Source organism: Alteromonas sp. BL110, assembly GCF_003443615.1.
In the GTDB taxonomy this organism is placed as follows: domain Bacteria; phylum Pseudomonadota; class Gammaproteobacteria; order Enterobacterales; family Alteromonadaceae; genus Alteromonas.
This window is the reverse complement of sequence record NZ_CP031967.1, coordinates 1903160-1960559: the sequence shown is the minus strand read 5'-3', so window position 1 is coordinate 1960559 and position 57400 is coordinate 1903160. Positions and strand designations below refer to the sequence as shown.

Below are 57400 nucleotides of genomic sequence, written 5' to 3'. Positions count from 1 at the left end.
GCTGCGCCGCTTGCACACGGCTTTGTTTAGCGTATAGGTCAATGTGAGGGCTATTTTGGATTGCGACTGCCAGCGCATCAAACGACTCAATCTTATTAAAAGCAAAAAGATCGCCTTCCACACGCTTAAAGCTCGGTACCTGCTCCCCCCACATGATGGATAAACTGCGCAAGGCAAACGTTAGGTCCTGTTGAGCTAGATTAACATCGAGCTTTGCTTGGGCCAGCGCAGCTTGGGCACGTTTTTGTTCTAACAAGGGGGACGCGCCTGCTTCAACGCGTTTCGTTACGGCATTCAATGTATAAAGTGCAAGTGCCTCTGCATCTTTTATGACGTCTAAGTTCGCCTGCAATACGAGTACTTTGATGTAACGACGATTAAGCTCACCGAGGATATCTAAGGTGAGTATTCGCTTTTCAACATCTTGCTGTATTCTTCGTTCAGAGAGTACATTCAACCTTGCTGCTGGCTTATCATTGAGCTGTAACACTGATGATAATGTCAAGGTAACTTCAAGCTCTTTGAGACCTGATACCTCGCCAGTTCCCAAAAAGTTCTCTAATTCAACCCCTGCATTCAATGCGGGTTTAAGCGCCGCCGTTTTTGACTCTCCGTCTATAACACGTTGTTTAAATTTAAACTCATACAGACTTGGATTATTGGCAAGTGTTAGTCTAATAGCGTCCTCAAGAGTCAGCGTTTCTCGTATGGGCGCTTGGACACTTTTGTCTACAAATCTGTTGGTTTTCGCCGCATGAGCGGTCGGTGGACTGAGTAATAAGCCCAGTATGCAACTGCACACAATGGCAGATGCATGCCCGAAAATAGGAAACATTTTCATTGGAATATCCTAATAATTTATCAATATTTAGCATCGCGAGTGTTATCAGCGCGGTGCTATCGAAAAAACGTACTAGGAAGTAATTTTGGGGGGGCGAAGTAAGCGGTTAATAGGTGCGTCAATTACCGCATCTAAATAGTTGAAATTGTGGACTGAAACCACTGTTTTCAGACTGTTGATATGACTCTGACTGACCCATTGTGCATGTGTGCCATGGCAGTGGCCGCAATGGTGACAATCAGCAGGATTGTGGTGCTCTGTACTTACTTTATCACTGGTTTCATTGGCAGACAGCTCAGACTGCACTTGCTCGTGCTCAGAATGCTTATGCTCGTGTTGCAAGTGCTGAATGTCTATTGCATGAAAATCTAACGAATTCGCCACAGCAGAAAACGACTGAAAGAGTATCAGCGAGATCACGATGTAACTTATGCGTTTTAGATTTTTCATGTATGAAAGGTTACCAAGCCTAATTCACTTCGTCACGACATTGTTCATTAGCAAACTCCAGCTCAACTGTCGTATGTTCAAATTTATACTTTTCTAACGAACTGTGTATGTTTTCTTTGAGTGATTGGAGGTGCTCAAGACTGACATCTTCATCAAGAACAAGATGGACCGTCATTACGTTACGCTCACCGTCTAGAGACCAAATATGAAAATGATGAAGATCACTTACCTTATCGTTTGCCAGTAAATCGCTTCGAATCTTTGAAAGCTGTTCTTCATCGGGCGTTGCTTGCAAAAACAGCATTAGGGTTTCTTTGAGATTGCGGAACACATTGAAAAGGATGAACAAAGTAAAGCCAATGGATAAGATTGGATCTAAAATAGGCCAAGGCTTAAACATTAAGACGATGGACACGATAAATACTGCTACCCAACCAAGCACATCTTCCAGCAAATGCCAGTTGAGGACTCGCTCATTTAATGAGTCTCCCTCACTCAGTTTATAAGCCGCAAAGCCGTTTACTGCCATCCCAAAGATAGACAATAAAACCATCCCTTCAACTTGGGGCATTTCAGGCTCAGCCAAACGAGGTATCGCTTCAAGCAATATCCAAATGGAGCCTACCGTCAGCACAATACCGTTAATCAATGCACCGAGTAAGGAAAATCTTTTGTAGCCGTATGAGAATGTTTGATTAGAATCTTTATCGCTAAGCTTGTTTAATCCCCACGCTGTACCAATGGAAAGACTATCACCCAAATCGTGCACTGCGTCAGCCATAATAGCGGTGCTGTTGGTAAGCCATCCACCAATGAATTCAATAACAGTGAACACCACATTTAAGAAAAACGCCCATCCAATACGTTTAGACGCGTCGGTTGAATTCTCTTGCGAGTGTGAATGGTTATGACTGTGCATTTCTAATTTTTTCCAATATGGCTTTGTTTTCGGGTGAAATAGACATTGACTTGAATGGACTCACGTTTGCCCCACCAGTATTGCCCTCAGGCAATAAGCCAATTGGAGTTTTAGTCAGCGCACCTAGCATTCTAAAAATTTGTCCAAATATCTCTTTAAGGTCGCGGCGTTCTATTCCAAATTTAAGCATTTCATAATGCACTCGTGTGTGGTGGTATGTTGAGTGCTGACCGATGACATGAGCATCCTCTAAGGCCTTAAATCCTGCTTTATTGTCATTGTTCGAAAGGGATTGATGCGCGGCGCTCAGTTTTTGAAGTATGTAAGGTTTTGCTGCTTGAGTGAAATTCATACGATCTCTCCATTCGTCGAGCTGTTTTCACGGAATTCCTGTCTGGCGTCTTTTAGAATTAAGACTGCGCCTCGTAACACAACGATAGACACAATAAAACCTATGACCAAATCAGGCCAACGAGTATCGAATAGATAAACCATCACACCCGCCAATATCACTCCTATGTTTGCAATGACGTCGTTTGCCGAGAATATCCAACTTGCTCGCATATGCACCTCGCCATTTTTTTGTTTTCTGATTATCGCCAAACATATAACGTTAGCGATAAGTGCAACACCGCCCATGCCCATCATAAGCATAGATTCAGGCCCACTTCCAAAGGTTGCGCGACGAGCTATGTCAAACAAAATTAATAGGCCTAATGCCAATTGAAAATATCCACTTACCTTTGCAGCATTGGCTTTGTGAACAATTGTTTTCCCTACTGCATATATACCAACACCGTAAACGACTGCGTCAGCCAACATATCAAGGGAGTCTGCAATAAGTGCTGTTGAGTCAGCGAGTAACCCTACACTCATTTCAATGATAAACATCACAGCATTGATGCCCAATAGCCAGTAGAGAACTGCCTTTTGTTCTTGGTCTTTTATCTCAATTTCGCACCCACAACCACTCATAAAAACACTCGCTTTACTCACCTATAATGCGAGTGTAAACTCTATACTTGGTATAGAGTCAAGCTTTAGGCAAGTTAAAATGAAAATTGGGCTTCTGGCAGCTAAGACAGGGTTAAGTATTCAGACAATTCGTTTTTATGAGCGTAAATCACTATTGGCTGCACCTGAGCGAACGGCATCGAATTATCGAAGCTACTCTGAAGATGCACTGAAGCAGTTATTGTTTATAAAGCAATGTCGCGCATTAGATATGACAATCGAGGAAATTAAATTAGTACTGGAAACCCGAGCAAACCCAGAGAATAGCTGCGAAAACGTTAATACTACAATAGATAAGCATGTTGACGATATCGAACATCGGATAGCTGAATTAAAAGCACTACAAGGAACACTGGTCTCCATTCGTTCTGCTTGTGATCATAATAAGAAGGTTAAGGAGTGCGGGGTATTGCATCAGTTAGATAGCATTGCAGAGGCGTGTTCTTCTAATACGGATAATGAGTCCCAGCTAATCTGCTAACCGCAACAACCGCTACCCTCTTGAATTGGGGGGCATTTAACTGTTCCATATGAGCAGTAAACGCAGCAGTCTCCGCTAAGAGGTTTCAACACTGTTTTGCAGTGAGTGCATTCATAGAAAAATTGACATGCAGTGGTTGGCATTTCCTCTTGCTGGCTATGATTGCATTGAGGACATGTAATTGCCGATAAAAGCTCTATTTTCGCCAAAGCGCAGTGCTCCACATGTAAGTTAAAGAGAACAATTCGAAAATAAGTTACGATTTTATTCGTGAAGGGAAACCAGCATTCTCTGTCGCTTTCGTTAGTACATCCGGGTTAGTTACTTCATCGTCAAATTTTACAACAGCAAGTTTATTTTCGAATGTAACATCCACTTTCATTACACCTTCAACACGCTCAAGCGCTTTTTTTACTGTTATCGGGCATGTAGCACAATCCATTGAAGGCACTTCTAAAGTAAGTGTTACATCTTTCGCGAATGTTGCAGTGCTGCTTATTAACAACAGTGATGTGATAAAAATTTTCTTCATTTTTTCTCCGATAAAATTAAGGTGATAGTAGCTATACTAGCCATATAATCCAGTAATTACTGGTGATAAAAAGAAACGCCAACAGCGCGGTAGACCAAAAAATTACTTTTCTTCGCGCTCTTACTTTAGAGATTGAACATAACTCACCTTTTGCACAGTCGTTTATGGGCCGATGGGTTTGCCACCCTGCAAACCCAAATAAAACTACTACGGCAAAAATAAAAATAGGGCGATAAGGGTCTAAAAGCGTTAGATGGCTGATCCACGTTCCGCTAATACCCATTAAAAGAAGCACCAGCGGCCCAGCACAACATGCACTAGCACCGATGGCGGCAACAAGACCGCCTAAGATAGATAGTTGACTACTTTTTACCATATTATGACGTAATTTTTTAAACAATCTGAAGCATACACTCCGTATCTAGGTACGGAGTCAAGTGGTAGTGTTATTTTACGGCTGGAGTGACTGAATGATGGGGCAGATTTTGTTTTTCGGGTTGTTTTTACAGTCTGATACGAGGGATTCAAGGCTGCCTTTAAGACGATTTAAGTCTTTTAACTTATCTTCAATAATATCCAGTTTATGCTCAGCGAGGGACTGGACGTCGTCACAGCTGCTGGCACTTAAGACTAATAGTGATGATATTTCAGCCAATGTAAAACCTAAATACTGAGCACGCTTTATAAATAACACTCTGGTAAGTGCCTGCTGTGTATATTGCCTGTATCCTTGCAATGGTTTTATCGGTTGTTCCAATAAGGCCTTCCTTTCATAGAAACGAATGGTTTCTACACCTACATTTGCTTCTTTCGCAAGTTTACTTATTGTGTACATTAATTGCCCCGCATAGTCTGAGTCTATCTTCATTAAGCAAAAAGTGGCATTAGGTCATACTTTAAAGCAAGTTTTCATAGATTCATGGCGGAAAATAACAGTAACTGCAAAGTTTCATGCGACAAAGTCGCTCGGTAATTAGACCGATAATTTCCCTTCCTGATAACACTAGTAAATCTGAGGAGAGTATTAGCCCTTTTCCCAAAAAATCAACTATCGCGTTAAACGGTAAAGATCTTTTCTACGACGAATCGATTTTCCTTAAGATAGCCTTCGGAAATTTCACCATTCGGTGTAATTCGCCTGAGTTTCTTACTTGTCTGACTAGGCTCATACAAATCATTTCCATTACTCAAAAGTTCGGCCGCAATAGAACCCGATGCCGATTCTTGGGCGACCCTTTCAGCAAGTCGAAGAACATCAAGTTTATCCATGAAATCTCCTTTGAATAAGAAGCTAAAAGCCGACTAATTTCGAGAGTTGCCAGAAACTCATACGCCCATTCTCATGCCTAACCAAATAACTTCAACATACAAGATAGTGTTGATTCATGAGAAAGAAAAGTCCTGTCGTAGTATAAAAGAACAAAGCCAGCCAGATGTTTCAAATACAGGTAGCTCTCACAACCAAAATCAACCTCATGCAAATAAAGCTAATCCACAGCAGCTATTAAGCCAGCCTTGACCAGATTCGAGTGCATCTCGGACTCAGTATTGGACTGGGAACGAATATACCGAAGATCATCATGGTCAAGCTTCGACCATTTGGCGTAAGGGATGACGTTGGTCTTTGGTTTTTGCTCTTTTTTCTGAACCGATTTTAAACTTACTTTGCTTGCATCAACTTCAGCAATTAACTTTCTTACAAGGCTGACATTGTCGATGTCAGGGTACTCATCTTTTAAAAGCGCAATTTCACTGACATGCTCCTTGTAGTCGAGTTTGAAAAACTCTAATAATGATTTCAGCTCATTTTCTTCAGGCTCCCTCTGCTCTGACTTATCAAGTTCCTCAACATATTGCGGCATGTTTTTCACAACATCCTCAATATCAACCGTAGGTATCAAAAGGTCAGAATACTTCAGGATTTCCTTCTCGTTACCAGAGCGTAAAGCGTCTAGCATAGGGTGTACGCTTTTCATTTCTTCCGCATAAACGGTATCAAGCAATGGAATAGTGATTTCTTCAGCTTTTGTAACAATTGCTCTTATCTGTGCAATCACAAACAGCTTAATTGTGATGTCAATAATACCCTGCGACAGTACGAATAAGTGTTCAAGCAGATCGCTATCCGGCGTTTGGGTTCGCTTCTTAACCCATTGAAAACGCCATAGTCGCATAGAAAAGCTCCGCCATTGCTTCATATCGCTTTCAGTTTTGGATATTCCCCAGTTCATACTACCAAAACCAATTTCCCTCCTAGCGCCACGCAAATCCTTCCAAATACCCGAGGCTTTTGGAGTTCCGACGATAAGTACTGGAACACCGATGGTATTAGTCAATTCAGTAAAAAAGTTTAACAGTTCATCACGTTTGTCTTTGGTATCTTGCAGGTGCTGAATCTCGTCTATCACAAGTAAACCCAGCGAATGGTCTATCACTATCTGTTTCATTGCTTGCAATAAAGTTTTTTCGCCTACTCGAATCTCATAACCATAGCGTCGGTGATACTTAGTATTGAGCACCTCGTCAATCGAGTGAAAGAAATTCTTACATAGATTCGCTAAATCGCCGTTATAGGGACATTCAACAACCACGTAGACGAGTTGTTGATGCATGTTGTAGTCAGGGTGCTCAATTAATTGAGGGTATGTTGATAAAACTTTCCTTACCGCCGTAGTTTTGCCACTTCCAGAGCAGCCAATTAACGTCGTACTCTGAACTGATCGATCTGTGGTAGGGAATATTTGAATTCTCTCTTCTTTTCCTTGAGATTTTAAATAGTTTTCTTGCATCAATTTTTTGTCGTAATGTTTTGCAGGGTTTCGTTTAACGTAACCGCTACGAATCATCAGGGACAACTTTTTTTCGAGGTTTAGGTGGTTTGGCAATGGATGAAAAAAGTCACCATCAAGTAATCGCCCTAACGCGTGCATTCGCAATTTAGGATGTAGCTTTAAGTCACCCTCACTATGTGTTGGGCGGGATGCCAATGTCTTTGCTAATACAAGATCGTCCTCGTAAATCTTAGGCAAGGCTTCAATAAGCGGGTTACCACGATACTCTTCTAGCCCCGGATCAATATAATTTGCTGTTACCGCTACATAAGGCGTTTTCAATCTTCGTCTCCATATATATCATCTGGAATATCAGGGTGAGAGAAATCTTCCTGTCTTTTCATCGGTTGAACATTATTTGGCGGTGCTTTAGTACCATTATCAGGAATGCTGCCGACCGCACGATCCTTGCGCTCTTGAGCTATAGCTTCCTTTTTATTACTTTTTATAGATTTAATACGAGCACTATTGGATGTAGATATGCTGCCAGTTTTGGCTCGCTTTTCTGCTGACTCCATGCGCTTTTGAATTTCTTCATCAGCAGAGAGCTGTTTGTCTTTATTGGCATTGGCTGCCTCACTGTTTGCTAGTTTACTTACTTGCATCGAAAGCTTGGCTTCATAAAACGTCATATCTTTATACGCGCGGCTTCGGTCGGTCAACTGCGCTATCCAATACTGAGAAGTCTGCCCCAGTGGGAACACATAAATTTTATTCGTGCTCCTTGGGTCAAATCCTATTTCGACTTTCTGTGGTCTGGTTCGATGCTTGTCTCGAATAAACCATCCTTTTTCGAAAGCCTCTGAACAACTATAAGTCAGAGACTGATACTTTATTCCTTCATTTGAAACCGTCGCGGTATTTCTCGGTAAAGTTAGCACCTTAAACTTTTCCACGTCATATGATTTTAAGGCACCAGACCTATTCGTTATTCCCCATTGCCACAAGTCTTTTGGGGTGTAGGGCAGGTCATCGGGAATCCCTTCATCAGCATCATATTTTTTCATCCCTTTTAAATTATGCTTGTATATAAGTAAGGCAATGATCTCTTCCATTTGTCGCAGAGACAATTTCGCATCTAGGCGATAATCCTTACCCCCTCTTTTTTTAACTGTTTCTGTTGTCACAACGCCGGGGGCATAAGGCTTAAATTCAGCCTGTAAGGTTCTAAATCTCTGTTCAACAATGCCTTTAGCGTCACCTCGGCGAGCTTTTGCGTTTTCTATACGGGTGTTAAACACGTTGACTAAAGAATCTGCTTGGTGGGTAAGAAGCTCTCCTTTATCCGCTAATACTGCCGTTGGAAGACCTAGCGCTGGCCAATCTTCAAACTCGATTGAAATGCCTAAACGCCTACAAACGTCTACTTTATTTTCTAAACAGTTTGCCAATGACATCATGGCTAAAACATAGGATGGTGGTTCAAAAGTTAGGTAGAAACCTGCCGTTAAACGAGAAAAAACATCGATTACAATAAGAAGCGTGGGTCGACCAATAATTTTTGATGGGTCTTTTTCACTGACCAAATAAAGATCAATGATGGTGGCGTCAAACTCAAACCTGTCTCCGGGTCCAAGCACTTGAGCAGTCGCTGTGCTAGTAAGTTGCCTCACGTCCTTTTCGAACGCTATTGCTGTGTTACGCGCTTGTGCGGTTTTAATGGCTTTGTATTCCATATTAAACAAGTGTTTTAGCTGCGTAATAGTTGGTGAATCTTGTCGTGTAATAGTGGGATATTGCTTCCTAAATTTAAGTAGCACTAGGTCATGAACTTTTGTCCACGGCATTCTCATGGAATTCAAATAATATTTATCAATTGCCTCCCTAAACAATTGTTTAATCTCATCCGTAATTGGGATGCCTTTGCCAACAGTCGTGATACGCGGTCTGCCTACTTTTTTATTAGAAATGTTTCTCGGTTGCTTTGGCGCTCCCTGCTTATGGAAATCAGGTCTTAAAGCATTCTTGTTTTGACCACGCTGTAAAAATTGACGCAGAAGCTTGTAAAAGTGTTTTTTGGAAAACTCAGGATTATTCTGATCGATAACTTCCTCGTAGAGTCGAAGCCATCCATGTTTGAAGAGCCGATAAGGATTATCAGCAACTTTTTGCATAACTGACCAGTTTTCTTCTAACCGTTTTTTTTGAGCTTCGGTGGGGCGTTTTAGCGATTCATCGATGAATGGATCACTGACGACTTGTGTGTGTTTGCTTTGAATAGCTTCGGTTATTGCGCCTAGGTCAAATTCAATAGGATCAGCAAGTCGTTTGTATATATCAATCCAAATAGCGTGTTCCGGTGTGATGGCTAACACCCTATAAAATTGTCCGTTTTCATGCACAACGCTATTAACCAACAGCATATAAATCTCCGCTATCGAACCCGAAGGACACGCTATGGATGTCAGAGCAGATAAGATATTGATAGGGCTTATGGATATCAAACGCCAGCAATCGATAGCTAAAGGCGTTTCGAGCTAGCTTTAATGCTTCACCTAACGGTAGGCCATGACGCTTATCATAATCTGAGCATGCTTTAGCGAGCTTAATGTCAGGGAAGCGCTTTATCTCTTCCCAAAGATCATAAACTTGCATTTGAATAGATTCGCCAATGTGAAGGTCTTTTCCTCCTAGTATCCAGTCAATATTGGCTTGTTGAACATGAGGTATGTCGAGTTCAGTAATTAACTTCCACTGCATTCCTTTGGCCAGACAACTTCGCCTCTCTATTTCGAGCTTAGCAATAACATTTTTATCCATCAGCTCATCATTGTATTTGACCTGAATCGCGATTTGATTGCTCTCTAACCCATCAAAGTCTAATAACAAATCAGTGGTGAATACGTGATATTTATTGCCTTTTTGCGGATGTTTTATGCCCGCTTTGTCGGCTACTTCCAGAGTGGTTTCTAGAGCAAACGGATACTGCTCTCGAATGTCATAAATTGACTCATTCCAGTCGTAGAGTGAAAAAGCAAGGTATTCTAGCTTGGAAAGCAAGTGAACTACTCTGCCGGTGCGGTGAGATAAGGCACGATAACTCGTGCCATCACTGGATATTTCTTGAATGTAAATCCATGGCTGATATTCGCTTTTACGGCCCATTCCTCTGCCGCTTGCGAAGCGCTTATCGATTTCTTCTCTTGTCAGCCATTGCAGTTTCTTCATCGCCTACGCCCTATGCCATCTATGACATAGAGCATAAACTAATCTACTTTTAATACCTAATTTAATGCTAAATTTTTATTTGTTACCAAATATAATATGTTTAGTACCAAATATAATATGCTCTAACAGGAAGCTTTTTAGAATAGTGGTTTACTATTCTACCGTCACGCTTTTAGCCAAGTTACGCGGCTGGTCAACGTCCGTACCTTTAATTAACGCCACATAGTAGCTTAATAACTGCAGCGGCAAGGTATAGATAATGGGAGCGATAGCTGCTTCGCAATGCGGCACGTCGATAACACGCATGGTTTCATCCCCTGCAAACGCGGCATCTTTATCTGCAAAGACATACATGATACCGCCACGAGCGCGCACTTCTTCAACGTTCGACTTTAGCTTTTCAAGCAGTTCGTTGTTCGGTGCAACCACAATTACCGGCATTTCATCATCAATCAGCGCAAGCGGTCCGTGTTTCAATTCACCAGACGCATAGGCTTCGGCGTGAATGTAAGAAATCTCTTTAAGCTTAAGGGCTCCTTCCATAGCGATGGGATATTGATCGCCACGGCCTAGGAACAGACTGTGGTTTTTATCGGCAAATTCCTCAGCTAAATCTTCGATACCGCCAGTGATAGCTAAGGTTTCTTCTAGTTTTGCAGGTAAGCTGTGAAGCGCAGAAACTATGGCCTTGCTGTCGGCCTCGGCCATACCATTCTCTTTGCCTAATGCAAGCGTTAACATCAAGAAAGCAGCAAGCTGAGTAGTGAAGGCTTTGGTCGATGCTACGCCAATTTCCGCGCCAGCGCGGGTCATAAATGCTAAGTCAGATTCGCGTACTAACGACGAGCCCTGAACGTTACAAATGGTCAAACTAGACATATAGCCCAGTTCTTTGGCTAAGCGAAGTGCGGCTAGCGTATCGGCTGTCTCACCTGATTGAGAAATCGTAATAAGCAGGCTGTTTGGGTGCACTACCGATTTGCGGTAACGAAACTCTGATGCTATTTCAACGTTGCACGACACATTGGCGTACTGCTCTAGCCAGTAGCGCGCCGTCATTCCCGCGTGGTAACTAGTCCCACAGGCAATGATTTGAACGTGTTTAACCTTTTTAAATATTTCATCAGCACCTTGGCCAAATACATCAGCGGTAAGACCGTTTTCATCAATACGATCTTTAAGCGCGTTGCGCACAACCGTTGGCTGTTCGTGTATTTCTTTAAGCATGTAGTGACGATAACCCCCTTTGTCACCGGCATCGTGCTCTACGTTTGACTCAATCACTTCACGCTCAACGGCGTTACCGTCTTTATCAAAGATTTTAACGTCTCGGCGCGTAATCTCGGCTACGTCACCTTCTTCCAAAAAGATAAAGCGACGAGTTACTGGCAAAAGCGCCATTTGGTCTGACGCAATAAAGTTTTCGCCAAGCCCTAAGCCTATAACTAGCGGGCTGCCCGAGCGTGCAACCACCACGCGGCTTGGGTCTTCTTTATCCATGATGACGGTGCCATAAGCCCCGTGGAAAGTTTTAACCGCACTTTGTACTGCGTCAAGCAGGGCTTTGCCCGATTTCAGCTCTTCGTGCACAGTATGAGCAATGGTTTCAGTGTCAGTATCGCTGGTAAAGGTATAGCCTTTATCTTTTAACTGCGCTTTTAGATTTACGTAGTTTTCAATGATACCGTTGTGTACAACGGCAACACGCTCGGTTGAAAAATGCGGGTGAGCATTCACTTCAGTTACGCCACCGTGGGTTGCCCAACGGGTGTGCGCGATACCCGTAGTACCTAACGCTTCACCTTCTGCCACCGCGTCAGCCAGCTCTTGCACTTTACCTGTACGACGAATACGGGTGAGTGTGCCGTCGTTTTGCAATAGCGCTACACCAGCTGAATCATAGCCGCGATATTCTAGTCTTTTTAATCCTTCTAGAAGAATTTCTACCACGTTACGTTCAGCAACAGCGCCAACAATTCCACACATAATTATTCTCCACTCGGCGCTGCAATAAGCACGGTCACGCCCTGATTTTCAATATTAAGTTTGTCTTTATCACTAATGCCTTCATCAGTGATCAAAACAGAAATGTTTTTCCAACTCAGCTCTAGGTTAGGCATTTTATGGGTTAATTTTTTTGAGCTGGCTAATACCGCCACCTTTGTCGCAGCCTCGGCCATGGCCCGCGTCACACCAACCAGTTCATTAAAGGTGGTTGTGCCTCTGTTTACATCAATGCCCGCTGCACCAATAAGTGCAATGTCAAAACTATAGGCGCTAACTAATTGTTCAGCCATTGCACCTTGGAACGACTGAGACTGGGCATCCCATGTCCCTCCCACCATTAACACCGTGGGCTCTTTAGCACTTCGTGTAAGGTAATTGGCAGTGGATAGCGTATTGGTCATTACCACCAAATCATCGATATCCGATAGGTAAGGCAAGACTGAAGCTGTGGTTGAGCCGCAATCTATTACTATCTTATTGCCCGGTTTAACTAAACCTGCCGCACATTGACCTATGGCGTTAGTTATTGGGCTAGTCGTTTGGCTTGAGTATGCTTCATTAGTGATGGCTTGAGAAGAGTGAGTATTTAAGGCTATTGATGGCACAGGCACTGCGCCACCAAACTGGCGAATAAGTAAACCTTGTCGAGAAAGGGCAGCAAGATCTTTTCTTATCGTCACTTCAGAGGTAGCAAAACGCACGGCCAAATCTTCAACTTGTGATTGACCGTGTTCTTTTACCCACGCCACTATCTGCTGGCGGCGCTGCTCAACTGATTTACTGCTTTTCAATATAACCTCAATGACTTTACGAATTACTTTAGCGCTTGCGAACGCGTTGGGAGCTAGTTGAACAAACAGGCCAGCGCGTCAGCTTCATGAGTATTTCGTAAAAAATACGCTTCTCACAACCCATAACTTTCAAAACGAAAGCTATGGATTACAAATTGAAAGCATCGTAAGTTAAATTGAAACTTTGATCAAGATAGTTTGTTTAATTAAACGACAGTGTTTGCTTTTGCTCATTCGCTTGTATAGCTAACTCAATGACCTTGATAACAGGTACAACAGTGCTTGCGTTAGCTGGCGAAAACTGACCGTCTTCAATGGCGTGAGCAAGACGATTGAAAAACGTTAAGTATTCACCCTTGCGTGTTTCGATAGTTTCTTCCACCAGCTCGCCACTCTTGCTTGCGACTGTTAGCACGCCATGTTCCTTATCACTGGTTATCGCCCAGCCTGGATCGTCAAAAGACAGCCCTTCTCGTAACTGGCTTTCTTGTGGGTCTAGATAGAACTTTCGAAAGCTACCTTTAGTGCCTTGCACGTCGTAGCGCAAGGTTTTGCCTGCCTGAAAAGCAGAGCTACCCAATTTTATAACCTTATCGCCATAGTGAAGCGTAACATCGAAGGTATCGTCTGATTGACCGTTTTCACGTAGCGCCATTATATTTGCAGACACCGCTTTTGGGTTACCAAAAAGCTCTAATGCTTGGTCTATTAAATGCGGGCCTAAATCCCAGAAGATACCGCTGCCTGGGCCTTCATTTTCACGCCATCTATCCCGAGGCACTGGGCGAAATCTGTCAAAACGACTTTCCAAGCGTTTAATCTCACCAATTACTCCGTCGTCGATAAGTTGTTTAATTGTAAGGAAGTCGCCATCAAAGCGCCTGTTTTGATATACACAAAGCTGTTTGTTCTGGCCGTTTGCAAGCTCTACTAGTGCTTCTGCTTCTTCGCTATCCAGTGTAAATGGCTTTTCTACCAACACATGACAACTGTGCTCTAAGGCCAATTTAGTTTGCCGACCGTGCAGATGGTTCGGCGTTGTGATAACCACCAAGTCTACATCGTGAATTTTTAGCGCTTCTTCTAACGAGCTGTACACTTCAGCTTCAGGTAAAAGCGCCTTAACCACATCGGGTTTTGATGAAATAACCACATCTACCGAGAACTGCGGTAGGTAATTTAGAAATGGTAAATGGAACGTAGTGGCTGAAAACCCAAAGCCGACGAGTAGTGTAGATATCATAGCAGCTCCATGAAATTAGCTTTTTATAGTAAGTAAACACACACTAACAGCAAATAATGCTGGTGAAAATGACTGAGCGTTCATTATTTAAAGACTTGAAGTGAGTGGATTAAATGGAAGAGTAAAGTATGCGACCACGCGTTAAATGCTTTTGCTAGAAGCTTACGCTAAAACGTAGCGCTAGCCCTTTGCTTTAGTCGTGTAGCCTAGTGGCTTACATTAGCAGACTGTCTTAAAGGTAAAGCTTTTTATAAAACTGCTTGATTTATTGGGCTAGCAAATAACGGTTTGTATTTGCCAGCCCTAGCTCTTTATTGCTGTTAAGCCGTCTTTGACCAAGATTTGCTTTTATTTTTTGGTAGGACGCGGCCAATTTTGAATGTTGCGCTGTTTGCCACGAGCAACAGCTAGTGCATTTTCGTCGACCGCTGAGGTGATCACAGAACCAGCCCCCACAGTCGCGCCACTACCAATATTTACTGGCGCAACAAGCGACGAGTTGGAACCAATAAAAGCGTTTTCGCCAATCACGGTTTTAGACTTATTCACGCCGTCATAGTTACAGGTAATTGTACCTGCGCCGATGTTCGCTTTAGCACCAACTTCTGCATCGCCTAAATAGGTTAAATGATTCGCTTTGGCGCCTTCACCTAACGTGGCCTTCTTCATTTCTACGAAATTACCCACCTTGGCATTTTTCTGCATTACTGCACCAGGGCGCAATCTAGCGTAAGGTCCAACTGTACAAGCCTCACCAACACTGGCTTCTTCAACAATAGAATTTGCTTCAATCACGGCGTTATCGTCAATGGTACAGTTTCGCAGGATACAGTTAGCGCCAATAGTAACGTTACTGCCTAGCGTAACCTGACCTTCAATAATGACGTTAACGTCGATAATTACGTCATTACCGGTTTCTAGCTGGCCGCGTAAATCCAAACGAGCGGGATCCAATAAAGTAACCCCGTTCATCATCAGCTCGTCGGCTTGACGGTGTTGAAGTGCACGTTCTAAGTTAGCTAGCTGCAACCGGTTGTTTACGCCTTCCACTTCTACCGCTGACTGCGGTTGAGCAGACTGAATACGCTTGCCTTCCGCGGCAGCCATTGCGATGACATCCGTAAGGTAATATTCACCCTGGGCATTGTCGTTGCTTAACTCGCCCAACCAGCGTTTAAGGTCTTTGCCAGACATCATCATCATGCCGGTATTGATTTCTTTAATTTCACGCTGTGCTTCTGTAGCGTCTTTATGCTCGACTATCGCGGTAATATTGTCGTTTTCGCGAATAATGCGCCCCATACCTGTAGGGTCGTCTAAATTTACAGTCAACAAGGCTAAGTCACAGCTCTCCTTCGCTGATTTTAATGCGCTCAATGTTTCTTCACGAATAAGTGGTGCATCGCCAACAAGAAGAAGTACATCTTCATCATCTTTAATATGTGGCGCTGCTTGCTGAACGGCGTGACCTGTTCCTAACTGTTCGGCCTGTAAGCACCAATTTAAATTATCTTCAGCTATCGTTTCCTTTAGCTGGTCACCGCCATGGCCGTAGACCAAATGAATATTATCCGCACCCAGTGATTTAACGGTGTTGATAATTCGCTGCACCATAGGCACGCCGCCCACTTTATGTAATACCTTTGGCAACGACGATTTCATACGAGTACCTTTACCCGCTGCTAAAACAACCACTGAGAAAGCCATATAATTCCTTTATTTCGCAAAGAGAATGAAAAAACGAAGCATAGTGTAACTAAGGGACAATAATATGTCAGCGATATCTTCATTTCGAGGTCTGACCTAACGACTTTGCATTGCGCTTTCGTTCTTCGTTATTTAGTCTAAGTTAAGATAAATCGCCTAGTAGTTCATTATTGCAACAGGTATACTCTTAATCTAGGTAAGGTTCAGTCAGGCAAGGGAGCATGCGCAGTCTGTGAACACATTTCGTACACTACATAGAAGTATTCTGGTGTTATTTGCGGTAGTGGTTATCGCCATTGTGACACTGGTTCATTTCAGTATTTCAAAAATCGTTGCCGAACAAAGTCGAGCGCAGCAACAGTCATTGTCGCCTGCTATTTCGCTTATCGTTGAGCAACTTCTTAAGCCACTGCATATTTCTGAAGCTTTGGGGCATTCTACTGAACTGGTAGACTTAATGGATGGCGAGAATATAGACCAAGAAGCCGTTTTCAAAACATTGGATCGTCTTGAAAACGAATTTGGTTTATCTTTTTTCATTGCCAGTGAAGCTGACAGAAAACAATACAATTCTGATGGCAGCATTATTAACCTTATTGAAGGTGAAGTGAGCTGGTACTTCAAATACCGCGATTATCCCGTCGATGCCGTTGCCGATATTGGTAAGTGGGAAGACACGCACTTTTATATTGATATAAAAATTCACGATGAAGATGGTCGCTTTTTAGGCTTTTTCGGCGTAGGAAAAAGCTTACGTAGCTTTATTGAAGTATTTGATACTTACAAACAAGAATACGGCTATGACTTCTTATTTGTAGATGGCGAGGGAGACATTATGTTGTCTTCAGACCCAAGCCTTATTGCCTCTTATTCTGATTTTACCAACTTATCTGAACTTCCCTGGTATGCCAGTCTCCCCATGACGATTCAAAGCGAGCAAGCGTTGAACAATAAGTTAGTTACTATTGACCAAAAAGACTTTCTTATTGCCGAAGTTAAGCTAAATCAATTCGGGTGGACCGTATTTCTATTAAGCCCGCTAGAAGACCGCCAGGCAGAAATTTCTCAAGCGTTTATCTTTAGCGTGGTAACACTGCTTGTGGTTGTATTCTCACTGTTCTTGCTGATCTACAACCTTCTGTATTATTTCAGAAAAGATATGCAGCCAGACTTAGTGGTACGCCACAGCAACCGTCTGCCTGAAAAGGATAATTTACAGCTTATTTATAAAACGTTATTGGCCGAGCACAAGTCACTAAGCGTTATGTTGGTAAGTGTTGATGAGTTTTCAGAAATTGTTGACGCTCATGGAGGAAACGCAGGCGACGACATTCTCGATAAAGTGGTGTCTTATCTCGCTGAAAACATACGCGAACAGGACGTAGTAGGCAGATGGAGTAGCGCTGAATTTATTATCCTATTACCTCACACTGGCCCACACGTGGCATTCGATATGGCGCAAAACCTTCGACACGGCATTGCTACGCTTCCCCCTCTTCAAGATTTGCCCGAGGTAGTAATTACCGCTTCTATTGGTATTTCATATACTGCGTCACCTCGCGCTATGCACGAGGTAACCGCACATGCTGAAGACGCGCTTTATCAAGCTAAACGCGACGGCAGCAATTTAGTAAGAATGCAGCTGATAGACTAGCCTAAGCGAACTTCAATTTAAGCAGGTTTAACCTTAAGGCGTTTTCGTTTGAGAACGCCAGTGGTTAGCGCAACACCAAACAAAATCATTAAGCCTCCCACTATGGTTTGAGCTGACAAATGCTCCTGCAAGAAAAGTACGCCCCAAATAATGCCAAATAGCGGCACTAAGTAGGCGACGGTGATGGCCTTTGCTGGGCCAATATCGGCGATAAGTTTGAAATACAATATATACGCGATGCCGGTACCACCGACGGCTAGCGCCACGGCGTTTACCCATGCATTCACGCTTGGCATTGTGTCTGGCAGAGTTGCAAGAGCAAAAGGTGCTAACATAATGCTGGCCATAGCTTGACTGCCTGTGGCAACAACTAAAGGCTTTACCCCTTGCAGCCATTTTTTCATCATGCACGCCGCTATCCCATAGCCTGTTGTAGCTAAAAGCGCTGTTAAAATGGGAAACAAACTGATATCGCCCTCGCCAAGCTTTTGCTGACTAATAACGGTAACGCCGACAAAGCCAACAAAGAGCCCAGCAACCGCTGACTTTGTAAGTTTATCGCCCAACCAAAGCCACGCAACAATAGCCCCAAACATTGGCGCCGTAGCGTTTAGTATAGCGTTAACGCCTGCTTCTAAATGCAGACTACTGTAGTTAAAAAGTACAAATGGGACGGCGGTATTTGCTAACCCTACTAGCGCTATGGCAAGCCAGTGATTTTTTATATCTTTAACCGAGCCTCGCAATAACAGTAAAGGAAATAGCACAGCCGTTGCTAGTAGGGTACGAATTGCCACCAACACATAAATGCCAAACTCTGGTGCCGCAACACGCATAAAAATAAACGAACCGCCCCAAATCCCTGCTAACACCAGCAGCGAGATAATGTCTCTTATTGCCATTCTTTTATCACCATTCCCTTATCACCATCTCTTATGACCACTCTCTTATAACCCGAGCACCCCTTGGGCTTCCTCTAAATTGAGTAAATACTGCTTTCGGGGCAATCCACCTGCGTAGCCTGTTAGGGTTTTATTACTGCCAATTATACGATGGCAAGGCACTACAATAGCAATAGGGTTACGACCATTTGCCATACCCACGGCCCTAACGGCTTTAGGGTTGCCGATGGCCTTTGCGATATCTAAATAGCTGGCCGTTTCACCATACTTCACTTGTTGTAAAGCCTTCCAGACTTGGGTTTGAAACGCAGTCCCCTTCAGTGTAAGCGGTAAATCGAACTCCTGAAGCTTTCCGTCGAAATACGCCTTAAGCTGACAGCACGCTTCATCGGTAATTGCGTTAGCACATAAATGCGTGTGGGCGTAAACCTCACCATCAAGGGAGTTGTATTGCTTAGCTTCATTTGTACTTAAAAACGCGATGGCCGTTACTCCCTCATCAGTCGCCTCTACTTTGACTGGGCCTTGAACACTATTTACGAAACCTGTGTATGTCATGATTAAGACTCTTTTTGCTGGTTGCTAAGTTGCCAAAGCTGAAGGGTTAAATAACTGCGCCACGGAGCGGCTTTATTAGGCTCAATCGGATACTGCTGTGCCACTTTACGAACAATTAAATCGCCATCCAGATAAATATCTGGGTTTCTCTCACCACGCATTTTTAGATAATCTAGTGTCCATGGGCCCACGCCCTTAATGGCAAGAATATCTTCATGTGCTGGCATGCTATCGCCAACAAACAATTGCGCAAAGCTGCGCAGCGCGTTTTTTCGCGCCTGTGGCATGCGTAAAAACTCTAGGTTATTGGCCACGACAGCTTCTGGTGTAGGAAAGCTGTAGTGTTCACTTACCTCCGTACCAAAGCCGTGTGAAGACATTACGCTTGGTACCCTTTCGCCTAGCTGATGTACCAGTAACGTTACCTGCCCAATAGCCGCTTTTACACTGACTTGCTGCCCGACAATAGCGCGGCAACCGCTTTCAAATACACTCCACGCGCTAGGGAGGCGTAGACCTGATGTTAACTGCTCTTGTGACAGCCCTGCCTGCAATAGGCTTTGCTCTATTAATAGTGGGTCGGCGAGAAGGTCTAGAACCAGCTTTATGTTTTCTATTACGGTATGAAGAGCGCCCAAATCCAGCATATCAATGTGAACATTGAAACCGTTACGCGCCTCATCATGTTCTGCTTTGAAGACCCCTACACTGGACTGACTTGAAAAATAGCGTTGGTAGCTGTTTTTGGTCACTCGTTCCATACCTTCAATGGCGCGCGCTGCTAAAAAATCACGTACATAAGACCAGTTATACGGAGGGCGATAAGCAAGAAACAAGGATATCGACTTATGTTCAGTATCCTGCTTTTTTCTAAGCTTGGTCGGCGAGGCTCCGCAATATTGTTCTACCGCTCGCTGTAATTGCCTAAGCGACTGATAACCTGCGGTTACCGATACATCCGTCATAGACAAATGGGTTTGTTGAATAAGCTGTTTTGCAAACAAAGCGCGCTGCATGTTTTGAAACTGTTTAGGCGATATACCTACCGCATTGACGACCAGCTTATTTAAGTAGCGCTCACTTATACCCAAACGACAGGCAATATCTGCCACACTCTCTATAGGAATAGCAGATAATAGCGATAGCGCTCGACTTACAGTTGCTCCCACACCTTTCCAAGCCGCAGAATGAGGCGCGCTGTCGGGTCGGCACCGAAAGCAAGGGCGATAGCCTTGCGCCATGGCCTGCGTCGCATGTTCGAAATAGGTAACATTCTCTTCTTTAGGCAAGCGTGCTGGGCAAATGGGCCTGCAAAAAATGCCCGTCGTTTTTACTGCAACGAAAAATCGACCGTCAAAACGCGGATCTCTGCTAAGTCTCGCTTTGGAAAACACAGACTCAGCTAAACTTTCGCTTTGTGAAACCTCTTCATCTTGCACAACATCGTTATCTAACATAAGTATGCAGCGCTCGCCTTTAACTTGTTACCAGAGCATAGTGTATCGTGTCTTTAATTTTTAAGTACGACAAAATCGGTACTCTATAAAATCAAGGGGTAGTATCAGTGAGTATAATTAGCGACATTTGATCATTGATGCGGCTAAACGCATAATAACGAGATAATAATAATGAACGCCCTGTGAAGTAACCTTGAAGTCACAGGCACAATGAGCTGACTATATGCTGAACTCTTCGCGCTTCTCACTACTGAGCCTGGCTCCACTATGGCTATTTGCAACACTTATGGTCATAACGCAAAGTGCTTCTGCTGATTGGTTAGATGACTATGCAAAACACGTTAAAAAAGAAGCGACAAAATACAATGTCCCTGGTTATGCATTTGTGTTTTACGAACAGGGAAAAGCGCCGCGAGTTTACGTTTACGGAAAAACCCGTAAGAAAGGCGGTAAGAAAGTTACCGAAGATACAGTATTCAGGCTAGCCTCTGTTTCAAAAACCTTCACCGCCCTTCTATCGGCAAAACTGGTAGAGAAAAACCAACTTAGCTGGGAAACCCCCATCTCGACGTTATTGCCCGATATTCCTTTCACAGGTAAAGGAATGGGTGCGCTTCAGCTACAACACATTGTAGGGCAATCCAGTGGCTTTATGCCCAATGCCTACGACAACCTGATTGAAGCCGACTATTCGTTAGAACGCGTATTGAAATCCCTTGGTGAGCTTGAACCCCTGTGCGCACCTGGCGAATGTTACACCTATCAAAATGCACTTTTCGGCGCGTTGGAGTACTACTTTAGCAACAACAATACCTCGTACTCGCGCCAGCTTCAGGCAAACCTTTTCTCACCATTAGGCATGAAGACCGCCAGCGTGGGCAAAGGCGGATTGCTTGCATCACAGTCGTGGGCACAACCTCATATTGCTATTGCCAGAAATAAATGGCGTGAAGGAAAAGTGGAAAGCAACTACTACCGCTTTTCCCCCGCTGCAGGTGTTAATGCCAGTATTTCAGATATGACCATTTATTTGCAGGCACTGCTTGGCGAATTCCCAACGGTGATTTCTGATGAAATGGTGGACTATGTCACAACAAAACGAGTCAGAACAAAGCGCGAAACCTATCGCAGGGGCTGGCGCGGCATGATTAGCGACGCTCACTATGGTTTAGGCTGGCGTATTTATGACTTAAATGGCGTGCAGCTTAACTATCATGGAGGCTGGGTAAAAGGCTATCGCGCCGATGTGGCGTTTATGCCCGAGAGAAAAGTAGGCTATGTGATGCTGATGAACGCAGAGTCGAATATGATTAATTCTACAACAGCGGAACTTTGGAAGCGCTATTTGAAAAAAGCCGACGCAGCTAAGTAGTAGCGGCATCGGCTCAATGAGTCTGCTGAACTCAAATATTAAGTAATAGTAGGCTCTCGATTGCTTACTAATCCGTCTTATTGCTTAAGGTAAGTGTAACCCGCTAAGCACTTCTCGTAGAAATCAGTCCAGCGAACACCCTCACGAGGGTTTAAGTTCCCGTCCCACACGTGCTTGTCTATCATACGCTTCACATCTGATGCCATTGCTCGCGGGTTATATTGCATAACGTTAAGCACATCTTCTACCGACGAACCTTTCACCACTTCTTCAATGTAGAAATCTTCCGGATCGTCATCGTAGCTGTAAATATGCACTTCATTTAAGCGACCGAACAGATTATGCATGTCGCCCATGACGTCTTGATACGCGCCCGTTAAGAACAAACCAATGTAATAAGGCTCGTCTTTCTTAAGTGGATGCATTGGCAGCACATCAGTGATCTCGCGACCAATAGTGAACTGGTCGATTTTACCGTCGCTATCACAGGTTATATCCACTAGCGAGCAATTAACCGTGGGTTCTTCGTTCATGCGTATAAGTGGCACTACTGGCAGAAGCTGATCTATAGCCCACGTATCTGCAGCCGACTGAAACACAGAGAAGTTGCACAGATACTGAGACGACAAACTATAATCTAGCTCTTGTAGCTCTTCTGGTACGTATTCTTCGTTACGATACCATTTCTGTAAGCGCCCCATGATATCCCAGTAAAGCGTTTCTATTTTGCCCAACTCTTCTAACGTGAGTACGCGCAGCTTAAACGCATCGAGCGCTTGCTCTTTATACTGAGAAGCGTCGTTGTAAATTTCGTGCATATTTGTTTGTTCATCAAACGTATCAGCAAGTTCACGCATGTTTTTCAAAAAGAAGTGCTCGCCTTCTTTTGCAGACGTGTCCATATGCGATGCATTAGACTTAATCTCGCCCACAATTTCTGTAATAACGCAGCTGTGATGAGCAGTGATTGCACGCCCGCTTTCACTTACCAAATGCGGATGCGGTACGCCTTCAAGGTCGCACATTTCCTTCATGCCATAGACGACATCGGCAACGTATTCTTGCATGCTGTAGTTACGTGATGACTCATTCGTTGAGTTACTGCCGTCGTAGTCGATACCAAGACCACCACCCACATCAACATAATCCAGCGCAAAGCCCATTTTATGAAGGTCTGCGTAAATACGCGCACCTTCGGTTACCGCTTCTTTAACGGCGCGAATGTCAGTTAACTGGCTGCCAATATGGAAGTGGAGCAGCTTTAAACAGTGAGCCATGCCCTGCTCTTCAAGATAGCGGGCTGCGTTGATGATTTCTGTAATGGTTAAACCGAATTTTGCACGCTCACCACCTGAGCTTTCCCACTTACCACGACCTTTCACGGTCATTTTAGAGCGCACACCGATAATAGGGTCGATGTTTAGCTCTTTTGAAATTTTCACGAGTAAAAGCAGTTCGGTATACTTTTCCACTACCACAACCACTCGGCGTCCAAGCTTTCTGCCTAACAGTGCAAGACGCATCACTTCATCGTCTTTATAGCCATTAAGGATTGTCAACGAGTCTTCGTTGGTATTCATTGCCAATACGGTAAGTAGTTCAGCTTTCGAACCTGCCTCTAAGCCGTAATTGTAAGGTTTACCTGCATCAACAATTTCTTCAACCACTTCACGCATTTGATTGACTTTTACCGGATACACACCTTGATACTGGCCTTGGTATTCCGCTTCTGCGATTGAGCTTCTAAAGGCTTTGTTTAAACCGGCCACTTGAGAGCGCAAAATGTCGTGAAAACGCACAACAACAGGAAACTGTACGCCCTCTTTGCGGATATCTTCTATTACCGAATTAAAGTCGATTCGAATGCTAGGATCTTCAGGAACAGGGGTAATATGGACATTGCCGTTTTCACCAATTTGAAAATAGCCACCACCCCATTGAGACACGCCATAGACGCGCTCCGCTTCTTCGATGCTCCAATCTGACAATTTATTCACCTATGTGTAAGTGGGCTAGGTTAATACCTAGCAAAGTAAGTGCGAAAATAAGCCGGGTATTATAGACAACACATGGCTGAACGCGAGCGTTGTTGCGATGTAAAATATCTATTGTCGCGACTAATTTTGTTTATCGAACGCCAGCCTTTATGAGCCTATCCATGTTCGAACATAGTCTATAACTATTTTGTCTGCTTTTTCTTCACAACGCGCTATAAACTCCGAGATGTTTTGAGTACGCTCAAGCTCAAATCCCAGATTAATTTCCGGCGATTTAAAAAACTTCTGCGCGATATGTTCAACATCAGTTTCGTCATCTTCCAACCACGTTTCGCTAAGTTGGCTACGCCGGTCTAATTTTATAGGCGCTTTTATTTGATTGAAGGTATCAGAATTGGGGACTTGCCAACCGCGCATGTCTACAAATAGGTGGAAGGGTCTACCTTTACGGGTTTTCAAGCAATCAGAGAGTTTAGCGAGATACTGAATGTTTGTAGACATATCCCACTTGCCGCGAAGCGTGACTAAAATACAATTTCTAAACGGCTCAATATGAAAAGGGGTCGTAGACATTTATTTGTACATCTCTATGCAACTATATGAACAGCAAACTCAACTTCTGTAGCCTTCACATACTAGAGCCGAATCGTATTAACTACAACTAAGGTTGTAGTACGTTGTAATTGAGTTTAATACCCAAACAAAAAAAGACCTGCATCTTCGCAGGTCTTTATAAATAGCCTATAAAAGGTATACGCCGTATTAATCGTCGCCGAACTCTCGGATAATACTGTTTATAGTGTCCTTAGCGTCACCTAATACCATGCGTGTGTTGTCTTTGAAAAATAGCGGGTTGTCTACACCGGCAAAGCCAGCATTCGCAGAGCGCTTAAGTACAAAGACTGTTTTCGCACGATGGGCTTCGATAACTGGCATACCGTAAATAGGGCTACCCTTCATCTCTTTGGCCGCAGGGTTAACCACGTCGTTCGCGCCAATAACGATAACCACATCATAGTTTTCCATACGCGGGTTTACGTCGTCCATTTCGTACAGTTGATCATAAGGCACATCGGCTTCTGCCAATAGCACGTTCATGTGACCCGGCATACGCCCTGCTACCGCGTGAATGGCGTAATCGACCGTACAGCCGTTTTCTTCTAATAGAGATTGAAGTTCACGTACCGCATGCTGCGCTTGCGCAACTGCCATACCATAGCCAGGCACCACCAGTACGGCTTGCGCGGCTTCTAATACATAAAATGCATCTTGCGCAGCTAATACTTTAATTTCGCCTTCAATCTTTTCGCCCGGTTCTACTGGCTTCGCAAAACCAGACAATAAGACATTCATCAGTGAACGGTTCATTGCCTTACACATTATATTGGTAAGAATTAAACCTGAAGCACCCACTAATAGGCCGGTAACAATTAATATTGTGTTACCAGTAGCCAAGCCTGCCGCCGACGCAGCAACGCCCGAGTAGCTGTTTAAAAGCGCAATAACCACTGGCATGTCAGCACCACCAATAGAAATGGTCGCCCACAAGCCGAAGCTTAGTGACAAGGCAATTGCACAATATATCCAAAGAGGGTTACTTGGGTCGGTAGTGAAGAAATAACCAATCACTACCATACCGACTAAGTGCAAAATACTTAGTTCACGAAGCCCTGTAAAAATCACGGCTTTAGAGCTCATTTTGCCCGACAGTTTCCCCCACGCTACCACCGAGCCAGAGAACGTAATCCCCCCCACCAAAATTGTGAAAAACAGGGTAATAAAGGTAAATGCACTTTCGGTTTTAAGCGTGATTAGGCTCATTCCCGCTAATGTCGCCCAACCCAGAAGTAATGAGGCTGCACCGCCAAAGCCATTAAATAACGACACCATTTCAGGCATAGCTGTCATTTCAACGGTTTTGGCTTTCCACGCGCCAAAAGCGCCGCCAAGTACAAACCCTAAAAGGATATAGTGGTAGCTTATAATTTGCTGGTCAAGCAGGGTAACAACCACAGCAACCAGCATACCAATAGCAGAAATGAAGTTACCTTTCTTAGCAGTATCTGGATGGCTAAGTAATTTAAGTCCCAGGATAAATAGTGCCGCAGCAACTACATACGCAAGGTTTATTACAGTTACGATATCACTCACTTGCGTACTCCTTATTTATCTTTTTTCTTAAACATGCCAAGCATGCGATCGGTAACAAGATAGCCGCCCACCACATTGATGCTGGCTAGCGCAACCGCAGCGGTACCAAGAATGGTGGTTAGCAAATTGTTGTCGCTACCCGAGGCAACCAATGCTCCGACCAAAGTAATACCCGATATTGCGTTAGAGCCAGACATCAAAGGCGTATGTAATGTAGCGGGCACTTTTCGAATTAACTCAAAACCCAAAAAAGCAGCCAGTAGCACAATGAAAAGTAAATAAATGATTTCCATGATTAGGCTCCTTTGTATGCGTTGTTAAGCATGTCGTTGGTAATGTTACCGTCGTGGGTAATAACACAACCGGCCAGAATGTCGTCTTCTAGATTCAGCCCAAAGGTTTTGGTTTCATCATCAAAGAATTCATCGACAAGGTTATAGATGTTATTGGCGTACATATCCGTGGCGGCTTTAGCCACAAACTGGCTCCAATTACCGTTACCGATTACCTTTACACCGTTAACTTCGACTGTTTCACCAGCAACCGAACCTTCAACGTTGCCGCCCGATGTAGCCGCCATATCAACCACCACACTACCTGGTTTCATTAGTGCTAACGTATCTTTTGAAATAAGTACGGGCGGCTTGCGACCAAATAGTTGGGCGGTAGTTATAACAATGTCAGAGTCGGCAATCGCGTCGCGCTGCGCTTCTTGCTGCTTTGCTTTTTGTTCATCGGTAAGCTCTTTTGCGTAACCGTCCTTCGTTTGACCCGTTTCCCCAATGTCAATCTTAAGGAACTTACCACCTAGCGATTCTACTTGCTCAGTCACCACCGCACGGGTGTCGTAAGCAAGCACGTTTGCGCCTAAACGTTTCGCCGTTGCTATAGCTTGAAGGCCCGCAACCCCTGCACCAATAATGAATACCTTCGCTGGCTTTATGGTGCCTGACGGTGTCATCATCATAGGGAGTATTGATGGCAACTGATTCGCTGCCTGCATTACCATGACATAACCTGCAAGGCTCGCCTGCGAGCTCAATGCATCCATTTTCTGAGCGCGAGATGAGCGTGGAATCATTTCGACAGAAATAGCGGTTAGCCCTTTTTCTGCAATAGACTCAATAAGCGGTTGCTGAAAGAAAGGGTCAAGATGGCCTACCACGATGGCCCCTTTTTTCATCAACGCTAGCTGTGCATCGGTGGGTTTATTCACCGCTACCAGCATATCTGCTGTTGATAATGCTTCGTTTATATCATCAAGGATTGTAACGCCTGCATCTTGATATTCTTTATCTGAATAACCAGCACCCTTTCCTGCACCTGTTTCGAGCAGTAAAGTTGCGCCTTTCTTCACCAGGCGTTGAGCACTACTTGGCGTAGCTGCACAGCGCTTCTCCACATTATTGAGCGGATCCGGCGCTTTTGACTCATTTAAAATTATGATCTTCACACATACACCTCCTCACTTTTTTTGGCAATTTGAGAATGACACCAACCTTATGCAGCGCAGCCATTTAATTCGCTTATGCTTAGCATTCCTTGGCTAAATTACATTCAATTTTTGTTTTATTCGCACTTTTTTCTGCAGTACTTATCCATGGGACCGCTTTATTTTTAGGCGAATGCAAAGCAAAGCTACGCGAAACACTTATTCTTAACCACTACCTTTTCCTTACGACTAATAACTAATACGAATAACGAAATGGCATACAGTTAATAAATGGATTCGATAATCATTCATTCACAATGTGAATAAAGAAAAATATGGTCACTTTTCGTACACAAGTAAATGTTTAACCTTGCTTTGAGGACGCTTTAACAATGATTGAGAGCTTACAAAATGAAGAATTTGTTGAAGAAAAATTGAACGCGCGCCTTGTTTATGAAAGTTTGTTAATTAAGTTTGGTGATCAAAACATTTCTTTAATGCGTTATATCGCTAACTACTGCAAAGAGATTCCCTTATGTTCAGACTTTTTAATAACAACCCTACGAAAAAAATGCGGAAGCAATACGACGCCTTATTGGAGAAAGCCATGCATGCACAACGAAACGGTGATATCAAAACGTATTCGTTGCTAACAGCTGAGTCTGAGACACTTTGGAAAGAAATTGAAAAAGTTGAAAACCCTGATAACGAAAAAAACAGCTAAGCTAATTATCCCTAGTTTTCTCGCCCTTTGTTTTCTAAGCCCTTACAATAACGCCCTACACGTAAATGCACCAAACAATAAGGCGTCTTTGATATGCAAATAGTCAGTGCTGTAACGGCAATTAAGCAGCTCACTTCTAGGCTACTACTTCTGGCCACCTGCGCGGTGTTGTCTAATACAACTTTCGCCATTGAAGCAGGTCAATATTACTATTTCATTTCTGACAAGTGCGTTGCCAAAGGCCCTCAAACGCCAGAAGAGCGCGGCGTTGTAACCCCAGATGTTATGCTGTTTGAAGTAGTACCTGCTGGGATCAGCGACTACTATGTAAATATGAATACAAACGCCCTAGTTCACTATGCAGAGGAAGGGCAAGACATCCTTTCTTCGCTAGAAACAGAGCAGGCTTACACTGCTGGTAAAACACCGTCAAAAGACAGCATTAGAAAAGATGGCAATGCTATTCATCACGACTTTATGTTGCAGCGCGAAGCCCTAGATTTGAAAACCCTGATTAACACCTTAAACGGTTTTTCGCAGCTGCAATCTGATAAAGGCTACTTTTTTAAAAAGATTGTAGGGCTTTCAAACCCTAACGCTAAGTTCAAAGCCATTACCCGGGTTCGCCTAAGCGATATGGGTTACGACAATCGCATGATGCTAACAAGCTACACCAGCGACTATTTTATGCTTGATGAGCAAGGCAAAGCGCCTGACACCCCTTTTATTGCAGTAGATCACGGCGCTGCACTTCGCGGTTCACTTCACGAGACCAACAGCCCTTACGGTATCTTCACCCGAAACACAGTATGCGGTGAAAAGTGGGAGCCGGGTAACTAGCACATTGCCTGTTTGTTATTTGATGACAGGAAGGCTTTTGCAGCCTTTCTTATATTGCCTATTTACTCCGGTAAAGTGTTTTTATCAGATGAAAACCAAAGCGGGTTTTAACTGGCCCATGCACTTTAAGCACCTCTTTCTTAAACACCACATCGTCGAAGGCTTTTACCATTTGGCCGCGACGGAATTCGCCTAAGTCGCCGCCACGCTTACCCGACGGACATTTGGAATGGCGCTTTGCTAAGCTCGCAAAATCTTTGCCTTTTTTAAGCTGTTCTAGAATTGAAAGCGCTTCTTTCTCTGTTTTTACCAAAATGTGAAGTGCGGATGCCGTTGCCATGGTGCTGCCTATTTGCATGTGGTGAATAGGTGCGAATTATAAACGAGGACATCACTATCTGTAAGAGAAAAGCGCTTATAAACACTACAAAGCTATCGCAAATAGACTATCAACGGTAGTGTGATAGTCCACCGACATCGCGATAGATAACAGCGTTATATTTACAATGGAAAAACCAAATACTCGCTTTGCCCAGCCCTCTACATTGATGTCAGGTCTATAGCCGCGAAGTGCCATTAAAAGCCACCATAGGCTAGTTGCAAAGGCCACGGTTAAAAAACCAATGCCCGTATAACCGCTAAGCGGAAGCAGCATTACAACTAAGGCAAATAACGCAATATGAAGGACGATATGGCGCTTTGCTTTCGCAATACCCTGCGATACAGGCAACACAGGAATACCCGCGGCCTTATAGTCGTTATATCTGAAGATAGCGATGGCATATGAATGGGGCATTTGCCAAATGCTGAACATACCCAACAAGATAGCTGCGGCCATATCAAACTGACCACTTACCGCGCAATAACCTACCACTGGCGGCACCGCACCTGACAAACTGCCAACGAAGGTGCCATACACCGAATTTCGCTTCATATACAGGCTGTAAGCGCCCACATAAATAGCGTAGCCAAAGGCGGCAAAGAATACGGCAGTAAGGTTAGTGTAGACTGCTAGTAAGCCAAACCCTGCCATGCCTAACACAGTGCCATGCAACACCGCCGTAAGTAATGGTAACTCGCCTGTTACCGTAACCCGGTTAGCCGTGCGCTGCATTTTGCCGTCAATGTCTCGGTCAATGCAGTTGTTAATTACGCATCCTGACGCCACCACCAGCGACAAACCAATAAGGGTAGCAAGTAGCAGCCAATAATCGATATCGCCGCGGGACGCTAATAAGAAACCGCCCGTTACTGAAATGGCATTACCCATAATGATGCCGGGCTTAGTTACAGACAGATAACGTTTAAAGGTAGAGGTCATGGGTAAAATCCAAAATTAGAACGTGTTGATTGATACGCGCATCAAGATGTACTGCAAGTCCCAATGTTGAGGGCCCTTTTGAAAGGCAAAACATGAAGGCTTATCGTACTGAACACGATTAGGTAAACACGTTGAAAAGCCTGACATAATCGTCAGGCTAGTTCCGATATACACAGTGATTTGCTAGTACATCATCATGGCGTTCGATTCGTAGATGATCCAAACGGATAACCCTACCACCATGAAAATTATAAGCGCACTGAATAAAAACGAAAACGTGTTTGCCCTGCCTTCTTCGGTAACAAAGTTAAGGTGCAAAAAGTATTTAAGGTGCACCCAAATTTGAACTAAGCCCAAGGTAACCACGCTCCAAATGGTTGTAACTTTAGAAAAATCACCATTTATCACCAAGGTGAACGGAATGGCGGTAAGAACCACAGATAAAATAAAGCCAATAACGTAAGACTTCACATCGCCATGGCTAGCATCACTACTATGTTTAGATGAAGCGTGGATATTCGAATCCGAAGCTAATTTTGCATCGTGTAACGCCATTACATTGCCCCCATTAAATACACTACGGTAAATACACATATCCACACGATATCGAGGAAGTGCCAAAACAGGCTTAAGCAGCTTAATCGGGTAACGGTTTGCTCACCAAGGCCTCGGCGGGTTACTTCAATAAACATGATGGTCATCCAAATTAGACCTGCTGTAACATGCAATCCGTGCAGCCCTACTAGCGAGAAAAAAGCCGTTAGAAACGCACTTTGCTGCGGTCCGTTGCCATGCTCGATAAGGTGATGGAATTCATAGACTTCCATACCGATAAAACACGCTCCCAGCGCCCATGTCACCGCCAGCCAAGCAAGTGCACCCGATTTGTTTTGCCGGTGAGCACAAATCATCGCAAAGCCAAAGGTAATACTGCTTAAGAGCAATGCAGCTGTTTCCACAGCCACAAAGTTGAGTTCAAAAATATCTTTGCCAGACACACCGCCTGCCGTGTTCATAAAGAGCACGGCGTAGGTTGCAAAAAAAGATGCAAACAGCAAACAGTCGGTCATTAAATACAACCAAAAACCAAACACTGTGTTGTTCTCATGATGTTCTTCATGTGCATGTGCTTGAGGCATTGACGCTGCACTTGAAGTTGCAATAGTACTCATTAGCGACCTCCTATTGTATTTGCACTTAAGTGCGTAGCTTCAACTCGTTCAACCTCATCTACCTGCACGTAGTAGTCAATATCTGCGGTATAGCAACGTTTGATAAACACCCCTATTCCTGCTGCTAAACCAGCAATGGCTAGCCACCAAATATGCCAAATAAGCGCAAAGCCCATTACGGTAAAACTCATACTCATAAACACACCCGCAGAAGTGTTTTTTGGCATATGAATAGGCGCGTAATTTTCAGGGCGTTGATACGACTCGCCGCGTTCTTTCATGTCCGTCCATGCGTCGATGTCTTTGACGTGCGGTATGTTGGCAAAGTTATAAAACTGAGGCGGTGACGCTGTTGACCACTCTAGCGTGTGACCATTCCACGGGTCGCCTGTTGTGTCGTTGAGCTTTTCTCTGTTTTTAAAGCTTACAAACAGCTGTAGTAACTGGAAGAAAATGCCAATCGCAATAACAAACGCACCAAATGCAGCAATGTATAACCAGATATTCCAGTCTGGGTTGTCGGTGTGATTTAAACGGCGTGTCATACCCAAGAAGCCAAGCACATACAGGGGCATGAACGCCAAAAGGAAACCAATTTGCCAGCACCAAAACGCTGCTTTTCCGGTTTTTTCGTCAAGCTTAAAGCCCATCGCTTTCGGGAACCAAAAGGCAAATCCTGCAAGGTATCCAAACACCGCGCCACCAATAATGGTGTTATGAAAGTGTGCGATAAGGAACAAGCTATTGTGAAGCACATAGTCTGCGCCAGGTATAGCTAACAACACGCCAGTCATACCACCAATGGTGAAAGTCACCATAAAACCTAACGTCCATAGCACAGGCACACTTAGTACAAGGCGGCCGCGATACATAGTGAAGAGCCAGTTAAATAGCTTCACCCCCGTGGGTATAGCAATAACCATGGTCATAATGCCAAAGAAGGCATTCACGTTGGCGCTCGACCCCATGGTAAAGAAGTGATGCAGCCAAACAATAAAGCCTAGAATGGCAATGGCCCCTGATGCATAAACCATTGACTTGTAGCCAAACAAACGCTTAGCGGTAAACGTTGAAATAACTTCTGAGAAAATACCAAATGCAGGCAGTACAAGAATATAAACTTCAGGGTGTCCCCACGCCCAAAACAGGTTGATATACATCATAGAGTTACCACCGGCTTCGTTAGTGAAGAAGTGGAAGTCCATATAGCGGTCTAGCGTTAACATGGCTAACACAGCCGTAAGAATAGGGAACGACGCGGCAATCAGAATATTCGCCCACGTACAGGTCCAGGTGAAAATAGGCATTTGCATTAACTTCATGCCAGGGGCACGCATTTTAAACACGGTAACTAAGAAGTTTACGGCAGTTAACAGGGTACCGAGCCCGGATATCTGCAGGGCCCATATGTAATAGTCCACGCCAACCCCGGGACTAAACTCCAACCCGGCTAGCGGCGGATAAGCAACCCACCCTGTTTTAGCAAATTCACCTAACCCTAAAGACACATTCACTAGAATTGCGCCACCTGCGGTTAGCCAAAAACTCAAATTATTTAAAAAAGGAAACGCCACATCGCGAGCACCAATTTGCAGTGGCAAAATGATGTTCATTAAGCCAATCATAAACGGCATCGCCATGAATATGATCATAATAACGCCATGAGCTGTGAAGATTTGGTCGTAGTGCTCTGGTGGCAGATACCCGGGCGCGCCATTAGTTGCCATTGCAAGCTGAGTGCGCATCATAATGGCATCGGCAAAGCCGCGCAGTAACATGATCATAGCCAATACTATGTACATAATACCTAGACGTTTGTGGTCGACAGACGTGATCCAGTCAAACCACAAGGTACCCCACTGTTTGTGTTTGGTAATGAGCATGGCTATAACCACACCAAGCACTGCCACAACGGCAAGTGTCACCATGATAATGGGCTCGTGATAGGGCACGGCCTCTATAGATAATTTACCTAAAAAAGACATGATTATTGTGCATCCTCTTGATGATGACGGTGTTGCATTTGAGGCATTGTGTGATGTTCGCCGGTTGCGGCATTTTCTGGCTTGCTATAAAAGTCCATAGAGCCGTGATCTTTCATGTACTTCATCACGATGTCGTGAAAAAGACCTTCGCTCACTTCGCTGTAATAAGTCACCGGATTGTTTTCACTTGGTTTGGCAAGTTGCTCATAAGAAGCCGAAGTTAACGCTGTTTGTGCTTGCTTTACGCTTGCAACCCAATCGTTAAAGTCGCCCTCGGTAGGTGTGGCGATAGCGTTGAATTTCATTCCCGTAAAGCCCGCGCCACTGTAGTTTGACGAAATACCCTTGTAGGTACCTGGCTCGTCGGCGATAAGGTGAAGCTTGGTTTCCATTCCCGCCATCGAATAAATCTGGCTTCCCAACTGAGGAATGAAAAACGAATTCATAGTACTTTCAGAAGTGATTTTAAACGCCACAGGTTTATTAGCCGGAAACACCAATTCATTTACCGTTGCAATACCCTGTTCAGGGTAAATAAACAGCCATTTCCAGTTGAGCGATACCACTTCAACAGTAAGGTGATCTCCTTTACCTTCTAATGGTGAATAGGGGTCGAGCGCGTGTGTCGAGCGCCATGTTATTACGCTTAATGAAATGACAATTAAGATAGGAATGGACCATACAATGGCTTCTATCTTCGTAGAGTGTGCCCATTTAGGGGTATAAATTTCAAAGTCGCGGCTGGCGCGATACTTCCATGCGAAGTAAAGCGTAAGCACAATGACGGGAACAACTACAATCAGCATCAGGATGGTACAAAGAATAATAAGGTTCTTTTCATCCATGCCCACTTGCCCTTTAGGGTCAAGTACGCCACCGCTGCAACCGGCTAACGTAAGCCCAGCACCAGCAACAATCAAAGTAAAAAGGTTACGAATAGACAAAACAAGTTCCTATAACCCACAAGTTAAACGGCGATGACTGAGCAGTTCCGAATGGAACTACGGGTTTACAGCATCGAAAAACGCACCAGAAGTGGCGTTATTACGCTTAAAGCGCAGCACTTATGGTGTCTAATAAATCGGAGACGTTTAACTAAAAAGCGGGGGCGCTCTGCTGCCAACCGTTTGAACAAAAGGCTGAGGAAATGTAGGGCAAAGGTAAGGGATAGGTCGGCGCTGTTTTGTTATTTGCGCCTTTGCTATAGCCGTGGCTTTAACCAATAAACCGACTAAAACCAACGCGATAGTGGGAACGATAAATTGTGAAAGCGTGTGATTAGTAAGTGCAATAACGAAAGGCTCGAAGACCAAGCTTTCGTTAAATGCACTGACAAACTCTGTAGCGTCGGCCATGGTGCCACTAATAACTAGCGCAACATTCAGCAACAGCACCATATTAGCTAACCACAGCATAGCGCCTACACCATTGGTGTAGTTTACTGCGGGTCTAATTAATGAATTCAATTCGCTTAAAAAAGCGAAAGAACGTGGTGCCATAGTGGGTAGTATGCCTTTAAAAAACTGTGCTAGTTGCCTACTTCACATATGAAGCAGGCGAGGCAGGTTAAAGGCTAATTAGCGTTAATTCAATAGGCCAAAGAAGCTTGATAATACGCTTAAATAATTGCGCCCACCGCTTAAAGAAACACTTTTTTAACATACCCCCTATAAATCGTTGGTAGGGGTAATTATTAGGCTGATGGCCTACATGACTCTACAAGTAAGACAATACGGCAAATTGATTTCTATACGCCCGCGCTTTGAAGAGTACAAGTGATAAAAAATTGTTACATATAACATGGTTATCAAAAAGACTTTCAATTTACAAAAAATGCGGTAACTCTCTTTTACCTGCGATAAATGGAAAGGCTTTCAAAGGCGTATTTAGACCGAAAACAAAAAAGCGCAGCTCTAAGAGCTGCGCTTTTCTTTAAAGCGTTAAGCTTGGTGGGATGATTACATCATGCCGCCCATGCCGCCCATGCCGCCCATATCAGGCATTGCAGGAGCTGCTGCTTCGTCTTTAGGTAGTTCAGCTACCATTGCTTCAGTAGTGATCATTAGTGAAGCAATTGAAGATGCGAACTGTAGTGCAGAGCGCGTTACTTTAGTTGGGTCAAGGATACCCATCTCTAGCATGTCGCCGTAAGTGTCGTTACCTGCGTTGTAACCGTAGTTACCGTCGCCGTTCTTCACTTCGTTAACCACTACCGATGCTTCTGCACCCGAGTTGATAGAGATTTGACGTAGAGGCGCTTCCATTGCACGTAGTGCAAGCTTAACACCTACTGTTTGGTCTTCGTTGTCGCCAGTTAGGTCAGCAAGTTTAGCTGCTGCACGAACTAGTGCTACACCACCACCAGGTACCACGCCTTCTTCAACCGCTGCACGCGTTGCATGCAGTGCATCTTCTACGCGGTCTTTCTTCTCTTTCATTTCAACTTCAGTCGCTGCACCAACTTTAATTACTGCAACACCGCCAGAAAGCTTAGCTAGACGCTCTTGAAGCTTCTCTTTGTCGTAGTCTGAAGTAGACTCTTCAATTTGACCTTTGATTTGAGCACAACGGCCTTCAATCGCTTCTTGGTCGCCGTTACCATCAACAACAGTTGTGTTGTCTTTGTTGATAACTACGCGCTTAGCAGTACCTAGGTCTTCAAGCTGTACTTTTTCAAGGTCTAGACCAATCTCTTCAGAGATTACAGTACCGCCAGTTAGAATGGCGATGTCTTGAAGCATTGCTTTACGACGGTCACCGAAACCAGGTGCTTTAACCGCTGCAACTTTAACAATACCGCGCATGTTGTTAACTACTAGTGTAGCAAGCGCTTCGCCTTCAACATCTTCAGCGATGATCATAAGCGGCTTACCAGCTTTCGCTACGCCTTCAAGGGTAGGAAGTAGTTCGCGGATGTTAGAAATCTTTTTGTCAACCAATAGAATGAACGGGTTGTCTAGTTCAACAGTACCGTTTTCTTGGTTGTTGATGAAGTATGGAGATAGGTAACCGCGGTCAAACTGCATACCTTCAACAACGTCTAGTTCGTTTTGAAGTGCTTGACCTTCTTCTACAGTGATTACACCTTCTTTGCCTACTTTTTCCATTGCTTGAGCAATGATATCGCCAACTTCTGCATCAGAGTTTGCAGAGATAGTACCTACTTGTGCGATAGACTTGCTGTCTGCACAGTCAGTAGAAAGGGCTTTAAGCTCTTCAACCGCTGCAACAACCGCTTTGTCGATACCGCGCTTAAGATCCATTGGGTTCATACCCGCTGCAACGCTCTTAAGGCCTTCAGTAACGATTGCTTGAGCAAGTACAGTAGCAGTAGTAGTACCGTCGCCCGCTTCGTCGTTTGCTTTAGACGCTACTTCTTTTACCATCTGAGCGCCCATGTTCTCGAACTTGTCTTCAAGCTCGATTTCTTTCGCTACAGATACACCATCTTTAGTGATAGTAGGTGAACCGAAAGACTTGTCTAGAACAACGTTACGGCCTTTTGGACCTAGTGTTACTTTAACTGCGTTAGCTAGTGTGTTTACGCCTTTTAGCATTTTGCTGCGAGCGTCATCACCAAAACGTACTTCTTTAGCTGCCATGATTAAATTCCTCTAAAATTCGTTTTAACGTTAGTTGTAATTACTCAACAATCGCTAGAATGTCGCTTTCGCTTAGGATTAGTACTTCTTCACCATCCAGCTTTTCTGTTTTAACGCCGTAACCGTCGTTGAAAATAACGGTGTCGCCTACTTTAACGTCAAGCGCTTTAACTTCGCCGTTCTCAAGAATGCGACCGTTACCTACTGCGATTACTTCGCCGCGTGTAGATTTTTCTGCTGCAGAACCAGTCAGAACGATACCGCCTGCAGATTTGCTTTCTTGCTCTGCGCGCTTAAGGATTACGCGGTCGTGTAAAGGACGAATTGCCATTTTCAAGTCTCCTGAAAATTCCACTATTCAAGTTTATGTGATTACCAACATTCAGACTGCCTGAATGTTGTGTGCCTGGGTTGCTCATTGCTGAGCAGTTAAATTCTTGTCTGCTCGGATAAATGGGGTAGTACCCAGATAACTTCAAGGGTTTTTAAACAAAAAAATGTAAAAAAATTGGTTTTTTCGCTAAATACTTCTTTTTATTGAGCAAGTAAACGCCGTTTATCGCGGTAAACGGCGTTCATAACCTAAGGGAGGGGCCGTTAAATTAGGGCCTGTAGATCTTTCTATTTTAAGCGCTTATCCGGATCGTTGGTGGTGCGATCGGAGTACTCACCTTCAAACACATCACCATCAGCATTGTGTGAGCGTGAACGCTCGTCGAAAGGGCTTTGCCCAAACGGAGACTGTCCTTGCCCGAAACCTGAAGCTCCCGGCCCCATTCCTGGAGCAACAACGCGCATTTTCATATGCTTACTCACCTGTGCAGCAAAGAAGTGACGAGAGCCCGGCATTGCCAATAAGAAGCCGAAGATATCAGTAATAAAGCCTGGCGTAACAAGTAAAATGCCCGCAACCACCAGCATCAAACCTTCAACCAACTCTTTACCCGGCACTTCATTTCGCTGCATTTTTTCTTGTGCCGTCTTCAGTGTGCTTACCCCTTCGCGTTTAACAAAATAAGCACCAATAAAGGCAGAAAGAAGTACCAAGCCAACGGTATTCCAGCCACCAATTACGCTGCCTACATTAATTAGCAACGCAATTTCTAAAATAGGTAATAGGGCAAACAGTATAAATAAAACCCGCAAAATGCTTCCTCTTTCATGTATTCATAACCTGTTATAAGGTCTTTGTACGTAATAACAAGAAAAGGTGCCCACCCTTTCGCTTAAATAGCTACTTAAAGCGACCGATAACGACCGTTATATACTTTGGCTGTGAAAGAATAGTGTGGAGTTTCAGGTCTATTACGCATTGACTCATTAGCAAAGTAACAGGCACGAAAAAGGTAGAAAACGTTTATGACAATAAAGCTTGTACTGTGTACCACTCCAGATGAAAAGACAGCGCAGTTGATTGCCAACACTTTGGTTAAAAATAGGCTTGCAGCGTGCGTGAATATTATTAAGGGTATTGAGTCTGTTTATGAATGGCAAGGTAAGATAGAGGCCGATACGGAATGCCAGTTGATCATTAAGACGAATACACAGTTTGCATTACAAGCTTTTGATAAGGTTAGCGAGCTACATCCGTACGATGTACCTGAATGGCTAGAACTTAACGCCGAGGCTAGCAGCGCTTACGGTCAGTGGTTACAAACCACGCTACAGCGCTAGTTAAAAACGTATTTCCAATAAAAATAACGACAACGCAAAATAGATAAAATGAACCGTAACTTTATGACTTCACCTTCTTTCTTATCAGGCACTGCTTCAGCTTCGCTGTTCCATCGCTTTACTGCTTATGTTCTCTCCGTGTTTTGTTTAATGTCGCTATTAAGCGCGTTCGCCTCTGCACAGGTGCCCAATGTCTTCGACGACCCATTTGCAGATGAGCCTCAGTTTTTGGATGTAGACCAAGCCTTCGCGTTCGATTTCAATCAAAAAAACGATGTACTTACGTTAAGCTTCGATATTGCCGATGGCTATTATCTATACCTTAAACAATTCAAGTTTGTGACGAAAGAAGCTGAAGTCGGCGAGCCTGTGTACCCAACCGGCGTAATGATTGAAGATGAATTTTTCGGTGAGTCTGAAGTATTTTACAACAGCGTATCTATTACCCTGCCTATCGAATCGGCAGGCAGTGACGGCGTAGTTAAAATTCGCTATCAAGGCTGCGCTGATGCCGGGCTTTGTTACCCACCTACGGTAAAAGTCGTGTACTTAAACGAAGTAGGAGCCGATACGACAACAAACGTAGATGGGGCAACAGAATCAAATAGCGCGCCTACCTCGTCGTCTTCGCAAAGCGAGCAGTTCGATTTAGCGCAAAGGCTAATCGACAAAAATAACCTCGCTCTCACTTTAGCTCTATTTTTTGCACTAGGCGTAGGCTTAGCCTTTACGCCTTGCGTGTTTCCAATGTATCCCATTGTGTCTGGCATTGTGATTGGTCAGGGCAAGCCTAAAACCGCATCGCATTCATTCTGGTTAACCTTTGTTTACGTTCAAGGTATGGCGATTACTTACTCACTACTCGGACTAGTGGTCGCGGTAGCTGGCGCGCAGTTCCAAGCTGCACTTCAACACCCTGTGGTGCTGGGCGTATTCATTGTGCTATTTGTGGCGCTAGCCATCGCGCTGTTTGGTGGCTTTGAAATACAGCTGCCAGCAAAGTATCAAGAAAAACTCACCCACATGAGTAACAATCAAACGCCCGGCAGTTTCGCAGGGGTATTTATAATGGGTGTATTATCAGGTCTTATCGCATCGCCCTGCACTACTGCGCCGCTAACCGGCATATTGTTATTCATCGCCCAAACTGGCGATATGACGCTGGGATTTGTTTCGCTTTACTTGTTAAGTATAGGTATGGGCGTACCACTTATTCTGTTTGGGATGACAGGCGGAAAACTACTGCCTAAAGCGGGCAACTGGATGAATGTGGTAAAAGTTACCTTTGGCTTCATGATGCTTGCCGTGGCCATTGTGTTTATTGAGCGACTATATAATAGCCCTGCCACTGGCTTCCTGTGGGGCGTACTAGGTTTTGGTTTATTCGGTTATTACTGGGCGCTTAACCGCGCAAGTAAAAACTCACTGATGAAGCTTGTACGCGCTGTTATTGTAGCGATGGGTATTATGGGAAGTGCTGGCCTTACCTATCAAGCAGGTCTTAACACTGGACTTTGGGGCGAACACGCTAACGGTGTACACGCAGGGCACCCAGACTTTGTTGTTGCCAGAGACTTAGCAGACTTACGCAATAAAATAGCGGCGGCTAACGCACAAGGTAAAACCGTAATGGTCGATTTGTACGCCGACTGGTGCGTAGCCTGTAAGGAATTTGAAAAGTACACATTCCCCGATGAGCAAGTGGTTTCAGCGCTTAGCAATACAGTATGGATGCAAATGGACCTTACCGATAATACGCCAGAGCGCCAAGAGATTTTTGACACCTTTACTGTGCTAGGCCTGCCGACTATTTTGTTCTTTGACGAAAACGGCGACGAGCTAACCAAAGCCCGTGTCACCGGGTTTATGAAAGCAGACGCCTTTGCTGGCCACGTAAACGAGTGGCTTAACAATGGGTCTAACGTTAATGTTACTCAAAGTGGTCGCTTGGATTAAGGCGCTTCGATTCGAGGCCATCCCCTTTCTTATATGGCGAGCGGTGCAAGACGCCGCCTTCTAAGACCGCAGCATGCTGCGGTTTTACAAGCTCCAATCGAGCACACCCCCCAATAAACTTTGCGCCGAAAACACCTGATTAGACCAGTATTTTGCTGCTAAATCTTTATCTATCACTATAATCATCAGTTAAGACAATAAACGAGCAAATAAATTGGCTTTTTTTCGTGCAACTGTCACAAAATTTTGTTGAAATGGCAATAACCGTGACATTTTCCCGAAGATAGCAGCAAACTAGATGAATATTTTGTTATTGAACGGCCCTAACCTGAATATGTTAGGCCAAAGAGAACCCGACAAATACGGCACACAAACCTTGCAAGACATCGTAGATGATCTGCAGGCGCAGGCTGCGTCGAGCAACGTGACCTTAACGCATTTTCAGTCAAACGCTGAGTTTGAACTGATCGACCGCGTACACGCTGCTATGGGAACTGTTGATGCCATTATCATTAATCCTGCTGCCTTCACGCACACCAGTGTCGCCCTTCGTGATGCATTATTAAGTGTCAATATCCCGTTTATTGAAGTGCATTTGTCGAACGTTCACGCTCGTGAACCTTTTCGTCATCATTCTTATTTTTCTGATGTTGCAGCTGGCGTCATTGTTGGCCTTGGTGCCATGGGCTATTCGCTCGCGTTAACTGCAGCAATCAATTTACCGAAATCGCCAAAATAGAGCAGAGACAGAACATGGATATTAGAAAGATTAAAAAACTCATCGAACTAGTGGAAGAATCTGGCATTGCCGAGCTAGAGATCACTGAAGGCGAAGAGTCTGTACGCATCCACCGTGGTCCAACGGGTGTTCAAGCGCCAATGAACTACAGCTTTGCAGCACCAGCTGCACCACAAATGGCCCCTGTGCCTGCAGCGGCTGCTACCACTGCGTCTGAGGCGCCGGCAGAGCCAGCTCAGCCAGACGGTCACGTTGTTAAGTCTCCAATGGTAGGTACGTTCTACCGTGCATCTTCACCAACGGCAAAACCGTTTGCAGAAGTTGGTCAGCAGGTAAAAGTTGGCGACACGCTTTGTATCGTTGAAGCGATGAAGATGATGAACCAAATTGAAGCAGATAAAGCAGGCGTGGTTAAGGCAATCTTGGTTGAAAACCAAGACCCTGTAGAATTTGACCAGCCAATGTTCATCATCGAATAAGCGAGTGCTTAACTATGCTAGATAAAGTACTTATTGCTAACCGTGGTGAGATTGCCCTGCGTATTTTGAGAGCCTGTAAAGAGCTAGGCATCAAAACCGTAGCCGTGCACTCTACTGCAGATAAAAACTTGAAGCACGTGTTGCTAGCTGATGAATCAATTTGTATTGGTAAAGCATCGGCAACCGAAAGCTACCTGAACATTCCTCGCATTATTGCTGCGGCCGAGGTCACAAATTCAATCGCCATTCACCCTGGTTACGGTTTCCTAGCGGAAAACGCAGATTTTGCTGAAGCGGTAGAAAAGAGCGGTTTTATTTTCATTGGTCCTAAAGCTGAAACTATTAACCTAATGGGTGACAAGGTTTCTGCTATTAACGCCATGAAAAAAGCTGGCGTTCCTTGTGTACCTGGTTCTGACGGCCCGCTAACGGACGACGCTGAACGCAACAAAGCGATTGCAAAGCGCATTGGTTACCCAATCATCGTTAAAGCCGCTGGCGGCGGTGGTGGTCGTGGTATGCGCGTAGTCCGCAGCGAAAGTGAACTTGTCAAAGCCATTGAGACCACGCAAGCGGAAGCTGGCGCGGCCTTTGGTAACGCTACGGTTTACATGGAAAAATTCCTTGAAAACCCACGTCACGTAGAAATTCAGGTATTAGCCGATGGACAGGGTAACGCCATTCACCTAGGTGAGCGTGACTGTTCAATGCAGCGTCGTCACCAAAAAGTGGTTGAAGAGGCACCGGCGCCGGGCATTTCAGAGCAAATGCGTGCAAAAATTGGCGATCGCTGCCGCAGAGCCTGTATCGAAATAGGTTATCGCGGCGCGGGTACGTTCGAGTTCCTATATGAAAACGGTGAATTCTATTTCATTGAAATGAATACCCGTATTCAGGTAGAGCACCCAGTATCTGAAATGATCACGGGCGTTGACCTTATTAAAGAGCAACTTCGCATTGCAGCGGGTCAGCCACTGTCAATTGATCAGTCGCAAATTCAAATTCGTGGCCACGCTATTGAATGTCGAATTAACGCAGAAGATCCACAAACCTTTATTCCTAGCCCTGGTCCTATCGATATGTTCCATGCGCCGGGTGGTTTGGGTATTCGTTGGGAGTCACATATTTACGCGGGCTACCACGTGCCACCTTACTACGATTCAATGATTGGTAAGCTTATCACCTATGGTGAAAGCCGCGACGAGGCTATTGCTCGTATGCGCCATGCTCTTGAAGAGATTGTGGTTGAGGGCATTAAAACGAATATCCCTCTTCAACGCGCCATTATGGCCGATGAAAACTTCTTCGCAGGCGGGACCAACATCCACTACCTAGAGAAGAAGCTAGGTTTAGCCTAATCCCCCCTTTGGGCTACACAGTGTCTTTCGTGTAGCCCAATTTTCTTCCTTCGCTATTCGCTATTCGCTATTCACTATTCACTATTCACTATTCACTATTCACTATTCACTATTCACTATTCAGTGCATTCTAATTTTCCGATTACCACAATCAATTTTTAACGATTTTTTTATTCAAAAACTGGTTCTATACTGCATACAAGTTTTAAGACATCTCCCTGAGTTTTAATACTGTTGTGTGTTTACCCTTATTGGAGTCCCACTCCACTTATGCCGGCATCCCTGCCGGCTTTTTTTTGCCTTTTTCCCCATTACATTGCAATTTATCTGCGCCAATTAATTAGATTTAATGTATAAACTAATTAGTCACGCCGTGTAGGGTTTAATAAGTGCGAAAACCGGTTTTTCTTGTTTTGCCACTCATCATTGTTACTGGAACTGACGCTCTCGCTGAGCCAATAACGCCTTCCTTCTCACAGAAGCTAGACATTCAAGTTCGATACGATGAAAGTTCTAATCGCCCTAGCAGAGAGCAATACCGATTGCGCTACTATCCCTCTCTAGCCATCACATCAACGTGGTCAGTAAACAGTTTTGTCGTTACGGGCGATGACTTTTCATCAAGTCATAATACGTTCGGCAGCGATAACACCGATTATCTCTATGCAAGGCGACTTTATGTAAGACACCAGAGCGATTACGGCAAAACTGAGCTAGGTGTTATTCCAACTTATAAGGGGCGTGTTTCTTCCACCGGCTTATCAAAAGACGGTTGGATAACCGGGGTACGTCACGTTAAACAATTAGCAAACGACACCGCCATTGAAGTGGTTGTTGGCCAACTTGCTAACGCAGAAGCATCTGAGGCCTTTGCTATTGGCGGAGAAGATGCGTATTTCGAGATTGAATACTCGGCAAAAATGGACCAGCGCCATAGCTATGAAGCCAGTTTTGAAAAAATGCTCAACGGTACATTTGCCCGTGCTGAGTACCGGTTTCGAGTAAACGATGAAGATACTGCGTTTGTCGAACTGGTACAGCGTATCGATGAAAGTGCTGCGAAAATCGTGGTGGGAACTAGCGGCGAATTTGCAGCCAGTGCATTTAACACGTCATACCCTATAGAATATTTCGCATACTATTCCTATATAAACAGTAGCTTCGGCGAACGCGCTGAACTAATTGAAGATTTTTTGGGCACAGGTCACGGTGGCTCGCTGGAATTTCACGGTTTGCTGTCTGAAAAGCATAATGTTGAGTGGTTTATAAGAGCTGATGTCGTAGATAGTGTCAGTCGAGTACTGGCTGGGGTGAAGCTCTCTTTTAAAAGCTAAGCAAAAGTATGTGACTTCATAAATAAAAAAAGGCCCATCAAACGATGGGCCAAACAGCAAGAACGCGTACACACTTTAACAGTGCATAATAGATTACGGGCTGGTTTGCTAATACGTTCAGTTATTTTAGATTACGTATTTTTAACCAGGCCCACTTTCATCGAGTTATTGGTTTTACTACAATCAGGTTAGTTTAGTGAGTCAGGATTATTAGGTCCATCACTGAAAAACTAAAAGTTTTACCCGCTACAAAAAGGTGTTCTTGTGCCAAGCCGCTACGCTCAGTTCAAAGAAAAGCTTCCCATTTCTCGACTTTCTGATGAAGTGCTTCTTGCATTTCGGGTTCTATTCGATGCTCCACTTGATATTGTAGACTTAGCGCAAGATATTGCAGATTTGGCGATATACCCTGAACGCTTAAAAGAGAGTTACAGGAAAGAGTGGGAGGCTTATGTTCTTAAAGCGCTCGCTTTTGAAATAAGGCAGCACGACGATTTATCCAACGCCGAGTTTATAGAGCTTATGATGAGCAGGGTTGAAGCATTACAGCAAAATGATGAAACCTACCAAAATCTTTTACGTCAGGTTCACCATGCTAAGAGCATTCTGCAATCAGAAAACACGGTTGTCTTTCCAACGCCGTTGCGCCAGGAACTGACCGCGTTTCTTTTACCTATAACCACTATTCCTACGCCTAAGAAATAGCCACAGCATTACATGCTTAAAAACCTCGAAGTTCCCGAAAATACAGGTATATCGCTACTTGTTGGCACTCTTGTATTTATACTGAGATGGGCAGTAACCTCTATCCACACCTTCAGGGCGCAAGCTCGCGTGTTTAGTTTTTCTGCCCGACACGCGCTCACGCCAGTTTTTAAAGGTTTTTTGTTTAAGGTTCTTACGCATAAGCTTTATCACGTCTTTTTCCGGCAGCCCGTATAAACGTTCAATTGCTTCAAACGGCGTGCGATCTTCCCACGCCATTTCAATAACTCGTGATTCTTGTTCTTCGGTTAATACCATGTTTTACATCTCAATATGCACGTTATAACTCAACTCAATACTGAGTTTAATCGCATTTTGTTCAGTGTCCGCATACTAAAAAATCTAATAACAACGTTATTAATTCGCCGACAGACCCGTTAATTCATCATCTTTCTCAAACGCCAGCTTTAACAACTCGGCAGCAGCCTTAGCATCACTTAACGCACGGTGGTGCCGTTCCATTTCTATATGGAAGTGCTTAGTTAGGTTCGCCAATGAGTAAGATGGCAGCCCCGGATAGGTGCGGCGCATTTCGCGAACGGTGCACATTTTAGGTCGCCTGAAGCTCTGCTCTAGTCGCGCAAACTCTTGTTTAATGAAGCCATAGTCAAAGTTCACATTGTGGGCTACAAACACAGCGTCTTCAGTAAAGCGCGCCACCTGCTCTGCCACTTCGGCAAAAAGCGGCGCGTCAGCCACCATGTCATCCGAAATACCGGTAAGGCGGGTTATGTTACTAGGGATTCTGCGCTGCGGATTCAATAAGGTTTGAAATCTGTCTACCTCTTCACCGCCGACTAGTTTAACCATGCCTATTTCGGTAATGCGGTTATAACTATTGTTTCCACCTGTAGTCTCAATATCCACTACTACATAGGGTTGGGCTGGGTCCCGCACCCAATTCACTGTCGTCACAGCAACGTCAAAACCGGCTTGTTGCAAACGCTGAATGGAAACCAATTGGTTTCGACGAAGCTGATCGCCCGGCGCTTTAATTTCTTCAAAGCGAAGCGCGCCGTCAAACACCATAATGTCGGGGAAACCATCGCGCAGGCTTTCAAAGTCTTTACACATCATGCGAAGTAAAGCATAGATACTGTCGAGCGAGCCGTGCTCAATCAGAGCTTCTAAAGGCGCAAGCAAATGGCTTGACCACATAAACAGGCTGTTCACTTTGCCATAGTGCATGGTGGCCATTTTATGAATGTGAAAGCGCAGTTTCTCTTTGCTATCAAGGGCAAGCAGCAGTGCTTCAATACTTTGCTCAAACTTGGCGTAAAAGTTATTTTGCTTAAGTGATAATGGCCTGCGATCAAACTCAGTAACCAGCGTATCTTCTTCGTAAAGTTGCTTCCAAAAAGTAAGACCGAATAAACTACGCCATAAACGGTTTTCTGTACGCCAGCCTTCTACGCCTTGCCTTGCATAATGAGCCAATACGCCGCGTTCTACCTGTTGATTTTGGCTTACATCAATATCTAACGACCGGCTTGCGTTTCGAAGCATATCGGTAACGGTACTGGTACGCTTTTTATGGTATTTACGGGCATAAAAATCTTCGGCAAACGCTAATAGCGTATCGGATTGAGGGTTATCAATAATGCCCTCAAGAGCTTGTTTGACGTCATCTTCTTGTCCGTCTTTATAGCTCTCTCTTAGCCACTTTTCTTTTGCTTTATCGCTTTGCGCTAGTTTTAAAATGTCTAACCCTTTAGCCCTATCGAAAGCCAGCACTTTAAGCCCTAGCGCGTAAAGCAACTGGTCGCGATAGAAACTGGCTGACACACCCTCTGTAGCAGGGAAATCACTTTCAGCTAAGGCAAGTAACATATCATTGTTATAAAAGGCTAGCTGGCTATAGTGATTGGCGAAAAACCAAGCTGCTTGCGCATCGCTTTTACTTTCAAAGCGCGCAGTATCGGTTACCGAATCGGAGCGGGTTCTCATTACACCGAGATCGCGCATAGAAAACTGATTCAGACGGCTTTTGGTATTACCGAAATAGATAAACAGCAAATAGCGAAGCGCATTATCAAATAAACACACTAAATAGTTGTTTAGCGAAAAACTCTCTGGCCAACCTCTAGCACCTATATGTTCATTAAGTAACGTCACGAGTTTGGGCTTAGTGAGAGACGCTAATCCCTGCGTACTGCCGTATTCAGCAAGAAGCGCCAACAACGCGTCTTTGGTTAGAACGCCGGCGATGTCATTGAGACCAGCGTGAGAAAGATCGCCAAACCACCCGCTATCAATGAGCCAATCTATTTGAGCTTGCGGTTCGCTGATTTCACTGTAGTTAAACTGGGTTCTATCAATAACCGCATACTTGCGATTTGCGGCGCGCACTACAATACATTTTTTGTCATCGTCTAATGCGTTAAAGCGCTCAACAAAATCGGCTGCCTCATCACTTAAAAGCGTGCTGTTAGCACCTTCGAAAAACTTAAGGAACTCGTAAAAATGTGTGAGGTAATAACGTGGCGGTAGATCTTTTCGCATGAGGTATCTTTGGCTATGAAAACACCAATAGTGTATATTTATACAGCCAAATTAATCAAATTAAATCTACAGTGAATGTATTTAAAGTCTACTGGTCGTTATTAGTCCAAACCATCTCTTAAACACGAACTCGCTGTTTGGACACCCACTGAAAGAACGTTGAAAGCTGCTCGTCATCTAGTAAACGTTGTAAATTGAAATAGTGCTTGGCCAATGTCATCTCATCATAAAAGCGATGTATGCCGCTATGGCACTGCCTACAAATATAAATACCATCCTGCAGTTCGGCCTTGCTAAAGTGCTTTTTGAAATAGGTACGTCGGTGCATTTTTTTTCGGGATAAGGTGGTGATAAGTAAGGCGCACCTCTCTATTACAACACGGGCAGTTTCCTACTTTATTTGTCACACCATTACCTCTATTCATTCACTTTGCTGCTGTTCATTAGGGCTTTCATTTAATAATGGTTATTGCGATTACCTCGGCGCGTTCTTTTCATAAACAACGGGGTATTTTGCTAAAGAAAATCCACTCGCCTTACCATTACGTAATAAACACTATTCATGATTAATAAGGCAATGAAATATGAGCTTAACCCGTTCCATGGGCTTCTCCTGCCCATACTGTATGGCGCCTAACGACGTTGAGATAGATGAGGTTAACGATGTGGGTCAAGTCCAAGTACTCGACTGTCAGGTGTGCTGCCAACCCATAGAGTTGGCCACTTATCAGCATGGCGACGACATTCAAATTGAGGCAGAACGAGAAAATGACTAAGCAGTTTACACGCAGTGATATAGATGCGCTTGAACAGCGATACCGAGCTAATCTAGTCAATAGCTTGTCTGGCTTTAAGTCGGCTACTTTAGTGGGTACCACAAACGGAAACACCAACAATTTAGCCATTGTAAGCTCTATCGTTCATGTTGGTGCTAACCCGCCACTTTTAGGCATGATAATGCGCCCACACACCGTTGTGCGAGATACCCTTAGCAATATAAAGCAACAGGGCTATTACACGCTAAATCACGTGTCGACTGATTGGGTAGACAAAGCGCATCAAACGTCTGCTCGCTATGCCCCAGATGATAGCGAGTTTGAAGCAGTTGGTTTAACACCACAGTTTAGCGAGTCTTTTAGCGCACCGTTTGTCAAAGAAAGTGAAATTAAGATGGGCTTAAAGGTGGCACAACATTTAAAATTACTTAACGAAACCGAAATGGTAATTGGAGAAATCCAAGAGCTTCATATGCCAGAGAGCATTATTGATGAAGACGGATACGCCGATATAGAAAAGGCAAACACTGCCTGCATTTCTGGATTAGACAACTATCATAGCACTACGCGCGTTGCACAGTTCGCCTACGCTAAACCCGGAGTTCCCCTAGCTAAGAAATGAACTTGTAGCAGGTAGAAGGGTCTGACAATTACAATCGGGGATGATTACTCTGAAGTTTATTTAATCTAGATCAAGTGAAAATAAGACATTTCATTCGATCTTTTTTCAAAAAGAGATAGTATTTAAACATTACACAAAACCTGCCTCTTTGGGCAGGTTTTTGCGTTTAAGGTACTGAATAAAAAAGAATCATTATCGTTTCTATCTCTTAAGGAGAATGTTATGAAATCTGTAAATCGCCGTGACTTTTTAAAACTGTCTGGCTCTACAGTTATCGGTCTTACATTAGGTGGTGTAGCGTTACGTGCACAAGCTCAGGAACAATTGAGCGCAGATGACCCAACTGCGAAAGCATTAAACTACACACCGTCTTCAACCGTTGAAGGTGCAAAATGTGCAAACTGCATGTACGTGCAGGGTGCCGATGGCGAACAATATCGCCCTTGTAACATTTTCCCTAACAAGCTGGTTAACGCTGATGGCTGGTGTAGCGCTTGGGTTAAAAAGCCAGGCTAAATAATTACTCGTAGCTACATAAATAGCAAAAGCCCCCGATAATTATCGGGGGCTTTTTTGTTTCAATACTGCTTAAAAGATTTATTGTTTAATAGAAACTAAATTCAAACCAACTGCCTCTGTCTAGCGATTCTCGTTTAGTCCATTCTCGATACCCTTTAGAATCGGATTGTCAAAACGTGTAGGTAAAAGACCTGGCTTAATGAAAAAACCGTGTTTAGCTTCAAAGACTTTGCCTATCTTTAGCACATCTTCATCTTTCCACTTAGCACCGATAAAGCTAATGCCTACTGGAAGGCCTTTCACTTCACCCGCGGGTACTGTGAGGTGTGGGTAGCCTGCAACAGCGGCTAAGTAGCCAATACCAATGAAACCGACTGGCGAATGATCGCCATACACACCGTCGATCAAAAATGAAGGGCTGTTTGAAGGCGCAACTAATACATCAACGTTGTGTTTTGCTAACAATGCGTCAATACCGTTTTTGCCCGCTGTATCTTGGATAAGGCGAAGGGCACTTTGATACGCTTCGCTATTAATAGGCGCCGCGTCTAGTGATTTTTCAAAGATATCTTGGTTGAATAACGCTAGTTCTCGCTCGGTTTTGTTATTGAAAGCAATAAGCTCAGATAAGCTTCTTGCAGGAAGCTCTGCCGGCGACCCCGCCAAATATTCGTTGATGCTGTGATGGAACTCACTTAGCAACACATTGTAAGAGTCGGCCCAAAAGGAATCAGGCTGAGAAAAATCACTAATATCCACCAGCGTAGCACCCGAGGCTTTTAACTGATTTAGCGCGCTTTCGTAGACTTTTAGTACGTGAGGGTTATCGCCTTGACGATACCTGACAACGCCAATGCGCTTGCCCTTTAAATCTGTTGCAAGCATCTCAGATGAAGGCATGGCCGGGCTATGAGACGCTGCATTTTCAGTAGCACTATCACTTGCATCTTCGCCCGCCATTACAGCTGTCATCAGCCATGCATCTTGAACATTGGAGGTCATTGGTCCCGCCGTATCTTGGCTAAAGGAAATAGGCACAATGTGCGTTCTTGAAAGTAAACCAACGGTTGGCTTAAAGCCCACTACACCGTTAATAGATGCTGGGCAGATTATAGAGCCATTGGTTTCAGTACCTACAGCAAGTGACGCTAATCTAAGCGACATCGCTGCGCCCGAGCCAGACGATGAACCGCATGCGCTTCTTGATAATATGTGAGGGTTTCGAGTTAAGCCACCTACTGCGCTCCAACCGCTTATCGAAGATTCAGAACGAAAATTTGCCCATTCAGACAAATTTGTTTTACCTAGAATAATCGCCCCCGCTGCTTTTAGCTTCGCCACAATAGGGGCGTCTCGTCCGGTGTCGTTATTGATTAGCACCATAGAACCTGCTGTAGTGGGCATTTCTGCGCTTTCAATATTGTCCTTTAGCAATACGGGGATACCGGCTAACGGGCCTAATGCCGCACCATTGGCGATTTGTTTATCAATTACTTTCGCTTCTGCTAAAGCATTAGGATTTAGCGCTAAAACGCTATTTGTCTTTTTATCTAACTCACCAATACGAGCTAAATAACCGCTCACCAGTTCTGCCGATGTAATCTCGCCATTAGCGATAGCTTGAGACTGAAGGTATGCTGGCTCATCTAGCCACTTATTATTATCGCTATCTTCATAGTGCGATTGAGACACGCAGGCGGTGCACAGCAAAGTAACAACCAATAGATACCACTGTTTCAACATAGAGCTTTCCTTAACGCATAGTTTTTATGCCATGATACTTATGCCATGACCTTTGTTCCATCGTGCCTCATCTACGGTTAGGTAGAAAGTGACGAGCATTACCGTATTGTTAGTTTGATATACGTTGAATCAGAAATGGTTCACTGTCTACATGATAAAATACGCATTCACAGTTTAGCGGACGCCTTTGGCAGCTTGTGAAGCAGATTATCAAGCTGATATTCATCGAGCAGTAATTGATATCGACCATCTGCAATAAAGCGATGAAGGGCTGAATTAAACTTTGCTCTCAGCTTTGGGTTGGGTATAGCAGCACGATATATTGAGATAGGAAACAGCTCATGGAATACGGTCTCCTCTTCAACATAGCCGCTGTTTTGAAACTTGAAGTAATTGAAAATGTTTCTATCTAAAACAATCGCGTCCACATGATCGAGCATGAGCATATCGACCTGACGGTCTTGTCTTGCCATTTCCATATACATTGGCTCTAGCGCTAATGCTTGCTTGAACTCTTCACCTAACACCGATTGCGCAGTTTGAAACCCAATGACACGCTTGCCCTTAAGATCATTAACATCATTGATGACAAAGTAACGTTGCGTTTTTGTCACAACAACATTTTGATAAATTATGTATGGGTCGGAAAGGACAGAATCATCTACATCGTGCGCAGCGCTTTGTGTCAGTCCTATATCCACAGCGCTATCTTCTAAAAGCCGCGCAGTTCGCCCAAAAGGAACATAGATGGGCGAAAGCGTATGTCCCATCTCCGCTAATATAGCTCTGACCAAGTCAATTTCAAAACCGCTGTGTTCTTGTGAAATAACATAAGGTGGTTTGTTCCAGCCAACCACCACGTCTAATTCACGGGCTTTGGCAGGCAAAGCAATGGCAACAACACACAAAAAAGGGATGAGAATGCGCATAAAACTCCGGTTAACTTTACAATCGAACCGCATTGATAACTACTATAGGCGCATTCGTAGTTCACGCCAGTGGACAAAAGGCTAAGGCACTAAAGCCCTGCTGACACAGAAAAATGGTGCCTATTATTACCGCTTTTCGCTTGCTTTCATTTTGTTTAACGCCAAGCGAAGGTACAATAACTAACAAAGGTCCCAACGAACGATAAATATGGCTTGGCTACAACTTCGAATTAATACTTCTTCTGAATACGCAGAATCAATAGGTGACATGCTAACTGCAAATGGCTCGCAGGCGGTTACCTATGTCGACGCGAAAGACACCCCAATGTACGAACCCAAGCCGGGTGAAGTGTTATTGTGGCCAGACACACAAGTAGTCGGCCTGTTTGAAGCAGATGCCGATATGAAAAGTATTCTGCAGCGCCTAGGTAAGGCTAAAGTACTTGGCCCAGACTTTAAATACAAGCTAGAGCCGCTTGAAGATAAAGACTGGGAGCGAGAGTGGATGGATAACTTCCACCCAATGCAGTTTGGCGAGCGCTTGTGGATTTGCCCAAGCTGGCGGGATGTTCCAGACCCTGATGCCGTTAACGTTATGTTGGACCCAGGCCTTGCTTTTGGCACAGGTACGCACCCTACTACTGCACTTTGCTTACGCTGGTTAGACGGCATAGATATGACAGATAAAACTGTGGTCGATTTTGGCTGTGGTTCAGGCATTTTAGCGCTGGCAGCATTAAAACTAGGTGCTAAGCGCGTTATTGGAATTGATATTGACCCACAAGCTCTTCAAGCGACAAAAGAAAACGCGCGTCGCAATGGCGTCGAAGACCGCCTGGATGTATATCTACCAGAAGACCAACCTGAGCTTGAAGCGGATGTGGTGATGGCAAATATATTGTCTGGTCCGTTACTGGAACTGCAAAGCGTTATTACTAACTATTGCAAAAAAGACGGCTTGTTAGTGCTTTCTGGCATACTGGCAGAACAAGTAACTCGAATCGAAGACGCCTACGCTAGCGATATTACGCTTGAGCCCAGCGCCATTGACGGAGAATGGGCGCGAGTATCGGGCAAAAAACACTAAGTGCGATTAAAAAACTGGCTAGACGGTTAATTTTACGTCTAGTCAAATCAGAGCCTTTACGGTAAACCACCTCAATATTGCGACGAAAATTTGTACGACAATGCCCGTTTCCGCCTAATTATTTGTTAATTTTTTTCACATTACAGCCCTTTCAAATCGGGGGCTGTAAGACTTTCGTACAATATTTAGACTAAAAATCAATGTTAGCTTACTAATGTGACAGATTTTTTTCACTGTCAAGACCACGAAGTGAAATTTTGTGTGATTTTTAGCCTTTTCAAGCCTTGCGAAAACACGTACACTTAGCGCCCCGTTTTAGCCGGGTGTATATTTTCTGTGCAGTTTTAGATGGCGAGCTATACATTTTACAATGCGAATTGGACCTTACGAGTTAGAAAACAATTTGATGTTGGCCCCCATGGCTGGCGTAACAGATAGACCGTTTCGCCAACTTTGTAAGCGCTTGGGTGCAGGGCTTGTTGTTTCAGAAATGCTTTCGAGTAATCCGAAGGTTTGGAACACAGCTAAATCACAGGCGCGTATGAATCATGAGGGTGAAGAAGGCATTCGCTCTGTACAGATAGCTGGGGCTGACCCTGAGCTTATGGCTCAAGCGGCACAATTTAATGTAGATAACGGTGCGCAAATCATCGACATCAACATGGGTTGTCCTGCCAAGAAGGTCAATAAGAAGCTAGCAGGTTCTGCCTTGCTTCAATACCCAGACACAGTGGAAGCGATTATTAAAGCAGTAGTTAATGCTGTTGACGTACCCGTGACACTGAAAATTCGCACCGGCTGGAACCCAGAAAATCGCAATGGGGTAGAGATTGCCCGCATTGCAGAGCAAAACGGCATACAGTCGCTTGCAGTTCATGGCAGAACGCGAGCTTGTATGTATAAGGGAGAAGCGGAGTACGACACCATACGTCAAATAAAGGCGGCAATATCAATTCCGGTTATTGCAAATGGTGACATTACTTCTCCAGAGAAAGCACAAGAGGTGCTGAATTACACCGGTGCAGATGGCGTAATGATAGGTCGCGGCGCGCAAGGTAAGCCTTGGATTTTTAAACAGATCCAACATTATCTTGAAACGGGCGAGAACCTACCAGCACCGCCACTGTCAGAGTTATATGAACTCTTGCACGAGCATGTAGCGAATGTGCAGGACTTTTATGGCGACATAGCCGGTGTGAGAATTGCCCGTAAGCACGTGGGCTGGTATCTCGCGGAGCACGATACGGATCGTCAGTTTCGTAAAACGTTTAACGCTATCGATGGTGCGAATGAGCAACTCGATGCACTAAATGCATATTTTCAAGCGCTGCAGACTCGAGAAACCCGACAGATTTCTCCCGCAGCATAGTGATGACTAACTTAAGAGCAACACAGTATTATGTTCGATCAAAACGTGACTTCACCTTTTACTACTACAGTAACTACGCCTTCACAAACGCAAGCTCAAAAGCCACTGCGTGACTCTGTAAAGCAAGCGGTTAACAAGTACCTTAAGCAATTGGATAACGCAAACATCGATAACCTGTACGAAATGGTACTGGCTGAAGTTGAAGCGCCGCTGCTAGAAGAAGTCATGACTTACACACGCGGCAATCAAACCCGCGCTGCCATCATGATGGGCATCAACCGTGGCACACTTCGCAAGAAGCTTAAGCAATACGGCATGAACTAAGATTCCAAGGGCTTTGCCCACCAAAGAGCACCAAACGGTGCTCTTTTTGTTTCAACACTACAACATTAGAAACTTAAAATTTATGCAAACACCAAAACCTATTAAACGTGCTCTCCTTAGCGTCTCTGATAAAACCGGTATCCTCGATTTCGCGACAGCGCTGCATAACGCTGGCGTAGAACTTCTGTCGACGGGCGGTACCGCGAAACTACTGGCTGACGCTGGCTTACCTGTGAAAGAAGTCTCTGATCACACAGGTCATCCAGAAATCATGGCAGGTCGTGTTAAAACTCTTCACCCTAAAATTCATGGCGGTATCCTTGGTCGTCGCGGTACCGATGAAGCGGTGATGGAAGAGCACAGCATTGCGCCTATCGATCTTGTGGTGGTAAACCTTTACCCATTTGCTGCAACCGTGGCAAACGAAGACTGCACGCTAGAAGATGCAATTGAAAATATTGATATCGGCGGCCCAACCATGGTGCGTGCTGCTGCAAAAAACCATAAAGATGTGACTATTGTGGTTAATGCGTCTGACTACGCTCGTGTACTTACTGAAATGAACGACAATAACGGCTCTTTGTCGTACAGCACACGCTTTGATCTAGCTATCAAAGCATTTGAACACACAGCTGAATACGACGGCATGATTGCGAACTATTTCGGTGCCCGTTTAAATAGTGCTGCATGCGAAACAGGTTGTTGTGAAGATAGCAGCGAATTCCCGCGTACTTACAATATGCAGCTTACTAAGAAGCAAGACCTTCGCTATGGCGAAAATAGCCATCAAGAAGCGGCCTTCTATGTAGAAAATAATATTCAAGAAGCGTCTGTTGCTACTGCTACTCAGCTTCAAGGTAAAGAGCTATCGTTTAACAACATTGCTGATACCGATGCGGCGCTAGAGTGCGTAAAGGAATTCGAAGAGCCAGCCTGTGTAATCGTTAAACACGCTAACCCGTGCGGTGTTGCTATTGGCGACGATATTCTAAGTGCATACGACCGTGCGTTTAAGACTGACCCAACGTCCGCATTTGGCGGCATTATCGCGTTTAACCGCGAGCTTGATGCGAAAACAGCACAAGCCATTGTTGACCGTCAATTCGTAGAAGTCATTATTGCACCAACAGTAAGCGATGAAGCAAAAGAAGTCGTAAGTGCGAAAAAGAATGTACGCCTTCTAGCATGCGGCGACTGGGCTGGTCAGCTAACTGAAGGTTATGACTTTAAACGTGTAAACGGCGGTTTGTTAGTTCAAGAGCGCGACTTCGGCATGGTTGAAATGGAAGACCTAGAAGTTGTGACTAAACGTAAGCCAAGTGAAGAAGAACTGCGCGACCTTATGTTCTGCTGGAAGGTAGCAAAATACGTGAAGTCTAACGCGATTGTATATTGCAAAGGCGGTATGACAGTAGGCGTGGGCGCAGGTCAAATGAGCCGCGTTTATTCTGCAAAAATTGCCGGTATTAAAGCAGCTGATGAAAACCTTGAAGTTGCAGGCTCTGTCATGGCGTCTGACGCTTTCTTCCCATTCCGTGACGGTATTGACGCAGCAGCTGAAGCTGGCATTAAGGCAGTAATTCAGCCTGGCGGCTCTATGCGCGACCAAGAAGTTATTGATGCCGCTGACGAACACGGCATTGCTATGGTGTTTACGGGCATGCGTCACTTCCGTCACTAATAGGTATCTACGCTATATCTTTTAGTGCCGGCTTAGTGAGGGAAACCAATACCTAAGTTAAACACGCAGTAAAGTGGCATTTAGTTACTTTACTGTGTGTTTGTTATTTTTCCTTAACCCTTTTTAATACGCAGACTCAAGGTCATTTGCTTGTTTGTAGTGAAATCTCATCTAAGCGACAAAGGTGCGAATTATTCTGCTAAGGCGTAAGTGCAAATAGGGGTTAGCTGATAGGCTTGATCTGACCCGAGGTAATTTGTAGTAATAGTGTTACTAATAAATGTTATGTTTTACTAGTCCGCATAGACAATTACCTACCCTCGACAGAAAAAGGAAATAAGAATGAAAAAGTTAGCCCAACTTGTGTTAGCCGCAACACTAGGTGTAACAGC

General features: G+C 44.3%; 60 protein-coding genes (2 of these 60 cut by a window edge). 20 read left to right on the top strand and 40 right to left on the bottom strand.

The features are described from left to right. From D1814_RS08605 to D1814_RS08585, 5 genes are all read right to left on the bottom strand, one after another. Window positions 1-841, bottom strand: partial view of a TolC family protein gene (locus D1814_RS08605; RefSeq protein WP_014951215.1) — the 5' portion only. 557 nt of this gene lie to the left of the window's left edge; the window shows 841 of its 1398 coding nt (coding positions 1-841); its start codon is at window positions 839-841; its stop codon lies off the left edge, out of view. A 72-nt stretch (window positions 842-913) separates the two neighbouring features. Beyond that, window positions 914-1291: a hypothetical protein gene (locus D1814_RS08600; protein WP_014951214.1), complete on the bottom strand. Its 378-nt coding sequence runs from the start codon at window positions 1289-1291 to the stop codon at window positions 914-916. 19 nt (window positions 1292-1310) lie between these two features. Then, the gene (locus D1814_RS08595) at window positions 1311-2210 is read right to left on the bottom strand and encodes a cation diffusion facilitator family transporter (RefSeq protein ID WP_014951213.1); all 900 of its coding nucleotides are present in this window, start codon (window positions 2208-2210) and stop codon (window positions 1311-1313) included. Next, complete coding sequence (locus D1814_RS08590; RefSeq protein WP_014951212.1) at window positions 2197-2562, bottom strand: DUF3703 domain-containing protein; 366 nt, start codon at window positions 2560-2562, stop codon at window positions 2197-2199. The genes D1814_RS08595 and D1814_RS08590 overlap by 14 nt, the downstream gene beginning before the upstream one ends. Next, window positions 2559-3185: a cation transporter gene (locus tag D1814_RS08585; protein ID WP_014951211.1), complete on the bottom strand. Its 627-nt coding sequence runs from the start codon at window positions 3183-3185 to the stop codon at window positions 2559-2561. Before D1814_RS08585 ends, D1814_RS08590 begins: the two co-directional genes overlap by 4 nt. 79 nt (window positions 3186-3264) lie before the next feature. Here D1814_RS08585 and cadR point away from each other — a divergent pair, with 79 nt between their 5' ends. Continuing rightward, window positions 3265-3705: a Cd(II)/Pb(II)-responsive transcriptional regulator gene (cadR, locus tag D1814_RS08580; RefSeq protein WP_118491378.1), complete on the top strand. Its 441-nt coding sequence runs from the start codon at window positions 3265-3267 to the stop codon at window positions 3703-3705. On the opposite strand, the gene D1814_RS19570 is transcribed toward cadR, so the two are convergent. From D1814_RS19570 to glmU, 12 genes are all read right to left on the bottom strand, one after another. After that, entirely contained in the window at window positions 3702-3848 is a 147-nt protein-coding gene (locus D1814_RS19570) for a GDCCVxC domain-containing (seleno)protein (RefSeq protein ID WP_442857720.1), read from the bottom strand. The genes cadR and D1814_RS19570 overlap by 4 nt on opposite strands. A 113-nt stretch (window positions 3849-3961) precedes the next feature. Beyond that, a complete protein-coding gene (gene merP, locus D1814_RS08570; RefSeq protein ID WP_118491373.1) occupies window positions 3962-4237 on the bottom strand; it encodes a mercury resistance system periplasmic binding protein MerP in 276 nt (91 codons plus the stop codon). 31 nt (window positions 4238-4268) lie between these two features. After that, entirely contained in the window at window positions 4269-4613 is a 345-nt protein-coding gene (locus D1814_RS08565) for a mercuric transporter MerT family protein (RefSeq protein ID WP_118495351.1), read from the bottom strand. A 75-nt stretch (window positions 4614-4688) separates the two neighbouring features. After that, a complete protein-coding gene (locus D1814_RS08560) occupies window positions 4689-5072 on the bottom strand; it encodes a MerR family transcriptional regulator (protein ID WP_118495350.1) in 384 nt (127 codons plus the stop codon). A gap of 221 nt (window positions 5073-5293) precedes the next feature. Then, window positions 5294-5506: a hypothetical protein gene (locus tag D1814_RS08555; protein WP_118491370.1), complete on the bottom strand. Its 213-nt coding sequence runs from the start codon at window positions 5504-5506 to the stop codon at window positions 5294-5296. Between the two features lie 218 nt (window positions 5507-5724). Further along, window positions 5725-7350: an ATP-binding protein gene (locus D1814_RS08550; RefSeq protein ID WP_118491367.1), complete on the bottom strand. Its 1626-nt coding sequence runs from the start codon at window positions 7348-7350 to the stop codon at window positions 5725-5727. Further along, a complete protein-coding gene (locus D1814_RS08545) occupies window positions 7347-9431 on the bottom strand; it encodes a Mu transposase C-terminal domain-containing protein (RefSeq protein ID WP_118491365.1) in 2085 nt (694 codons plus the stop codon). The genes D1814_RS08550 and D1814_RS08545 overlap by 4 nt, the downstream gene beginning before the upstream one ends. Then, window positions 9418-10236: a TnsA endonuclease N-terminal domain-containing protein gene (locus tag D1814_RS08540; RefSeq protein WP_118491363.1), complete on the bottom strand. Its 819-nt coding sequence runs from the start codon at window positions 10234-10236 to the stop codon at window positions 9418-9420. Before D1814_RS08540 ends, D1814_RS08545 begins: the two co-directional genes overlap by 14 nt. Window positions 10237-10389: 153 nt before the next feature. After that, window positions 10390-12222: a glutamine--fructose-6-phosphate transaminase (isomerizing) gene (gene glmS, locus D1814_RS08535; protein WP_118491361.1), complete on the bottom strand. Its 1833-nt coding sequence runs from the start codon at window positions 12220-12222 to the stop codon at window positions 10390-10392. A 2-nt stretch (window positions 12223-12224) separates the two neighbouring features. After that, on the bottom strand, window positions 12225-13034 hold the full coding sequence (locus D1814_RS08530; protein ID WP_118491359.1) for a DeoR/GlpR family DNA-binding transcription regulator: 810 nt from the start codon (window positions 13032-13034) through the stop codon (window positions 12225-12227). 202 nt (window positions 13035-13236) lie between these two features. After that, window positions 13237-14277 (bottom strand): Gfo/Idh/MocA family oxidoreductase, encoded by a 1041-nt coding sequence (locus tag D1814_RS08525; protein WP_118491357.1) that lies wholly within the window; start codon window positions 14275-14277, stop codon window positions 13237-13239. Between the two features lie 348 nt (window positions 14278-14625). After that, window positions 14626-15984 carry a bifunctional UDP-N-acetylglucosamine diphosphorylase/glucosamine-1-phosphate N-acetyltransferase GlmU gene (gene glmU, locus D1814_RS08520; RefSeq protein WP_118491355.1) on the bottom strand — a complete coding sequence of 453 codons (1359 nt, stop codon included), beginning with the start codon at window positions 15982-15984 and terminating at the stop codon, window positions 14626-14628. A 232-nt stretch (window positions 15985-16216) separates the two neighbouring features. Between glmU and D1814_RS08515 the strand changes: the two genes are divergently transcribed. Next, window positions 16217-17638 (top strand): sensor domain-containing diguanylate cyclase, encoded by a 1422-nt coding sequence (locus tag D1814_RS08515; RefSeq protein WP_118491353.1) that lies wholly within the window; start codon window positions 16217-16219, stop codon window positions 17636-17638. A gap of 17 nt (window positions 17639-17655) precedes the next feature. On the opposite strand, the gene D1814_RS08510 is transcribed toward D1814_RS08515, so the two are convergent. Genes D1814_RS08510 through D1814_RS08500 form a run of 3 tightly spaced genes read right to left on the bottom strand, consistent with a single transcriptional unit; the run spans window position 17656 to window position 20555 of the window. Further along, the gene (locus D1814_RS08510) at window positions 17656-18540 is read right to left on the bottom strand and encodes a DMT family transporter (protein ID WP_118491351.1); all 885 of its coding nucleotides are present in this window, start codon (window positions 18538-18540) and stop codon (window positions 17656-17658) included. A 45-nt stretch (window positions 18541-18585) separates the two neighbouring features. After that, window positions 18586-19098 carry a methylated-DNA--[protein]-cysteine S-methyltransferase gene (locus D1814_RS08505; RefSeq protein WP_118491349.1) on the bottom strand — a complete coding sequence of 171 codons (513 nt, stop codon included), beginning with the start codon at window positions 19096-19098 and terminating at the stop codon, window positions 18586-18588. A 2-nt stretch (window positions 19099-19100) separates the two neighbouring features. Next, on the bottom strand, window positions 19101-20555 hold the full coding sequence (locus D1814_RS08500; protein ID WP_118491347.1) for a DNA-3-methyladenine glycosylase 2 family protein: 1455 nt from the start codon (window positions 20553-20555) through the stop codon (window positions 19101-19103). A gap of 223 nt (window positions 20556-20778) precedes the next feature. Here D1814_RS08500 and D1814_RS08495 point away from each other — a divergent pair, with 223 nt between their 5' ends. Next, window positions 20779-21927 carry a serine hydrolase domain-containing protein gene (locus tag D1814_RS08495; protein WP_118491345.1) on the top strand — a complete coding sequence of 383 codons (1149 nt, stop codon included), beginning with the start codon at window positions 20779-20781 and terminating at the stop codon, window positions 21925-21927. A gap of 77 nt (window positions 21928-22004) precedes the next feature. Here the strand turns inward: D1814_RS08495 and speA are convergent, their stop codons facing one another. The 5 genes from speA to D1814_RS08470 form a co-directional block, all read right to left on the bottom strand. Continuing rightward, on the bottom strand, window positions 22005-23915 hold the full coding sequence (speA, locus tag D1814_RS08490; protein WP_118491343.1) for a biosynthetic arginine decarboxylase: 1911 nt from the start codon (window positions 23913-23915) through the stop codon (window positions 22005-22007). 156 nt (window positions 23916-24071) lie between these two features. Continuing rightward, entirely contained in the window at window positions 24072-24497 is a 426-nt protein-coding gene (locus tag D1814_RS08485; RefSeq protein ID WP_118491341.1) for an arginine decarboxylase, read from the bottom strand. A gap of 189 nt (window positions 24498-24686) precedes the next feature. Then, window positions 24687-26075 carry an NAD(P)(+) transhydrogenase (Re/Si-specific) subunit beta gene (locus D1814_RS08480; protein ID WP_118491339.1) on the bottom strand — a complete coding sequence of 463 codons (1389 nt, stop codon included), beginning with the start codon at window positions 26073-26075 and terminating at the stop codon, window positions 24687-24689. 11 nt (window positions 26076-26086) lie between these two features. Then, on the bottom strand, window positions 26087-26368 hold the full coding sequence (locus D1814_RS08475; RefSeq protein ID WP_014951245.1) for an NAD(P) transhydrogenase subunit alpha: 282 nt from the start codon (window positions 26366-26368) through the stop codon (window positions 26087-26089). A 2-nt stretch (window positions 26369-26370) separates the two neighbouring features. Continuing rightward, a complete protein-coding gene (locus tag D1814_RS08470) occupies window positions 26371-27528 on the bottom strand; it encodes an NAD(P) transhydrogenase subunit alpha (protein ID WP_118491337.1) in 1158 nt (385 codons plus the stop codon). 514 nt (window positions 27529-28042) lie between these two features. Between D1814_RS08470 and D1814_RS08465 the strand changes: the two genes are divergently transcribed. Continuing rightward, entirely contained in the window at window positions 28043-28231 is a 189-nt protein-coding gene (locus D1814_RS08465) for a DUF6435 family protein (RefSeq protein ID WP_118491335.1), read from the top strand. Window positions 28232-28324: 93 nt separating this feature from the next. After that, a complete protein-coding gene (locus D1814_RS08460) occupies window positions 28325-29071 on the top strand; it encodes a hypothetical protein (RefSeq protein ID WP_118491333.1) in 747 nt (248 codons plus the stop codon). Window positions 29072-29129: 58 nt separating this feature from the next. Here D1814_RS08460 and ppiC read toward each other — a convergent pair whose 3' ends face one another. From ppiC to D1814_RS08410, 10 genes are all read right to left on the bottom strand, one after another. Continuing rightward, window positions 29130-29411, bottom strand: coding sequence for a peptidylprolyl isomerase PpiC (ppiC, locus tag D1814_RS08455; RefSeq protein ID WP_118491331.1), 282 nt, complete (start codon window positions 29409-29411; stop codon window positions 29130-29132). 84 nt (window positions 29412-29495) lie between these two features. Then, complete coding sequence (gene cyoE, locus D1814_RS08450; RefSeq protein WP_118491329.1) at window positions 29496-30392, bottom strand: heme o synthase; 897 nt, start codon at window positions 30390-30392, stop codon at window positions 29496-29498. Window positions 30393-30575: 183 nt separating this feature from the next. Then, complete coding sequence (gene cyoD, locus D1814_RS08445) at window positions 30576-30947, bottom strand: cytochrome o ubiquinol oxidase subunit IV (RefSeq protein WP_118491327.1); 372 nt, start codon at window positions 30945-30947, stop codon at window positions 30576-30578. After that, window positions 30947-31564 carry a cytochrome o ubiquinol oxidase subunit III gene (cyoC, locus tag D1814_RS08440; protein WP_118491325.1) on the bottom strand — a complete coding sequence of 206 codons (618 nt, stop codon included), beginning with the start codon at window positions 31562-31564 and terminating at the stop codon, window positions 30947-30949. Before cyoC ends, cyoD begins: the two co-directional genes overlap by 1 nt. After that, complete coding sequence (cyoB, locus tag D1814_RS08435) at window positions 31564-33549, bottom strand: cytochrome o ubiquinol oxidase subunit I (protein WP_118491323.1); 1986 nt, start codon at window positions 33547-33549, stop codon at window positions 31564-31566. The genes cyoC and cyoB overlap by 1 nt, the downstream gene beginning before the upstream one ends. A gap of 2 nt (window positions 33550-33551) precedes the next feature. Continuing rightward, window positions 33552-34493 (bottom strand): ubiquinol oxidase subunit II, encoded by a 942-nt coding sequence (gene cyoA / locus D1814_RS08430; RefSeq protein WP_118491320.1) that lies wholly within the window; start codon window positions 34491-34493, stop codon window positions 33552-33554. 147 nt (window positions 34494-34640) lie between these two features. Next, the gene (locus D1814_RS08425) at window positions 34641-35048 is read right to left on the bottom strand and encodes a hypothetical protein (protein WP_118491318.1); all 408 of its coding nucleotides are present in this window, start codon (window positions 35046-35048) and stop codon (window positions 34641-34643) included. A gap of 459 nt (window positions 35049-35507) precedes the next feature. Next, entirely contained in the window at window positions 35508-37151 is a 1644-nt protein-coding gene (groL, locus tag D1814_RS08420; RefSeq protein WP_118491316.1) for a chaperonin GroEL, read from the bottom strand. A gap of 40 nt (window positions 37152-37191) precedes the next feature. Continuing rightward, complete coding sequence (locus D1814_RS08415; RefSeq protein ID WP_012520088.1) at window positions 37192-37482, bottom strand: co-chaperone GroES; 291 nt, start codon at window positions 37480-37482, stop codon at window positions 37192-37194. Between the two features lie 290 nt (window positions 37483-37772). Further along, on the bottom strand, window positions 37773-38297 hold the full coding sequence (locus D1814_RS08410) for an FxsA family protein (RefSeq protein ID WP_118491314.1): 525 nt from the start codon (window positions 38295-38297) through the stop codon (window positions 37773-37775). Window positions 38298-38510: 213 nt separating this feature from the next. Between D1814_RS08410 and cutA the strand changes: the two genes are divergently transcribed. The 7 genes from cutA to D1814_RS08375 all read left to right on the top strand — a co-directional run bounded on the left by cutA (window position 38511) and on the right by D1814_RS08375 (window position 45396). Then, a complete protein-coding gene (cutA, locus tag D1814_RS08405) occupies window positions 38511-38825 on the top strand; it encodes a divalent-cation tolerance protein CutA (RefSeq protein WP_118491312.1) in 315 nt (104 codons plus the stop codon). Window positions 38826-38975: 150 nt separating this feature from the next. Beyond that, entirely contained in the window at window positions 38976-40781 is a 1806-nt protein-coding gene (locus D1814_RS08400; RefSeq protein ID WP_409049185.1) for a protein-disulfide reductase DsbD, read from the top strand. Window positions 40782-41079: 298 nt separating this feature from the next. Then, window positions 41080-41520, top strand: a complete 441-nt coding sequence (gene aroQ, locus D1814_RS08395) for a type II 3-dehydroquinate dehydratase (protein WP_071816406.1) — start codon at window positions 41080-41082, stop codon at window positions 41518-41520. 14 nt (window positions 41521-41534) lie between these two features. After that, window positions 41535-41999: an acetyl-CoA carboxylase biotin carboxyl carrier protein gene (accB, locus tag D1814_RS08390; protein WP_118491310.1), complete on the top strand. Its 465-nt coding sequence runs from the start codon at window positions 41535-41537 to the stop codon at window positions 41997-41999. A gap of 14 nt (window positions 42000-42013) precedes the next feature. After that, entirely contained in the window at window positions 42014-43357 is a 1344-nt protein-coding gene (gene accC, locus D1814_RS08385) for an acetyl-CoA carboxylase biotin carboxylase subunit (RefSeq protein WP_118491308.1), read from the top strand. Window positions 43358-43746: 389 nt separating this feature from the next. Further along, window positions 43747-44691, top strand: a complete 945-nt coding sequence (locus D1814_RS08380) for a hypothetical protein (RefSeq protein ID WP_118491306.1) — start codon at window positions 43747-43749, stop codon at window positions 44689-44691. A 264-nt stretch (window positions 44692-44955) separates the two neighbouring features. Beyond that, complete coding sequence (locus D1814_RS08375) at window positions 44956-45396, top strand: hypothetical protein (RefSeq protein ID WP_118491304.1); 441 nt, start codon at window positions 44956-44958, stop codon at window positions 45394-45396. Window positions 45397-45450: 54 nt separating this feature from the next. On the opposite strand, the gene D1814_RS08370 is transcribed toward D1814_RS08375, so the two are convergent. The 3 genes from D1814_RS08370 to D1814_RS08360 all read right to left on the bottom strand — a co-directional run bounded on the left by D1814_RS08370 (window position 45451) and on the right by D1814_RS08360 (window position 48286). Then, complete coding sequence (locus tag D1814_RS08370; protein WP_118491302.1) at window positions 45451-45714, bottom strand: TIGR03643 family protein; 264 nt, start codon at window positions 45712-45714, stop codon at window positions 45451-45453. Window positions 45715-45813: 99 nt separating this feature from the next. Further along, window positions 45814-47958 (bottom strand): exonuclease domain-containing protein, encoded by a 2145-nt coding sequence (locus D1814_RS08365; protein WP_118491300.1) that lies wholly within the window; start codon window positions 47956-47958, stop codon window positions 45814-45816. Window positions 47959-48076: 118 nt separating this feature from the next. Then, a complete protein-coding gene (locus tag D1814_RS08360; RefSeq protein ID WP_232369002.1) occupies window positions 48077-48286 on the bottom strand; it encodes a hypothetical protein in 210 nt (69 codons plus the stop codon). A 256-nt stretch (window positions 48287-48542) separates the two neighbouring features. On the opposite strand from D1814_RS08360, the gene D1814_RS08355 reads away from it, so the two are divergent. The 3 genes from D1814_RS08355 (at window position 48543) to D1814_RS08345 (ending at window position 49872) form a co-directional block, all read left to right on the top strand. After that, complete coding sequence (locus tag D1814_RS08355) at window positions 48543-48734, top strand: CPXCG motif-containing cysteine-rich protein (protein WP_118491298.1); 192 nt, start codon at window positions 48543-48545, stop codon at window positions 48732-48734. Then, entirely contained in the window at window positions 48727-49356 is a 630-nt protein-coding gene (locus tag D1814_RS08350) for a flavin reductase family protein (RefSeq protein ID WP_118491296.1), read from the top strand. Before D1814_RS08355 ends, D1814_RS08350 begins: the two co-directional genes overlap by 8 nt. 222 nt (window positions 49357-49578) lie before the next feature. Then, complete coding sequence (locus D1814_RS08345) at window positions 49579-49872, top strand: high-potential iron-sulfur protein (protein WP_118491294.1); 294 nt, start codon at window positions 49579-49581, stop codon at window positions 49870-49872. A gap of 123 nt (window positions 49873-49995) precedes the next feature. On the opposite strand, the gene D1814_RS08340 is transcribed toward D1814_RS08345, so the two are convergent. Both D1814_RS08340 and D1814_RS08335 read right to left on the bottom strand, forming a co-directional pair. Next, entirely contained in the window at window positions 49996-51618 is a 1623-nt protein-coding gene (locus D1814_RS08340) for an amidase (protein WP_118491290.1), read from the bottom strand. A 167-nt stretch (window positions 51619-51785) separates the two neighbouring features. Then, complete coding sequence (locus D1814_RS08335; RefSeq protein ID WP_118491288.1) at window positions 51786-52547, bottom strand: substrate-binding periplasmic protein; 762 nt, start codon at window positions 52545-52547, stop codon at window positions 51786-51788. A 208-nt stretch (window positions 52548-52755) separates the two neighbouring features. Between D1814_RS08335 and prmA the strand changes: the two genes are divergently transcribed. The 5 genes from prmA to D1814_RS08310 form a co-directional block, all read left to right on the top strand. Continuing rightward, window positions 52756-53634, top strand: a complete 879-nt coding sequence (gene prmA / locus D1814_RS08330) for a 50S ribosomal protein L11 methyltransferase (RefSeq protein ID WP_118491286.1) — start codon at window positions 52756-52758, stop codon at window positions 53632-53634. A gap of 370 nt (window positions 53635-54004) precedes the next feature. Beyond that, a complete protein-coding gene (gene dusB / locus D1814_RS08325; protein ID WP_118491284.1) occupies window positions 54005-55003 on the top strand; it encodes a tRNA dihydrouridine synthase DusB in 999 nt (332 codons plus the stop codon). A 30-nt stretch (window positions 55004-55033) separates the two neighbouring features. After that, entirely contained in the window at window positions 55034-55327 is a 294-nt protein-coding gene (fis, locus tag D1814_RS08320; protein WP_012520109.1) for a DNA-binding transcriptional regulator Fis, read from the top strand. 82 nt (window positions 55328-55409) lie between these two features. Next, window positions 55410-57008 (top strand): bifunctional phosphoribosylaminoimidazolecarboxamide formyltransferase/IMP cyclohydrolase, encoded by a 1599-nt coding sequence (gene purH / locus D1814_RS08315; protein WP_118495348.1) that lies wholly within the window; start codon window positions 55410-55412, stop codon window positions 57006-57008. Window positions 57009-57350: 342 nt separating this feature from the next. Continuing rightward, window positions 57351-57400 carry the 5' end (the start) of a class I SAM-dependent methyltransferase gene (locus tag D1814_RS08310; RefSeq protein ID WP_118491282.1) on the top strand. It continues 766 nt past the right edge of the window, so only the first 50 of its 816 coding nucleotides appear in the window; its start codon is at window positions 57351-57353; its stop codon lies beyond the right edge, outside the window.

Bases quoted from the DNA above. Each gene is read 5' to 3' on its own strand.
- cyoD (WP_118491327.1), bottom strand. From the start codon at position 30,947: ATGGCGTTACACGATGCAAAATTAGCTTCGGATTCGAATATCCACGCT.
- D1814_RS08600 (WP_014951214.1), bottom strand. From the start codon at position 1,291: ATGAAAAATCTAAAACGCATAAGTTACATCGTGATCTCGCTGATACTC.
- D1814_RS08425 (WP_118491318.1), bottom strand. From the start codon at position 35,048: ATGGCACCACGTTCTTTCGCTTTTTTAAGCGAATTGAATTCATTAATT.
- D1814_RS08335 (WP_118491288.1), bottom strand. From the start codon at position 52,547: ATGCGCATTCTCATCCCTTTTTTGTGTGTTGTTGCCATTGCTTTGCCT.
- D1814_RS08370 (WP_118491302.1), bottom strand. From the start codon at position 45,714: ATGGTATTAACCGAAGAACAAGAATCACGAGTTATTGAAATGGCGTGG.
- D1814_RS08565 (WP_118495351.1), bottom strand. From the start codon at position 4,613: ATGGTAAAAAGTAGTCAACTATCTATCTTAGGCGGTCTTGTTGCCGCC.
- fis (WP_012520109.1), top strand. From the start codon at position 55,034: ATGTTCGATCAAAACGTGACTTCACCTTTTACTACTACAGTAACTACG.
- groL (WP_118491316.1), bottom strand. From the start codon at position 37,151: ATGGCAGCTAAAGAAGTACGTTTTGGTGATGACGCTCGCAGCAAAATG.
- D1814_RS08545 (WP_118491365.1), bottom strand. From the start codon at position 9,431: ATGCTGTTGGTTAATAGCGTTGTGCATGAAAACGGACAATTTTATAGG.
- purH (WP_118495348.1), top strand. From the start codon at position 55,410: ATGCAAACACCAAAACCTATTAAACGTGCTCTCCTTAGCGTCTCTGAT.
- aroQ (WP_071816406.1), top strand. From the start codon at position 41,080: ATGAATATTTTGTTATTGAACGGCCCTAACCTGAATATGTTAGGCCAA.
- accC (WP_118491308.1), top strand. From the start codon at position 42,014: ATGCTAGATAAAGTACTTATTGCTAACCGTGGTGAGATTGCCCTGCGT.
- D1814_RS08540 (WP_118491363.1), bottom strand. From the start codon at position 10,236: ATGAAGAAACTGCAATGGCTGACAAGAGAAGAAATCGATAAGCGCTTC.
- D1814_RS08555 (WP_118491370.1), bottom strand. From the start codon at position 5,506: ATGGATAAACTTGATGTTCTTCGACTTGCTGAAAGGGTCGCCCAAGAA.
- merP (WP_118491373.1), bottom strand. From the start codon at position 4,237: ATGAAGAAAATTTTTATCACATCACTGTTGTTAATAAGCAGCACTGCA.
- D1814_RS08525 (WP_118491357.1), bottom strand. From the start codon at position 14,277: ATGATATCTACACTACTCGTCGGCTTTGGGTTTTCAGCCACTACGTTC.
- D1814_RS08585 (WP_014951211.1), bottom strand. From the start codon at position 3,185: ATGAGTGGTTGTGGGTGCGAAATTGAGATAAAAGACCAAGAACAAAAG.
- accB (WP_118491310.1), top strand. From the start codon at position 41,535: ATGGATATTAGAAAGATTAAAAAACTCATCGAACTAGTGGAAGAATCT.
- glmS (WP_118491361.1), bottom strand. From the start codon at position 12,222: ATGTGTGGAATTGTTGGCGCTGTTGCTGAACGTAACGTGGTAGAAATT.
- D1814_RS08365 (WP_118491300.1), bottom strand. From the start codon at position 47,958: ATGCGAAAAGATCTACCGCCACGTTATTACCTCACACATTTTTACGAG.
- D1814_RS08595 (WP_014951213.1), bottom strand. From the start codon at position 2,210: ATGCACAGTCATAACCATTCACACTCGCAAGAGAATTCAACCGACGCG.
- D1814_RS19570 (WP_442857720.1), bottom strand. From the start codon at position 3,848: ATGCCAACCACTGCATGTCAATTTTTCTATGAATGCACTCACTGCAAA.
- dusB (WP_118491284.1), top strand. From the start codon at position 54,005: ATGCGAATTGGACCTTACGAGTTAGAAAACAATTTGATGTTGGCCCCC.
- D1814_RS08485 (WP_118491341.1), bottom strand. From the start codon at position 24,497: ATGTCTACGACCCCTTTTCATATTGAGCCGTTTAGAAATTGTATTTTA.
- glmU (WP_118491355.1), bottom strand. From the start codon at position 15,984: ATGGCTTTCTCAGTGGTTGTTTTAGCAGCGGGTAAAGGTACTCGTATG.
- D1814_RS08350 (WP_118491296.1), top strand. From the start codon at position 48,727: ATGACTAAGCAGTTTACACGCAGTGATATAGATGCGCTTGAACAGCGA.
- D1814_RS08560 (WP_118495350.1), bottom strand. From the start codon at position 5,072: ATGTACACAATAAGTAAACTTGCGAAAGAAGCAAATGTAGGTGTAGAA.
- cyoC (WP_118491325.1), bottom strand. From the start codon at position 31,564: ATGAGTACTATTGCAACTTCAAGTGCAGCGTCAATGCCTCAAGCACAT.
- cyoB (WP_118491323.1), bottom strand. From the start codon at position 33,549: ATGTCTTTTTTAGGTAAATTATCTATAGAGGCCGTGCCCTATCACGAG.
- D1814_RS08510 (WP_118491351.1), bottom strand. From the start codon at position 18,540: ATGGCAATAAGAGACATTATCTCGCTGCTGGTGTTAGCAGGGATTTGG.
- ppiC (WP_118491331.1), bottom strand. From the start codon at position 29,411: ATGGCAACGGCATCCGCACTTCACATTTTGGTAAAAACAGAGAAAGAA.
- D1814_RS08340 (WP_118491290.1), bottom strand. From the start codon at position 51,618: ATGTTGAAACAGTGGTATCTATTGGTTGTTACTTTGCTGTGCACCGCC.
- D1814_RS08360 (WP_232369002.1), bottom strand. From the start codon at position 48,286: ATGCACCGACGTACCTATTTCAAAAAGCACTTTAGCAAGGCCGAACTG.
- cadR (WP_118491378.1), top strand. From the start codon at position 3,265: ATGAAAATTGGGCTTCTGGCAGCTAAGACAGGGTTAAGTATTCAGACA.
- D1814_RS08475 (WP_014951245.1), bottom strand. From the start codon at position 26,368: ATGGAAATCATTTATTTACTTTTCATTGTGCTACTGGCTGCTTTTTTG.
- D1814_RS08590 (WP_014951212.1), bottom strand. From the start codon at position 2,562: ATGAATTTCACTCAAGCAGCAAAACCTTACATACTTCAAAAACTGAGC.
- prmA (WP_118491286.1), top strand. From the start codon at position 52,756: ATGGCTTGGCTACAACTTCGAATTAATACTTCTTCTGAATACGCAGAA.
- D1814_RS08345 (WP_118491294.1), top strand. From the start codon at position 49,579: ATGAAATCTGTAAATCGCCGTGACTTTTTAAAACTGTCTGGCTCTACA.
- D1814_RS08465 (WP_118491335.1), top strand. From the start codon at position 28,043: ATGTTCAGACTTTTTAATAACAACCCTACGAAAAAAATGCGGAAGCAA.
- D1814_RS08500 (WP_118491347.1), bottom strand. From the start codon at position 20,555: ATGTTAGATAACGATGTTGTGCAAGATGAAGAGGTTTCACAAAGCGAA.
- D1814_RS08460 (WP_118491333.1), top strand. From the start codon at position 28,325: ATGCAAATAGTCAGTGCTGTAACGGCAATTAAGCAGCTCACTTCTAGG.
- D1814_RS08400 (WP_409049185.1), top strand. From the start codon at position 38,976: ATGTCGCTATTAAGCGCGTTCGCCTCTGCACAGGTGCCCAATGTCTTC.
- D1814_RS08355 (WP_118491298.1), top strand. From the start codon at position 48,543: ATGAGCTTAACCCGTTCCATGGGCTTCTCCTGCCCATACTGTATGGCG.
- cyoE (WP_118491329.1), bottom strand. From the start codon at position 30,392: ATGACCTCTACCTTTAAACGTTATCTGTCTGTAACTAAGCCCGGCATC.
- D1814_RS08505 (WP_118491349.1), bottom strand. From the start codon at position 19,098: ATGACATACACAGGTTTCGTAAATAGTGTTCAAGGCCCAGTCAAAGTA.
- D1814_RS08415 (WP_012520088.1), bottom strand. From the start codon at position 37,482: ATGGCAATTCGTCCTTTACACGACCGCGTAATCCTTAAGCGCGCAGAG.
- cutA (WP_118491312.1), top strand. From the start codon at position 38,511: ATGACAATAAAGCTTGTACTGTGTACCACTCCAGATGAAAAGACAGCG.
- D1814_RS08495 (WP_118491345.1), top strand. From the start codon at position 20,779: ATGCTGAACTCTTCGCGCTTCTCACTACTGAGCCTGGCTCCACTATGG.